This window comes from Commensalibacter sp. ESL0382 (assembly GCF_009725775.1).
Taxonomy (GTDB): domain Bacteria; phylum Pseudomonadota; class Alphaproteobacteria; order Acetobacterales; family Acetobacteraceae; genus Commensalibacter; species Commensalibacter melissae.
On the sequence record NZ_WNII01000009.1, the window covers coordinates 230,687 to 288,357 of the forward strand.

The following is a 57,671-nucleotide window of genomic DNA, read 5'->3' on the forward strand; positions in this document are numbered from 1 at the left end:
AATTGCCGGTTTTTTAAATGCATTTACGTCCGATGAAGTGATTTTTACTAAAAATAGTACTGAAGCGATCAATCTTGTAGCTTTTTCCTATGGAGGTCTGATAAAAAAGGGGCAGGGTGTTTTAATAACTGAAATGGAGCATCATGCCAATCTTGTTCCCTGGCAAATGTTGCGTGACAGATTAGGGATCCATTTATACATTGCACCGATATTGGAAAATGGTGATATCGATATATTGGCATTTGAACAAATTTTAATTGAAAATGATATTGCATTGGTTGCTGTAACCCATATGTCCAATGTGTTGGGAACGATTAATCCAATCAAAATGCTGGCTGAGATGGCACACAAGAATGGTGCCAAAATTCTTGTTGATGGCAGTCAAGGAATTGTTCATCAATCGGTTAATGTTCAGGATCTTGATATAGATTTTTACACTTTTACAGGACACAAACTTTACGGTCCTACGGGTATTGGCATTTTATGGGGAAAAAAAGAATGTCTGGATCAAATGCCTCCCTTTATGGGAGGAGGGGACATGATTGAGAATGTGACTTTTGAACGGTCAACCTGGGCAAAAATTCCTACTAAATTTGAAGCCGGTACACAACCCATACTTGAGGTGATCGGTTTGGGGGCTGCAATAGATTATGTTTTATCTATCGGATATGATATTTTAATGCAGCATGATAAAAATCTGGTTGAATATGCGCTGATTAAAATGAGGAATATTCCTGGTTTATCTATATTGGGATCATCATCTGTAAGGGGAGGGGTAATCTCTTTTTCGATAAAGGATATTCATGCTCATGATATTGCAACCCTGTTGGATCAAAATGGTATCGCCATTCGTGCAGGTCAGCATTGTGCTGAACCGTTAGTGAAAAAATTTGGTTATACAAGTGTATCGCGGGTTAGTTTTGCAGTTTATACAACTTTTGATGAGATCGATAAATTTGTGGATGGATTGAATATGATTATTGATTTTTTTCACAGATCTAATCATTGATAAAGATTTTTTACCCATAATTATATGAATGGCAGAGTTTTTTATGGATAATGTTGATCAAAAAAGGTCAGATAATATTGGAAAAGCAGTATCTACATCTGAATCTGATGTTAATCAAGAAAATATCGAGGCTTGGAAACCTGAGGATAATTCAAACCCACAGATTAACAATCCTAAGGAAGAAATTGATGAAAATGCAATTATTGATGCTGTTTCAACAATTTATGATCCAGAAATTCCAGTTAATGTATATGACTTGGGATTAATTTATGCTATCGATTTACATGATGATGGAAAGGTGCAAGTTGAAATGACTTTAACAGCGCCCAATTGCCCAAGTGCGCAAGAATTACCCGTCATGGTTCAGCAAGCTATTGAAAAAGTTAAAGGAGTGACCGAAGTAAAGGTGGAAATTGTCTGGGACCCTCCCTGGGATCCTTCAAGAATGAGCGATGAAGCTCGACTAACCTTGAATATGTTCTGAAATTCATATCGGTTTAAATTTTAACTGAAGATAAATAATAATGTTATTTATCTTCAGTTTCTTTTTTTAAAGCTTACGAAACGGCGATAGCATAAAGGCAGGTACAAATTGTCCAAATCCAATAACAGGTGTATCGTTATCAATTAATGCATGTGTTAGAGGAATACGTGGAGCAACTTCAATCAAATTCTTATTATCCGCCTTTCTAGATTTGGTTTTTTGTTGACGAGAATTTTTATTTTTAACCAATTTCTTATCTGTTGAATTATCTGTTTCTTTAGAGGTATTCATAAAATCGTTAATATCAAGAACGGGAATGGTTTCATTTATAAGTTTTTCGATATTTACAATTAACTCTTTTTCCTCAAGTGTTGCAAGGCTATAAGCATAACCCGTTTTTTCTGCTCTTCCTGTTCTTCCAATGCGATGTACGTAATCTTCGGGTTGAAGAGGTATATCAAAGTTGAAAACGTGCGTTAGATTTTCAACATCTATTCCTCGTGCGGCAATATCAGAACAAACGAGGAACTGAATTTTTCCATTTTTAAAATCTTCCATCGTTTGGGTTCGATGATGTTGTGCGATATCACCATGAAGAGAGGCACTTTTGAAATCATGTTTCTTCAGGGAACGAGTTAAAATGTCAACATCTTTTTTTCTATTACAGAAAATTATTGCATTTTTTACATTTTTCTGCTGTAAAAGAGTGCGTAAAATTTTTCTTTTTTTGTTATCAGGAACGATGATAACTTTCGATTCAATAGTTGAGGCTACTGATGAAGGTGGTGAAATAGATATTTCAATTGGATCTACAAGAAAAGAATTTGTCAATCTTTTGATTTCTGGGGGCATCGTAGCTGACAAAAGCAGGGTTTGTTTTTGTTGGGGTAAATAGGAAACAATTTTTTCAATGTCTGGGATGAAACCCATATCGAGCATACGATCTGCCTCATCAATGACGAGTATCTGAATCTGATTGAGTAAAATTGCTCCCTGATCAAACAAATCAATCAATCGACCCGGTGTTGCAATAATAATATCGGTTCCACGTCGAAGTTTTTCTTTCTGTTCAGACTGACTTTCGCCACCAACGAGTAAACTATGAGAAAATTTTACATATTTATTATATAATTTAAGATTATCTGCAACCTGAAGTGCCAATTCACGAGTGGGTTCTAGAATTAAAGCGCGTGGCATTCTTGCACGTCCCTTGGACTGGGAAAGCATCTCGAGAATTGGTAATGTGAAAGAGACGGTTTTACCGGTACCGGTTCTGGCTATCCCAACGATATCTTTTTTTTGCAAAGCCATGGGAATGACAGCTGCCTGAATTTCCGTAGGCTTGTCAAATCCTATTTTATCAATGGCTGACAAAATTGAGGGAGACAATTTGAGTTGTTCAAAAGTCTCAATTTTTTCAATCGCAAGATTTATAGATGTATTGTTGTCAATTAATTTGTTTTTTTGTATATGAGAAGGCAAAATAAAACTTACCGTTAACACTTAAAAATAATAAAAATAGCTTATTCATTTATATAATAAGAATATTGTAATTAATCAATATACTTATTTTGTTGTAAAATAGAATAACTAATAATAATTTCATTAAAAATTTAATAATAAAATGTCTATTATTCCCAAAAATATAATTAATTTGAAAATATTACAAATTTTATTATAAAGATCAGTCTTAGGTCGTATAGATCGGTTTGCTTTTTGATAGGCTGACGTAAAACTATATAGATGGAAAATTATCATTAGAATAATGGTAATTATGGCGGCATAACCAGACCAGTTTACAGTTTTGTCAAAATAGTGGTGAATAAAAAGAATCAATTGACAAATCAGGATGGCAAAAGCGTTAAAACCATTAAGTTGATAAATTCTTTTCAGGTTTTGCAATAATACGGAAGATTTGAGTGTTTTATCAAGTAATCCCACTGATGATTGAACACTCAGACAATAAAAAAATATACTTCCGATCCATATGGAAAGAGCAATAGAGTTAATCGAAGTGATAATTCCCCAGTAAAAATTCATATGAGCCATACTAATTTCCTAGATATTGTGGTTTCGATAGATTAAATCCGTCTTATCATTGACGTGATGATTGTTAAAATCATTCATGTCAAATAAAGGCAAAAAAAGCAATTTTTCTTTATAGTTTGTCATATTATAATCATTCGTAGTTATAATTATAAGTGATATACTTAATTCATCAAATTGAAAGATATATCATTATGCAATTAAAAAATGAAAAAACTAATTTGCTTCTGATAAATCCAGAAGAAATGAATCAGGTTGACAAGATCGCAACGCAATATTTGCCTGTTTTAACTTTGATGGAAAATGCTGGATTAGCCGTTGCACGGGCAATTATGCAATTTTATAAACCTTGTAAAATACTTGTTTTATGCGGTCCTGGAAATAATGGAGGTGATGGATATGTCGTGGCACACATACTTGCCAATGAGGGATGGCCAGTTAAGGTTGCCTCTTTGAAACCTCCAGAAAAGGGAACTGATGCTTACAAGGCTTTTGTTCAATGGAGTGGGGATAAAACTGATTTTAATATTCAATCTGTTAAGGATGCAGATTTAGTTGTGGATGCTGTTTTTGGTGCGGGATTATCTCGTGACATTGATGATCATATAAGTTCGGTGTTGAAAGCTGCAGATCATCTTGTTGCCATAGACATACCCTCTGGTGTTGATGGCAAGACAGGTATAATCAGAGGTTATGCTCCCCACGCAGAATTGACCGTAACGTTTTGTAGAGCCAAAGCGGGACATTATCTTTTGCCTGGACGAGAATATATAGGTAAACTTGTTATTGCAAATATAGGTATACCAGAAAACATATTGTTAGAGCTGTCAATAAATACCTGGTTGAACGAACCGGGATTATGGGAACTTCCAATTGCAGACGTTGAAGATTATAAATATCATCGTGGTATTGTAAATGTTGTGGGAGGGGGAACGGTAACAGGAGCCGCTCGTTTATCAGCATTAGCAGCTTCTTCTTGTGGCGCTGGATTAGTGCATATCTTTGCCTTTGGTAGCCGTGATTTATATTTGTTAACTTCACCCTGTTTTATGGTTGATGAGGGTGACTTCACTGATACCTTACAGGATAAACGAAGAAAAGTCTGGGTATGCGGGCCTGGTCTGACAGAAGATGAGGTTAAAATATCCCTAACAAATTTAATCAAGACAAATAAAACGATTGTTGCCGATGCAAGCGCTTTGACAAAAGAAAATTTTGATTTGTTGAAACAATGTGCCGTTATTACGCCTCACATAGGTGAATTTAAACGGATATTTGGTGATTTTAAAGATTGCCGTATTGATGCGGTTAAAAAGGCAGCTAGTATTCTGAATACAGTGGTCATTCTCAAAGGTCCGGATACATTAATAGCTTCTCCCGATGGCAGAGTAGCGGTCAATTGTCATGCAAATGCACGATTGGCGACAGCAGGATCTGGGGATGTACTAACGGGAGTCATCGCGACTTTGCTTGCGTGTGGTATGGAGGTATGGGAAGCGTCTTGTGCCGCGGTCTGGATTCATGGAGAGGCAGCTTTTTTACATAACAATTCTTGGCCTAATGCAATGGACTTAATTCACAATCTTGGCAAGGCAAGAGATAATGGTCGGTATCACGTGGAAAAATGAAAATAAGAAAAATTGAGTTTTGTTAAAAAAATTGTTGCCCTGCGATAGATAGTGCGTTAAATAGAAAAACTTCAATGCACAGACGTGCGGATGTGGTGAAATTGGTAGACACGCTAGACTTAGAATCTAGTGGCGCAAGTCGTGGGGGTTCAAGTCCCTCCATCCGCACCAAAAACGTATGATGTTAATTCCATATGATTTTTGTGATCTGGCTGTTAAAGTGATATAAATTAATATTAATTCTGAAACGCTCTATAATATTAGGGTAAAATTTAATTTAGACCGAGAGGATGGCCTGGCTGATGCAGGTTACTGAAACGCTTTCTGAAAGCTTAAAACGCGGCTTCAAAATCATTATTGAAGAAAAACAACTCGCTGAAACGAGAAATCAACGATTAACAAAACTTGGACACGAGATGAATATCCCTGGTTTCAGGCTTGGAAAAGTGCCATTAACGATTGTTGAGCAACGTTATGGAGAATCTGTTCAGAATGAGGTTGTCAATGAGGCGATTTCAAATGCAGTCAGAGATACATTGAGTGAAAGAGGTCTGCGACCTGCCCGTCAACCATCGGTCAATCTCAAAGAGGGTTATAAAAAGGGGGATGATCTGGAATTCACCTTTGAAGTTGAATTGATTCCAGACTTTGAAATTCCAGATCTTAAAGATATTCATTTGATTCGCTTAAAAGCCAAGCCAGATGAAAAATCGCTTAAATCTGCTTTTGACACAATTGCCCAACGGCAACGTGAATTTAAGGATATTGATGAAAAGCGGCCTGCTAAATCCGGTGATATTCTGTCTGTTGATTTTGTGGGTAAGGTTGAAGGCGTAGCTTTTGAGGGTGGCACTGCAGAGAATGTTGATGTTGAAATTGGTGGTAAGGGGTTTATTCCGGGATTTGCAGAACAGATTGAAGGAATGACACCAGGAGAGGAAAAAGTAATAACGGTTACTTTCCCTGAAAACTATCAGGCTGCCAATTTGGCTGGCAAGGAGGCAACATTCGATATCAAGGCAAAAACCTTAAAAGAGGCTATTGTTCCTGAAGTGAACGATGAATTTGCAACCAAACTCGGATTTGAAAATTTAGATAAACTAAAAGAAGCTGTTGAAAAGCAAATTGTTGCTGAATATGATCAGATGTCCCGTTTGAGATTGAAACGTGATATTTTGGATGTGTTGGCTGAGAAAGTTAATTTTGAATTGCCTGAAGGATTGGTTGATACAGAATTCAAGCAAATTTGGCAGCGTATTGAAAATGACCGTAAAAATGATCTTCTTGATGAAGAAGACAAGAACAAAGACGAGGAAACTTTAAAGGTAGATTATCGCAAAATTGCAGAAAGACGTGTTCGTCTTGGATTGCTGGTTGTTGAAATTGGAAGAGTCAATTCGATAACAATTAATGAAGACGAACTTGTTCAGGCGATGCGGGCCGAGGCAATGCGTTATCCGGGACAAGAAAAAGAAGTTATGGAATTTTTTCAGAAAAATCCGCAGGCTGTCGAATCTATTCGCGGTCCACTTTACGAGAATAAAGTTCTTGATTATATTACAGAGCTTGCCACGGTAGAGGATAAAGAGGTGAGTCCGGAAGAGCTCTCTAAGATGCCCACTGTTAAGATTTAGGAATTTCATAGATTTTGGTATTGGGAATGTCTGGAAATTTTTCCAGACATTCTTTTTTTTGGAAAATTGAATTCTATCTTATTTTTGTTGTATTTATTTTCTTAAATTGAATAAATATACTATTATTTAATCAAACATAAATTTGGGAAGAAAATTAATGAGAGATTTCAAGTCTCTGGAAATATATGATAATACACTTGTTCCAATGGTTGTTGAACAAACGTCCAGAGGGGAACGTGCTTTTGATATTTATTCTCGTCTGCTTAAGGAAAGAATCATTTTTCTCACGGGTCCTGTATATGATCAAGTTGCATCTTTGATTTCTGCTCAGTTATTATATTTAGAAAGTGTAAATCCAAAAAAAGAAATTTCTTTCTATATCAATAGTCCTGGTGGTGTAGTATCGGCTGGTTTGGCAATTTATGATACGATGCAATATATACGTTGTCCTGTGAGTACTGTCTGCATTGGTCAGGCAGCCTCAATGGGATCATTACTTTTATGTGGAGGTGAACCCAATAATCGATTTGCCTTGCCCAATGCGAGAATCATGGTTCATCAGCCTTCTGGTGGTGCGCAAGGTCAGGCAAGCGATATAGAAATTCAGGCCAAAGAAATATTGGAAATACGTAAAAAGCTTAACGAGATTTATAAATTGCATACCGGAAGAACACTAGAGGAAATTGAACAACGTCTTGAAAGAGACAGTTATATGTCACCTGAAGAGGCTAGGGATTTTGGTATAATTGATAAGGTAGTTCAAAATCGTAATGCAGATTTGTTAAAAGAAAGTGACAAATAGTCATAATATTATTATAAGATTTCTTTAAAAATTATCTTATTTAACTAAATAATTTATATAATGATATTTACTGGTTGGTATTTCTGACCCTGACTTTAATTGGGGGTGAAGGTTAAAATGACTGATAATAAAAAAGATTCAAAAAATGCATTATATTGCTCCTTTTGCGGGAAGTCACAGCATGAGGTGCGTAAATTAATCGCAGGTCCAACCGTATTTATTTGCGATGAATGTGTCGAATTATGTATGGATATTGTGCGTGAAGAGAATAAAACGCAAATAGCAAAAAAACAAGGCAATCTACCCACTCCTAAAGAAATTTGTAAAATTTTGGATGATTATGTTATAGGACAGACAGACGCAAAAAAGGTTTTGTCCGTTGCTGTTCATAATCATTATAAACGGTTAAACCAGATCGATAAAGCTGGTGATGTGGAGATAGCTAAATCCAATATCCTGCTTATTGGACCAACCGGAACTGGTAAAACCTTGTTGGCCCAAACCCTTGCAAGAATTCTTGATGTTCCTTTTACAATGGCAGATGCAACAACCCTGACCGAGGCAGGATATGTTGGTGAAGATGTCGAAAACATATTATTGAAATTGTTACAGGCTGCAGATTATAACGTGGAACGGGTGCAGCGGGGTATCGTTTACATTGATGAAATTGATAAAATTTCACGTAAATCCGATAATCCTTCAATTACAAGGGATGTAAGTGGCGAAGGTGTTCAGCAAGCTCTTCTTAAGATTATGGAAGGTACTGTTGCATCTGTTCCTCCTCAAGGAGGACGGAAACATCCGCAACAGGAATTCCTGCAAGTGGATACTACGAATATTCTCTTTATTTGTGGTGGTGCATTTGCAGGTTTGGATAAAATCATTAGTGATAGGAGTGTAGGGTACACGATTGGATTTGGTGCAGATGTAAATTCACAAGATCATAAAGAAGTTGGGAAATTGTTTCGACAGATGGAACCCGAAGATTTGATGAAATTCGGGTTAATTCCTGAATTTATTGGAAGATTGCCCGTAATCGCTACACTTGATGATCTTGATCAAAAAGCCTTGATGAAGATACTGACTGAGCCAAAAAATGCTCTAGTAAAACAATATCAAAAACTGTTTGAAATGGAGAACGTGCAATTGCAATTTACAGAAGAAGCTATTCAGGAAATTGCTAATAAGGCCATTGAACGACAGACAGGTGCGCGTGGGTTGCGTTCAATTCTGGAAGATATTCTTTTATCGACAATGTATGAATTGCCAGATCTTAAAGGGGTAAGCAAAGTTGTCATTAATAAAGAGGTGATTAACCATAAAGAGGAACCGGTTTACGTTTATGAGGAGATATCCCCTCATAAAGAACAAACAGCATAAACACTTATTGTTTTATGGAAAAGACTCTTTTAAAAGGGTCTTTTTTATTATTATCAAAAAAGGTTGAGAAATACCTTATTTTTGATGTAATTTTTTTTTATATTAATTTATTATCTGTAATAAATCTTGATATTTAGGATTATTTTTTACTCATAAAGGTTCAGGATAATTAATTCTGTTTATTACTTTAAAAAAAATTAATACACTGCATATATAATATTAAGATTGTAATCTTATAGAATGTGCCATCCTGGGCATTCTCACAGGATCGTCCATATAAGGAGGTCATAAATTTATGACAGAAAAGAAAATTGAATCCGAAATCTCTGAAGAAAAAGAGAAGGATGCCAATAAAGACCAAGAAATAAGACAGCCCAATATTATGGCTGTTCTACCGTTAAGGGATATTGTTGTATTTCCATATATGATTGTACCTTTATTTGTAGGGCGAGAAAAATCGGTCTGCGCTTTAGAGGAAGTTACGAAAAATCATTCAAAAATATTGCTTGTTTCCCAAAAAGATGCTTCAGTTGAAGATCCTACGGAAAAGGATGTTTATTCATTTGGAACAATTGCAACTATTTTACAGTTGTTAAAATTACCTGATGGAACAGTCAAGGTATTGGTAGAGGGTATTCAACGTGCCAAGGTCAAGAAATTTATTGATCATGAAGCTTTTTTTGAGGCAGAGGTTGAGCTTATTGAAGAAACGGAGAATGATGACAAGGAGATTAATGTCTTAAAAAGAACAATGACTAATCAGTTTGAGCAATATGTTAAACTGAACAAGTCAATCGCGCCTGAAGTTCTGGTAGCTGTCAATCAAATTGAAAATTCTTCCAAGGCTATAGATACAATTACAAGCCATCTTAATCTTAAAGTTTCTGAAAAACAGGAAATACTTGAAACGGTTGATTTGAAAAGACGCTTGGAAAAACTTCTTGAACATTTGGAAACAGAAGTTGGAGTATTGCAAGTTGAAAAGCGTATACGAAACCGTGTTAAAAAACAGATGGAGAAGACACAGCGCGAATATTATTTGAATGAGCAGTTAAAGGCTATTCAAAAAGAATTGGGCGAGGGTGAAGACGGTAAAGATGAGTTGACAGAACTAGAAGAAAAGATAAAAAAACTTCGCTTAACCAAGGAAGCTCGTGACAAGGCATTATCTGATCTTAAAAAATTACGCGGGATGAGTCCGATGTCTGCAGAGGCAACCGTTGTGCGTAATTATTTAGACTGGATTGTAGGTCTGCCTTGGAAAAAACGTTCCAAAATTTCCAAGAATCTAAAAAAAGCGGAGGAAATTTTAAACCACGATCATTATGGACTGGAAAAGGTAAAGGAAAGAATTCTTGAATATCTTGCTGTTCAAATCCGCTCTTCCAAACTTAAAGGTCCAATTTTATGCCTTGTTGGACCGCCAGGTGTTGGTAAAACATCCCTTGCCCGTTCTATAGCCAAGGCAACGGGACGTGAATATGTTCGCATGTCCTTGGGGGGTGTACGTGATGAAGCCGAGATTCGTGGGCATCGTCGAACATATATTGGTGCAATGCCCGGTAAAATTATTCAGGGAATGAAAAAGGCTGGGACTTCTAATCCTTTATTCTTACTGGATGAAATTGATAAACTTGGAGCAGACTGGCGCGGAGATCCAGCTTCCGCTCTTTTGGAAGTTCTTGATCCTGAACAGAATTCCACGTTTGTAGATCATTATCTAGAAGTCGATTATGATCTTTCTGATGTAATGTTCATTACAACGGCAAATAGTTTCAATATGCCACAACCTTTATTGGATCGTATGGAAATTATCCGCATTGCCGGTTACACAGAAGATGAGAAGGTTCAGATCGCCCGTCAGCATTTGATCAAGAAGGAGGGGGAATCTCACAGTCTTAAACCTACAGAATGGTCGATTGATGATGAGGTATTGCGTGAACTTGTCCGCACATATACCCGTGAGGCAGGTGTACGTAATCTTGAACGAGAGATAGCGAAAATTGCTCGTAAAATTGTCAAGAAGATCGTTTCTGGAGAATGTGACCATGTAAAGATCACGTTGGATAATCTGGAGGATTATGTCGGGGTTAAACGGTATTTTTATGGTGAAAGTGAAGAACGTGATATTATAGGTGTCGTAACTGGACTTGCGTGGACAGAAGTAGGTGGTGACATTCTTCATATAGAAAGTGTCATGGTTCCAGGCAAGGGGCATATAAAGATAACCGGGAAGCTTGGCGAGGTAATGCAGGAAAGCGTATCTGCAGCCTTATCTTATGTAAAAAGTCGAGCTTTACAATTTGGAATACATCCTGACTTGTTTGAAAAGCATGATATACATGTTCATGTTCCTGAGGGTGCAACCCCAAAGGATGGACCATCTGCTGGTGTTGCGATGGCAACCAGTATTGTCAGCATTATGACAGGTATTCCTGTTCGTAAGGATATAGCCATGACAGGGGAAATCACTTTGCGGGGCAGGGTTTTACCTATAGGCGGTCTTAAGGAAAAATTGCTTGCTGCATTGCGTGCAGGAGTTAAGAAAGTTTTCATTCCTCAAGAAAATGAAAGGGATTTGGTGGAAATACCCGATAATGTCAAATCAAATCTGACAATTGTTCCGGTTAAAATGGTAGATGATGTTATTCATCAAGCATTGATTAAACCCTACGAATCTATTGAGCTAGAGGAAACCTCTACACCAGTAATTGCGAAAAAAAGTAATGTTTCATCAAAAAAACAGCTGGCACATTAAATAATGTGGTGATATTGCAACCAAAAATAGAATAAATGTATTAAAATAACTATTGAAGTCCTTGAACGGTTGACGTTCTTGAAAAGTGCTTCAATAGTTTAAGATATGGATGTAATATCCATTAGCAGTTAAATTTAGTCTGTGATTATTATAGAAAGAAAAAAGAATGGAAAAACCTCTAAATAAACAAGAACTTGTTGCCGCTGTTGCTGAAAAAACAGAATTGTCAAAAGCCAAATCAGGTGAGGTTATCGATGCAGTATTGAGTACTATTGAAGAAACACTTGCAAAAAAACAAGAGGTTCGCCTTGTAGGTTTTGGCAGTTTCGTCACTGCTCATCGTAAAGCAGCCAAAGGGCGTAACCCACGTACAGGTGAAGAAATCAAGATTCCAGCATCTACTTCAGTACGTTTTAAACCTGGTAAATTGTTAAAAGAAGCTGTTAGTAAATAATTTTAAAAAAAAGTTCATTTTTTTTGAAAAAATGACTGGACAACACAACGGCTTCAGTGTTAAGAAGTCGTTGTTCCGGTAAACGGAGCGGGCGATTAGCTCAGTTGGTAGAGCATCTCGTTTACACCGAGAGGGTCGGCAGTTCGAGCCTGTCATCGCCCACCATAAATTAATGTTTTATTAAATATTAATATTGACAAAATATTAAAGAGCTTTTAGAAAAGCTTCATATAATGCGCGGGTGTAGCTCAGTTTGGTTAGAGCGCCGGCCTGTCACGCCGGAGGTCGCGGGTTCGAGCCCCGTCACTCGCGCCATTTAGTTTATAGTATAATGGCACAATAATAGAAAATCACTAAAATTTTCATCAAAATAATTTGTTCCATCAAATTTATTAAAATAATCAATAAAAATCAATATATTTAATATTAACAGTGTAATTCTTTTTTTTCTTTGATATAAAGAATTGAGTTCATTTTTGATAAATGATTTAATTTTCTATAAAAAATTAAAGAGTATTAGCCATGCAGGCAATTTTAAACAGTTATTTACCCGTGTTAATATTTGGGATTATTTCTTTAATAATTGCGGTTGCAATGTTGGGTGCGGCATTATTTTGTGCAAAACAAAAACCATATGCTGAAAAGATAACGCCTTATGAGTGCGGATTTCCGGCATTTGAAAATGCACGTCATATGTTCGACGTGCGCTATTATTTGGTGGGAATATTATTCACGATATTTGATCTGGAAATGGTGTTTCTGTTTCCATGGGCTTTGACCCTGTCTAAAACTGGCATGTTCGGTTTTTTCTCTATGGTTGTATTTCTTTTAGTCCTGACCATAGGTTTCGCGTATGAATGGTGCAAAGGTGCACTGGAATGGGATTAAGTAAAAATAAGTCCATTGTCGGTTAAAACGAGTAGATAATGAATATAAAAATAACAAATAAATCTGATCCTGATCAGATTTACTGGAATCAAGAAACGTTACCTCCTGGATCTGAACAGGATGCAGTTATTAAAGGAATAACGGGGGCAATTTCAAATAAAGGTTTTGTTGTTGCCAAGCTTGACCAATTAATCAATTGGGGAAGAACTGGCAGTCTTTGGCCAATGACTTTTGGATTGGCTTGTTGTGCTGTTGAAATGATTCATGCCTATATGCCACGTTATGACTTGGATCGTATGGGGGTTGTACCAATGGGATCGCCCAGACAGGCAGATGTCATGCTTGTGGCTGGTACGGTAACGAATAAAATGGCACCTGCTTTACGTCGATTATATGACCAGATGTCAGAACCAAGATGGGTTCTTTCAATGGGATCCTGCGCAAATGGTGGGGGATATTATCATTATTCCTATTCAGTCGTAAGGGGATGTGATCGTATTGTCCCTGTAGATGTTTATGTACCCGGGTGTCCGCCAACCGCTGAGGCATTGATTTATGGTATTATGTTGTTGAAAAAGAAAATCAAGCGTACAGGGACAATTCTTCGTGGTTAATTTTACAGAAAATTCAAAAAAAAGAATTTTAAATCAAAAAGCAAATTTGCAGGCGATTGGCATGATGCTCATGTTTTCGTCAAATGGCGTTGTCAAGGCTGAGTTTGATCACGATGAACTAATCATATTGGTTAAACTCAACTGTTTGCTTGATGTGTTAATTCTGCTTAAAAATCATCCCATTTGCAAATTCGAACAATTGATGGATTTGTGTGGTGTTGATTATCCCTACCGTCAAAAAAGATTTGATGTTGTCTATAATCTTTTATCTGTAACATTGAATCAGCGTATTCGTATCATTGTTCATACAGATGAAAAAGAACCGGTTCCCTCCGTTCATCATTTATGGAAAAATGCAACGTGGTGGGAACGTGAATGTTATGACATGTTTGGTGTATTATTTTCCGGACAGCCTGATTTGAGGCGCATTTTGACGGATTATGGATTTGATGGACATCCTTTGCGAAAGGATTTCCCTGTTACAGGATATGTAGAAGTTAGATATGATGCTGATCAAAATAAAGTAATTTATGAACCGGTCCATTTGACACAGGAGATGCGGGACTTTGATTTTGATTCACCCTGGGAAGGTATTGTAACACTTCCTGGTGACGAAAAGATTCATGAGAAGCGTCAAAATATTAAACCGTATTCTATATAGGATTAAACGGTAAAAGGATATTTGATGAGTGAAATTATACAAGAAGGGGTAACCGATAAAACATCACAGGTGAAATCTGAAATTTCTCAGAATATATCTCATGTTTTATCAGGTGATACGCACACGATTAATTTTGGACCACAACATCCTTCTGCTCATGGTGTGTTGCGTGTTGTGATGGAATTAGAGGGTGAGGTTGTTAAAAGGGCAACTCCTCATATTGGTTTATTACATCGTGGAACAGAAAAATTACTGGAGCACAAGGCTTATCATAAGGGACTGCCTTATTTTGATCGTTTGGATTATGCCTCTCCAATGAGCGAGGAACATGCCTATGTTCTTGCTACAGAAAAATTGTTGGGGATTGATGTTCCCGATCGTGCAAAATGGATAAGAGTTCTGTTTGCTGAAATAACTCGTATATTAAATCATTTACTGAACGTGACTGCCATGGGTCTCGATTGTGGGGCGATGACACCTGCATTGTGGGCTTATGAAGAGCGCGAAAAATTAATGGAATTTTATGAAGGTGTATCTGGCGCCCGCTTTCATGCGAATTATTTTAGGCATGGGGGTGTGGCTAAGGATATGCCCGCAGGTATGGAAGAGAAAATTGGAAAATGGGTTAGAGATTTTCCAAAATTAATTGATGATATTGAAGGATTGTTAACAGAAAACCGTATCTGGAAACAGCGAACTGTTGGAATTGGAATCTGTACAACTGAAGATGCATTGTCATGGGGATTTTCTGGTCCATGTTTGCGAGCATCGGGAGTTGCATGGGATTTGCGGCGATCCCAACCCTATGATAATTATGATAAAGTTGATTTTAAAATTCCTGTTGCTCGGCAAGGGGATTGTTATGATCGGTATTTGATTCGTGTTGTTGAAATGCGCGAGAGCGCCAAAATAATTGAGCAATGCCTAAGCAAGATAAAACCTGGTCCAATTAAGACTGAAGATAATAAAATCTCACCTCCAAAACGTAAAGATATGAAACATTCAATGGAGGCATTGATTCATCATTTCAAACTTTATAGTGAAGGATTTCATGTTCCTGCAGGCACAACCTATACTGCTGTTGAAAGTCCAAAAGGTGAATTTGGGGTATATCTTGTGGCGGATGGCGGAAGCAAACCTTATCGTTGTAAAATACGTCCGACAGGTTTTTCGCATCTTCAAGCATTGGATGAATTATCCCATCGATATATGTTGGCTGACATGGTTGCAATTATTGGTTCGTTGGATTTGGTTTTTGGTGAAGTGGATAGATAGGGTGTAATGTCAGAAAGTAAAATGAATATTGAGCCATCTGACTTCACTTTTGATAAAGAAAGTGAAATGCAGATAGAGAAGGTGCTTGCAAAATATCCGGCAGGGAGAAAAGCAAGTGCTGTTATACCTTTATTATATATCGTTCAAGATCAGATGAAACGTTTGACCAAAAGTGCTTGGGTGCCAAAGGCGGCTATGGCTGCTGTTGCAAAACGTCTGGAAATTGCGCCTGTGAGGGTATTTGAAATTGCCACATTTTATACAATGTTTAACCTCGAACCCATAGGGCAATATCATTTGCAAGTTTGTGGAACAACACCATGCTGGTTGAGGGGATCGGATGAAGTGGTTGAAGCCTGTAAAAAAGCGACAGGAATCAGGGAATTTGGTCAAACCAGTGAAGATGGATTGTTCACGCTTTCCGAGGTTGAATGTTTGGGTGCCTGTGCAAATGCGCCTATTCTACAGGTTGATCATGATTATTATGAAGACATGAATGGTCCAAAAACCATTGAGTTAATTAATGCATTGAGAAGAGGGGAAAAACCGCCTCCAGGATCTGCATTAAATCGTTTTAATTCGGCTCCTTTGCGTCAAGATCATTCCTTATCAGATAATTCAAAGGCCAAAAAACGATGCTAGAATCTAAAGACCGTATTTATGTCAATTTGCATGGTCAGGATGACTGGAAATTGGCAGGTGCTCGTAAACGGGGTGATTGGGATAATACCAAGGCTATTTTAGCTTTGGGACGTGAAAAAATCGTCAAAGAGGTAATTGATTCAGGATTAAGGGGACGTGGTGGCGCAGGTTTCTCTACAGGTCTAAAATGGTCGTTTATGCCCAAAGGGGATGGTCCCTTACCTCATTATCTGGTAATTAATGGGGATGAATCAGAGCCTGGCACTTGCAAGGACAGGGAAGTTTTACGTCATGAGCCTCATAAAATTGTTGAAGGTGCATTGCTTGCCTCTTTTGCGATAGGCGCGCATGTTGCCTACATATATATTCGTGGTGAATATTACAATGAAGCCAACAGACTGCAAGTTGCCATTGACGAGGCATATGAAGCGGGATTGATCGGTAAAAATGCCTGTGGTAGTGGTTGGGATTTTGATTTTTATATTCATCGCGGTGCAGGCGCATATATTTGCGGTGAGGAAACAGCCCAGCTTGAAAGTCTTGAAGGCAAAAAGGGGCAGCCGCGTCTGAAGCCACCTTTCCCAGCGGGTAAGGGATTATATGGTTGTCCGACCACGATCAATAATGTTGAAAGCATTTCGGTAACCCCTACAATAATGCGTAGAGGAGCCGTTTGGTTTTCAAGTATAGGGCGTAAAAACAATACTGGTCCAAAATTAATGGCGATTTCGGGTCATATTCAAACCCCCTGTGTATTTGAAGAGGCATTGGGATTGCCCTTGAAGGAAATTATTGAACGTCATGGCGGGGGTGTACGTGGTGGATGGGATAACCTTTTAGCTGTTATTCCGGGTGGCACGTCAATGCCTATGCTGAACAAGGAAGTGTGTGATACCGTTATAATGGATTTTGACGGTATGCGTGAAGTTGGGTCCGGGTTGGGAACGGCTGGCATAGTTGTGATGGATAAGTCAACGGATCTTATTAGGGCGATTACACGTATTTCTCAGTTTTATAAACATGAAAGCTGTGGTCAGTGCACGCCATGTCGGGAAGGATCCAATTGGGTGCTGAAGGTCATGAAGAGAATGACAGAGGGACGTGCAGAAATAGAAGAAATTGATATGTTGATGGATGTAACTAAACAGATTGAAAACACAACAATCTGTGCAATGGGTATGTCTGTTGCCTGGCCCGTGCAAGCATTAATTCGTAATTTTCGTCCAATGATGGAACAAAGAATTATGGATTATAAGAAAACCCATAGTGGTGCTGTTCAGGTCCAGGTGCCTGTTGGAACGCCGGTATTGGGATAGGAAGGAATTATGGTAAAAGTTATCGTTGATGGTATTCCTGTGGATGTTCCCAATGGTTCTTCAGTATTACAGGCCTGTGAGGCAGCAGGAAAGGAAATCCCTCGTTTTTGTTATCATGAAAAACTTTCTGTGGCTGGAAACTGCAGAATGTGTATGGTTGAGATAACCGGTTCTCGTAAACCTCTGGTTTCATCATGCTCACAGCCAGTAATGAATGGAATGCAGGTTTTGACCAACACAGAAATGGTCAGGGCAGCGCGTCGCAGTACGATGGAACTGTTATTAATCAATCATCCTCTGGATTGTCCTATTTGCGACCAGGGTGGTGAATGTGATTTACAGGACCAGGCAGTAGGTTATGGACGTGAATGTTCACGATTCAGGGACGAAAAAAGGGCAGTTACTGATAAGTATCTCGGACCGTTGGTTCGCACTGTCATGACACGCTGCATTCAATGTACACGTTGTATTCGTTTTATGAATGAAATCGCTGGTACGGCAGAACTTGGCGGAATCAACCGGGGTACCAATCTTGAAATCACCCCTTTTCTTGAAGAGGGTATCAATACAGAACTTTCAGGAAATCTTATTGATGTTTGCCCTGTTGGAGCTTTAACGGCCAAACCAACCGCGTTCCGTTACCGTTCGTGGGAACTGAAAAATACTGATTCAATTGATGTGATGGATTCTGTGGGAACGAATATAACTTTACAAGTGCGAGGAAGTGAGGTTTTGAGAATTCTCCCCCGTCAAAATGATGATGTTAATGAAAGTTGGCTTGCTGATAAGGGTCGTTTCTCTCTGGATGGTTTGAAACGGCGACGTCTGGATCGACCATGGATAAAAAAAGAAGGCAAACTTGTCGAAACTTCATGGGATGAGGTAATCCAGGTTGTTTCCCAAAAATTAAAATCTACCAAAAAAGAGCGTATAGGCGTCATTGCAGGCGATTTATGTGATGCAGAAAGCATGTTTGCATTAAAAAATTTGATGAACGATCTTGGGGTCAGCAATTTAGATTGTCGTCAAGATGGGGCATATTACGATACCTCTTATCGTGGACATTATGTTTTCAATAGTACGATTGCAGGAATTGAGCAGGCCGATGCTTTATTGATGATAGGTGCTTTTCCACGTCAAGAGGCACCTGTTTTGAATGCCCGTATTCGTAAAAGATGGTTGTCTCTTACCGAACAATTCCCAATTGCATTTATAGGTGAACTTATTGATGATCCTACGTATAAAATTGAGAATTTAGGAGAGGATCCAACTTTAATTGATTCATTGTTACGAAATGAGCTTGCCTTTAACGAAATTTTGAATAATGCGAAACGCCCAATGATTATTATTGGACACGGGGCATTGGTTCGTGAAGATGCAAAATTAATATTTGAAAAAACCTTGGCTTTAACTCATAAAATTGGCGCCGTAACTGAAAATTGGAATGGATTCAATGTCCTTCATCATGCAGCCGCTCGTGTTGCGGGTCTGGATATGGAATTTTATCCTAAATCGGATTCACAAGATGCACGCTCGATGGTTACGGGTGGTACGGATCTTTTGTGGTTGCTTGATGCAGATGAAATTGATCTTTCAAAATTGGCTGCCGATTGCTTTGTGATTTATCAGGGACATCATGGAGATCAGTCTGCCAAACGTGCTGATATTATTTTACCTGGAGCCGCTTATACAGAAAAATCAGGTACTTATGTTAATACGGAAGGCAGAATTCAGCAGGGTAACAGGGCGATTTTACCTCCTGGAAATGCCAGGGAAGATTGGAAAATTATTTCAGAAATTGCCCAATCAATGAATATTGATCTTCCTTATTCCAATTTATATGAGTTAAGAACTTGCCTGGCACAGTCCTATCCTGTATTTAAGGAAAAGGGAGTAGTTAGAAACCAGATGTGTTCTTCCATAAATATTTCAGAAAAAAACATTGAAAAACAATCTTTTAGGGCGATTATTTCAGATTATTTCTTAACGAATTCAATCAGTAGAGCCAGCCTCACAATGCATGAATGTTCAAAAACACGTGGTGCCAATTCATCGGCAAAAGCTGCGGAGTGATATCATGGAACATTTCTTTATTCATACATTACTCGGATCAGTTATCCTGATTATATTAAAAACACTGGCACTATTGGTTCCAGTGCTTGTCGGTGTCGCTTATCTGACTTGGTTGGAACGTAAAGTTTTGGCTGCAATTATGCTTCGTAAAGGTCCGAATGTTGTTGGTCCTTTCGGTTTGCTGCAACCCTTTGCCGATGCGGTTAAAATGATTTTTAAGGAAACGATCATTCCTGCCAAGGCAAATAGGGTCTTGTTTTTTGTCGCGCCAATTCTAGTCTTTACATTGTCCCTATTCGCATGGGCGGTAATTCCCGTGAATGATGGTTGGGCTGTTGCAAATCTTAATATTGGTATCCTTTACCTATTGGCGATTTCCTCCTTGGGTGTTTACGGAACTTTGTTGGCCGGCTGGGCTTCGAATTCGAAATACTCTTTATTGGGGGCCATGCGTGCCACGGCACAGATGATATCATATGAAGTCTCAATTGGACTTGTTATCGTTTCCGTACTGTTGCTTGTTGGTAGTGCAAATATGAACGATATTGTCCTGGCACAAAAACATGTCTGGTTTTTCCTGCCAATGTTTCCCATGTTCATTATTTTCTTTATTTCATGTTTAGCTGAAACCAATCGTCCACCTTTTGATTTTTCAGTTGGTGAAAGTGAACTGGTGGCAGGTTTTTTTGTGGAATATTCCTCAATGGCCTTCGGATTATTTTTTCTGGCTGAATATGGCAACATGATTTTGATGTCTGCAATTACCAGCATCATATTTTTAGGTGGATGGTTGCCACCCTTTGATTGTGTGCCGTTTACCTGGATACCTGCACCTTTCTGGATGATAATTAAAGTTTTATTTTGTCTATTCTGTTTTATATGGGTAAGAAGCGCGTTTCCAAGATACCGTTATGATCAGTTAATGCGATTAGGCTGGAAAATATTCTTACCCTTTTCATTAATATGGGTTGTGCTTACCGCTGCGTTTGTAATGGTAACCGGCGTAGGGATATATGGAGGAGCTGGTTAATGGGTTTTATTGATAGAACCGCACGGTCTTTTTTATTATCAGAATTGTTGACTGGACTGGGAATAACACTACGTTATTTCTTCAAACCGAAGGCAACAATCAATTATTCTTATGAAAAAAGTCCTCTCTCACCACGGTTTAGAGGGGAGCATGCCTTGCGTCGTTATGCCAATGGAGAAGAGCGTTGCATTGCGTGCAAATTGTGTGAGGCAACGTGTCCGGCTGAAGCAATTACCATTGAGGCTGAAGAGCGGAATGATGGTTCGAGAAGAACTACCCGGTATGATATAGATATGACAAAATGCATCTATTGCGGGTTATGTCAGGAAGCATGTCCTGTTGACGCGATTGTTCAAGGACCCAATTACGAATTCGCCACTGAAACTCGGGAAGAGTTGATGTACGACAAAAGCAAATTATTGTCTAATGGGGATCAATGGGAAAGTGCCTTGGCATTAAGACTGGAGCAGGATGCTCCATATCGGTGAGGCAGGAAACATTTAAAATGAATAAATTAATTTATATATCGGGTCTTATAAAGATCTTTGATCAGGAATTAGGATAATGACACCGATTATTCTTTTCTATATTTTCGCAATAATTTTGCTACTATCAGCATCGATGGTTGTTTTTGTTCGAAATTCAGTTCATGCAGCCCTATTTCTAATTCTTGCATTCTGTAATGCCGCTGGATTGTTTATGCTGGCCGGTGCCGAATTTTTGGCTATACTTTTGATAGCCATATATGCTGGTGCAGTCATGGTTCTGTTTATGTTTATTGTAATGACAATGCAAATAGAGCTGGTCCAGTTAAAGGAAGGAATGCAACGTTACATGCCTGTGGGTTGTATCATTGCTTTTATTCTTGTCGTTGAATTTATTATGATTGCCATCCATTGGCATGTTGATCCTGAATTGATAAGCAGGGGTCAAAATTCTGCGTTGCATGATATTTCGAATACCAAAGCATTGGGGGATATTTTATATACGCATTATGTTTTGTTATTCCAGATTTGTGGATTAATCCTGCTTGTTGCAATGATCGGTGCAATTGTCTTGACCCTGCATAAAAATCCTAAAAACCGTAGACAGAACATTATGCGCCAACATATGCGCGAACCAAGCCAAACTCTGGAAATTCGTGATGTGCCCTTGAATAAAAGCATTCAGGATATTGGCGGTTTCCTTCGTCCCAAAGAGACTTATTATGGTGTTGCACAAGAGGATTCCTTCGGTCCAAAACCTGGTGATAAAACCGATATTACTGAAAAAAGACAACAAAGGGAGCAAATGAAATGAATATTTTAAATTCTGTGGGGCTTGCTCCCTATATGATTGTCAGTGGTATTTTATTTTCAATTGGTCTGTTTGGTATTTTTGCTAATCGGAAGAATTTAATTGTTATATTGATGTCTATTGAATTGATGCTTTTATCTGCAAATCTTAATTTAATTGCATTCTCTTCTTTATATAGCAATTTAACAGGGCAGATTATGGTTATGTTTAGCCTTACAGTCGCCGCTGCAGAATCTGCCATCGGACTTGCCATTATTATGGTATTTTATCGTAATCGTCGGTCGGTGGAAGTGCAAGATACGATGATGATGAAGGGGTAAAGAAATGACATCATCATTATTTATTACAGCTGTTATCTCACCCTTGGCTGGTTTTTTATGCGCAGGGTTAATGGGGCGGATAATCGGTGATTCATTTGCGAAGTTTATTTCTATTCTTGGAATGTCCATATCGGTTACATGTGCATGGCTTGTAACTTGGCAATTTTTTGCCAATCATATGGATAGTCAAGTTGTTCATTTCATGGAGTGGATCAATGCCGGTAATTTTCATATTAACTGGTATTTGAAACTGGACAGTTTGTCTGTTGCCATGTTGACGATGGTATCAAGCATATCCTTGTTAATCCATATCTATAGTATGGGATATATGTCGCATGACACGATGCCAACTTATCGTTTTTTTGCATATTTATCTTTATTTACATTCAGTATGATTGCCTTGATTACCTCTAATAATCTGGTTCAATTGTTTTTTGGCTGGGAAGGGGTAGGTTTATGCAGTTATTTACTTATTGGATACTGGTATATGCGTCCAGCAGCTATATCAGCCGCAATCAAGGCTTTTGTTGTAAATCGTATTGCGGATCTATTTTTTCTCGTAGGCATTAGTTTGCTTTTTATCACGACCGGTTCGGTTTTTTATAATGAAATATTTCAAAAATTACCTGATTTAGTTCAACTGCATTATCATTTATTGGGTTTTGATTTCCAGATATATGAATTTATTGCATTCCTGCTATTTGTCGGGGCCATGGGAAAATCTGCCCAATTGTTTTTTCATGTATGGTTACCGGATGCAATGGAAGGACCAACGCCAGTTTCCGCACTTATTCATGCCGCAACTATGGTGACAGCAGGTGTATTCTTGATGGCAAGAATGTCACCCCTGGTTGAATTGGCTCCACATGTTAAGATATTCATTATTGTTATAGGATCATTAACAGCATTATTTGCCGGTTCTGTTGCTTTGGTACAATCAGATATTAAGAAATCCATTGCTTATTCAACTTGTTCTCAGCTTGGATATATGTTTGTCGCAGTTGGTGTGGGAACCTATCAAATTGCAGTATTCCATTTAACGACACACGCTTTTTTCAAGGCATTGTTGTTTCTTGGTGCGGGATCAGTGATTATCGCGCTTCATGATGAACAGGATATGTTCAAGATGGGTGGATTGTATAAAAAATTACCTTTGACTTGCATATTGATGTGGATAGGCTGTCTAGCATTGGGTGGAATATATCCATTTGCAGGTTACTGGTCAAAAGATGCCATTCTGGAAGCTGTTTGGGCAACCCAATCTTCCTTGGGATATGCGGCTTGGGTTGTATTGTTATTAACTGCGTTTCTTACAAGCCTATATAGCTGGCGGATGTTGTTTCTTGTGTTCCATGGAAAACCAAAACATAAGGAAAATTATGATCATGCAAAAGAATCTCCTTTCTCTATGACTTTACCCATGATTATACTTGGTGTTTCATCAATTATTGGAGGCATTATCCTATATCCTTATTATATAGGTTCTCAACAAATTATATTTTGGGGAGGTTCAATTGTTAATGTTTCAGATAATTTGCATATGATTATTGAGCAACATACACCTGCAATTATTGCATTAATGCCACTTATACTTGGTATACTGGGTATTTTAATCGCTTATTTATGTTATATAGTTAATCCGAATATCCCTATATCATTAGCTCAGTCAATGAAGGGGTTTTACCGTTTTCTATTAAATGCATGGTATTTTGATAAACTTTACGATGTAATAATTATCCGTCCTTATGCAGCTTTGTCTAAGGCATTATGGAAAATTGGTGAAAAAGATATTATCCAGGAATTTCCTGTCATATTGGCGCAATTTACAAATCGTTCTGCCAAAGGGATATCCTGGATTCAAAATGGTTCTTTTGCTTTATATGCTTTTACCATGGCAATTGGGTTGGTGGTTATCGTCGCCACTTTCCTGATCTATCAATGATATTAAGTTAAGTCAGGATAAATCCGATGAATTGGACGCTTGCTATTCCAGAAATTGTATTAACAATTGGTGGTCTTATTATATTGTTATTCGGGGCGCTGCAAAAAAAGGAAAATTCCTTTTTTCCCTCTGCCATTTTTTCCACGGCAATATTTATTGCCGCGGGATTTTTAACGTTAACCAATGCAAATGGGTTGGCATATTACGGGTTATTTGTAAATGATGAATTTTCCCGTTACATGAAATTGCTGGTTCTTATTGCAGGTTTATTAACAATTATTTTGTCCTTGGATTTTAATAAAAAAAATAAAACAACATATTTTGAATTTATAGCGTTGATCATTTTTTCCACGGTCGGTGCAATGGTTATGGTCTCCTCCAATAATCTTATGAGCCTGTATCTTGGACTGGAGTTATCTTCGTTATCTTTATATATTTTATGTGCAATTGATCGTAACAATCCGTTATCAGCTGAATCTGGGATAAAATATTTCATTTTGGGATCAGTCGCGTCTGCAATTTTACTTTATGGTATTTCAATGCTTTATGGCGCAGCTGGAAATATGGAATATAACAATGTTCATAAAGTCATCGTAGCGGCAAATTATAATAATATGGGATTTGTCGTTGGACTGGTTTTTGTTTTAATCGGAATATGCTTTAAAATTTCTGCAGTACCTTTTCATATGTGGACACCGGATGTTTACCAAGGTGCTCCAACGCCTGTTGCAACCTTTCTTTCGACGTCGCCAAAATTTGCAGCTTTTGCATTATTTTTACGGTTAATGACGGGACCTTTTGGAACCCTATCCTATCAATGGCAGTTTTTGATTGAAGTTATATCATTGTTATCCATAATTATTGGAAGTATTGGTGCTATATCTCAATTAAATATTAAAAGAATGATGGCTTATTCTTCAGTTGCACATATGGGATATGCAATGGTTGGATTAGCCGCAGGAAATTCAAATGGCGTTTTGGGAACGATCATTTACTTGACAACTTATCTTTTCATGAATGTCGGAACTTTTGCCGTGATTACATCTATGACTCGAAAAGGTAAGGTTGTAGAAAACATTAATGATTTGGCCGGACTTGGTAAAAGTGATCCGGGCATAGCGGTTGCTATGGCAATTTTCATGTTTAGTATGGCAGGTGTTCCGCCACTTGCAGGATTCTTTGGTAAATTTATGGTTTTTTGGGCAGCTATTCAGGTACATTTATATGTACTTGCAACAGTTGGAATTGTTGCCAGCGTTTTAAGTGCTTTTTTCTATCTTAGGATTGTTAAGATCATTTTCATGGACAGATCTCATGGACAACTTGATCATCGTTCATTATCAATTTCTTTTATGTCCTTTGGTATGAGCGCGTTAACAGTAATTTTTATCATATTTATGGGTCCAATGATGCATGTTGGACGCATTGCAGCTAAATCTTTGTTTAATTAATCATTCAAGTGTCTAGACGTGGAAAAAAGAAGGTTCTGGAAATTTGAACATTATTCCACGTTATCGTCTACCAATGATCACTGCATTGAGATTGCCAGATTAGGAAATAAAACCGATCTGGCTGTTTTGGCTGACTCTCAGTCATCACCACGGGGAAGCCGTGGGCGCAAATGGATCGAGCCTCAGGGTAATTTAGCTTTTTCTTTATTATATTGGCCAAGATCATCGAATATAAAATTGAATTGGATTCCGTTTGTTGCAGCATTATCTCTTTATGATGCTGTAAGATTTTACAGCAAAGTCGATCATGAATTATTTATTAAATGGCCTAATGATCTATTGTATAAAAACAGGAAAATTGGTGGAATTCTAATTGAAAGCAATATTTCCAAGACCAGTCAATTAGAATGGTTGGTTATGGGTTTTGGTGTCAATATCAATAGTTATCCTGATTTGAATAGAAAATTGGGTTGTTTAAAAGATTTTGTAACTAAACCACCCTTAGCAAAAGAGTTATCAAAGAAAATTATATATTATTTTGATTACTGGATAAATTTTTTAACAAATGACCAAGAAAAAATTATACGTGAGGCATGGATAAAGAAATCAATACCTTTAAATTCAAAATTAACTGTAAATTTACAGCAAAATAGTTGGGAAGGAATTTATTGTGGTATTGATGAACATGGGTTACTATTATTACAAACTGTAAAGGAAATGCGAAGTTTCTCTACGGGTGAAGTTTTTTGGTTAGATAATTTTCAGGATTGTTAAAGCGTGTTAATGGTCATTGATGCGGGCAACACCAATGTTGTATTTGCTATACATAATGGTGAAAAATGGGTGGGTTCATGGCGAATGAGTACAATTCCCAACCATACATCAGATGAATACGCCGCGACATTACTTATTTTACTGCAAGCATGTGGGATAAAAACTGATCAGATTGACAACATTATCATTGGTACTGTTGTTCCCCCGATTTTATATCAATTGAGATTATTGTGTCGACAATGGTTTGGCGTCGAACCTCTTATCGCTTCATCTGATCTGGATTGGGGATTCAAAATTTTAATTGATAACCCTCATGAAGTGGGTGTTGATCGTTTGCTAAATGGCCTAGCAGCTCATACTCTATTTGGGGGTCCTTTAATTGTTGTGGATCTAGGGACAGCCACAACATTTGATGTTATTGATGAAAAAGGAAATTATTGCGGAGGAATTATTTCACCCGGTCTCACTTTATCTTTGGAATCTCTACATAAAGCCGCAGCTCGATTACCAAAGATCGGTATAACGAAACCCATTTCCGTAATAGGTAAAGAAACAGTTAACGCAATGCGATCAGGTATATATTGGGGATATATAGGTCTTATTGAGGGTATCATAAAAAGGATTGGAGCCGAAGCTAATTGTTCCTATCGCGTTATAGGAACAGGCGGATTGGCATCCTTATTGGCAGAAGGTACCGATATTTTTGAAAAAATTAGTCTGGAATTAACGTTAGAAGGATTAAGATTGCTTGCAAATCGTAATAAAACATCATAGTAAAAATAATAAAAAGGATAAACATGAATGAAACTGCAAACGATTTTGCCTTTCTTCCCTTAGGAGGAACAGGTGAAATTGGTATGAATTTTAATTTATATCGTCTTAATGGGTCATGGCTTGCATTTGATTGTGGCATTGGTTTTAGTGGTAACGACATGCCGGAAGCCGATATTCTGGTGCCTGATCCTGAGTTCATTATTCGATATAAAGATAGTTTGTTAGGATTGGTTATCACTCACGCACATGAAGATCATATCGGTGCGATAACATATCTTTGGGAAGCATTGGAGTGTCCAATCTATGCAACGTCGTTTGCCGCTTCAATTATTAGAAGAAAATTGAGAGAGGCTAACTTACTAAATGATGTCACAATTCATCTGATTGATATTGGAGCCCGTATCAGAATTGGGGAATTTGATCTGGAATTTATACCTGTAACGCATTCTATACCTGAAGCGCAAAGTGTTGTAATTCGCACTCCTTATGGAACAGTATTACATACAGGTGACTGGAAATTCGATCCTGATCCTGTAATAGGTCATCCAACAAATCTTTCAAAATTTGCCGAGATAGGTGATGAAGGTGTTTTGGCAATGATTTGTGATAGTACGAATGCGATTGTCAGACGTGCGCCTGAATCAGAGGGTGCCGTCAGAAAAAGCATGGTTGATCTTATTGCCAATATCAGGGGAAGAGTTGCAGTAACTTGTTTCGCAAGTAATGTCTCAAGGATCGAGACGATTGCTTATGCAGCAAAACAGGCAAATCGCCCTGTGGTAATTATTGGCCGCTCTTTGCAGAATATTGAAATTGCAGCACGTGAAAATGGATATTTTCGTGATATTCCTCCGTTTTATACGGAACAGAATATGAATGAAATTGATCAGGAAAATGTTGTATTCATTATTACGGGAAGTCAAGGTGAGGAAAGATCAGCCTTAACCCGTATTTCCTATGATACACATCAACATATATCTTTTGGTGTTGGAGATACTGTTATTTACAGCAGTCGTACAATTCCCGGTAATGAATTGGCAATCATGCGTGTACAGGATAATCTGGTGCGTCGTGGGGTCAGGGTAATAACATCCGTAGATCATTTGGTTCATGTTTCAGGACATGCCAGTCATGATGAAGTTACAGAATTATATAAACTGGTAAAACCAAAATACGGCATTCCTGTTCATGGTGAGTGGGTTCATTTGAATGCACAGGCGGAAATTGCAAAATCTTGTAACTCTGAACCTATCCTGCTGGAGGATGGAGATATCATTCAATTGGCACCAGGACCAACCAAAATTGTAAATAGTGTACCTTATGGCCGCTTGACAGTTGATGGAAACAGGCTTTTATCCATAGATGGGAACGTATTGGCGGCACGTCGACGCATGCTTTATAACGGTGTTATTGTTGCAAGTTTTGCAGTGGATGATGAGGGTATGTTGTTGAGTGATCCAAATATAAGCGCGCCCGGTTTACTGGATCAGTATGATGATTGTGATCTGATTATTGATAATTTTGCCGATGCAATTGAACAATTGCCAAGAATAGTTCGGTTGAATGACGAAGAATTAATTGACAAATCGAAATCAATACTAAGACGTATTCTGGGGCGTAAGCTTGGTAAAAAACCGCTTATCGAGGTTCACGTCATACGGTTGTGATATTCTGTTGATATTGAGTAATATTGATCGATTGTAATGTTTCATAAAAATATGGTTTTAATAGGATAAATATGCGTCTATCGTCCAGTTTTCTTCCAACTTTAAAAGAAGATCCAGCTGAAGCTCAAATTATCTCTCATCGTCTCATGTTAAGAACAGGGATGGTTCGGCAAATGTCTTCTGGCATTTATGCATGGCTGCCCTTGGGCTTGAGAGTTCTTGACAATATATCGAGAATTGTGAGGGAAGAACAAAATGCTATCAATGCACAGGAAGTTTTGATGCCAACTTTGCAATCGGCGGATTTATGGAAACGTTCTGGGCGTTATGATGCTTATGGACCGGAAATGCTTCGTATTGTTGATCGTCACAAACGTGATCTTTTATATGGTCCCACGAATGAAGAAATGATAACCGATATATTTGGACAATTTATAAAGTCCTATAAAGAGCTTCCACAGCTTTTATACCAGATTCAGTGGAAATTCAGGGATGAAATTCGTCCACGTTTCGGCGTGATGCGCGGGCGGGAATTCTATATGAAAGATGGATACAGTTTTGATCTTAATTATGAAGATGCTGTTGTAACCTATCATAAAATGATGCTTTCTTATCTCAGGACATTTCAAAGAATTGGTGTAAAAGCAATTCCAATGTTGGCTGATACAGGTCCGATAGGCGGGGACTTAAGCCATGAATTTATTATTCTGGCACCTACGGGTGAAAGCGGGATCTATTTTGATTCTGATTTCACGGAACAGAACTGGCTTGAAATGCCGGTTGATATAAATGATAAGGAATCCTTGGCCGCTTTCTTCCAACGTATGACACGATTTTATGCCGCCACTGATGAAAAACATGATCAGAATGAATGGCAAAAAGTTCCAGAATCCAGACGCTGTGAAGGGCGTGGAATTGAGGTAGGTCAAATCTTCTATTTTGGTACAAAATATACAGAAGCAATGAATGTTTCTGTGATAGGACCTGATAGTTACAAAATAAATCCTCATATGGGTTCTTACGGTATTGGGGTTTCCCGTCTTGTCGGGGCAATAATTGAATCATCACATGATGATCAGGGGATAATATGGCCAGATGCTATTGCTCCTTTCAAAGCCGTGATTATTAATTTGGGATTGAAGAATCAAGCTTGTAAGGATGCTTGTGAAGCATTGTATAAAATGGATCAAGAACAGTTTTTATATGATGATCGTGATGAACGGGCTGGAGTGAAATTTGCAGATGCTGATTTGATGGGGCACCCTTGGCAAATTATTATCGGTCCAAGAGGGATAGGTAATAATGTTGTCGAAATTAAACGTCGTGAAACCGGCGAAAGAACGGAAGTATCTATAGAACAGGTGATGAATTATATTTCCTCTTATCAAAGGTAATGTATTTATGTTTGGCTCTTTTGAAAGAATGGTTGCAAAACGATATCTTCGTGCTAGAAAAGGCGAGCGTTTTGTTTCAATAATAGCTATTTTTTCATTAATAGGAATAGCCTTGGGTGTTGGAACATTAATAGTCGTCATGGCTGTCATGAATGGTTTCAAGGCTGATTTATTAGGACGTATACTAGGCTTGAATGGAGATTTGAGTGTATACAGTCAATCTTATGATGGGCCAACCTCTTTAAGGGGATATAATAATTTATCCAACAGAATTGAACAAATGCCCCATATTACATCTGCCATTCCCTTTATTGAAGGACAAGTGTTGATAAGTGCTGGAAATTTCAACTCTGGTGGAATGGTTAGGGGAATGGCAGCTTCTGGTTTGAAAAAACTTAAAGTCATTAGCAAAACTCTCGATCCAACAGTTTTGAAACAATTTCAAGGCGATGATGTCATCATTATTGGTGAAACTCTTGCTGAGCAAGCAAATCTGGGAGTTGGTTCAAGGTTAACTTTAATTTCACCTAAAGGGTCCGCAACAGTAATGGGTAATATTCCCAGAATCAAATCCTATAGAATTATTGGTATTTTTGATTCTGGTATGCATGAATATAATTCCAGTTATGTTTTTTTACCGATGCGGGCAGCACAGAAATATTTTCAGCTTGATGATGAGGTAACAGGAATCCAGATATTCTCGAATGATTCAACCCATATTCAAGCTGTTACGCATCAACTTGAGAATTCGTTTAGAAATGATAATCTGAAATTTGTTGATTGGACTCAGAGCAACAATGCTTTTTTTGGAGCAGTGCAAGTTGAACAGAATGTGATGTTTCTTATTCTGGCGTTAATTATCTTGGTTGCTGCTTTTAATGTCATATCCTCTTTGATTATGATGGTCAAGGATAAAACACGTGATATTGCCATACTTAGAACCATGGGGGCATCACGTGGTGCGATAATGCGGATATTCCTGATGTGCGGGGCATCTGTTGGGGTAACAGGAACACTGATAGGAACTGTATTGGGAATTTTATTTTGTAAAAATATAGAACATATACGTCAGGGTTTGCAAAAAATCACGGGAACAAATCTATTTAATTCTGAGGTTTATTATCTTGAACATTTGCCGGCTAAGTTAGATTGGTCAGATGTGATACAGGTTATGTCAATGGCTCTGTTCCTTTCTTTACTGGCGACATTATACCCATCTTGGAAAGCAGCAAAAACGGATCCAGTTGAGGCATTGAGAAATGAATAATCAAGTTGTCCTCCAGTTAGATAAAATTTCACATGCCTATAAAAGTGGTGATGAGAACCTTCAAATTTTGCACAATGCTGATTTTACGCTCAATCATGGTGAAATTGTTGCCCTGATTGCTCCTTCTGGTACGGGTAAATCAACCTTGTTGCATATTGCTGGATTGCTTGAAAAACCCCAAAAGGGCGAAATTATTATTCAAGGTCGAAAATCTTCCAGATTGAATGATCGGGAAAGAACGCAATTAAGATTAAATTCAATAGGATTTGTTTATCAGTTTCATCATTTGCTTGCTGAATTTACTGCCTTGGAAAATGTTTTGATACCACAATTGATAGCAAGGGGATCTAAAACGAAAGCGGTAAATATAGGTAGGGACTGGTTAAAGAAATTTGGTCTTGGTCATCGTGTCGATCATTACCCAGGAAAGTTGTCTGGTGGAGAGAAACAGCGGGTTGCAATTGCACGGGCTTTGGTAAATTCACCAAAAATTCTATTGGCGGATGAACCAACGGGAAATTTAGATGAAAAGAATTCCGAGCATGTTTTTAATTTGCTGTTACAGGTTGTACGTAGTGAAGGTTTGACAGCTTTGATCGTTACTCATAATCATTGCCTAGCCACCAAAATGGATCGGGTTGTTACCTTGCATGAGGGCAAAATAATTCCTTGTCATTTATAATAAGGTATAAAAATAGATGTCTCTTGCCTCTTTTATCCATCTTCGTAGCCATTCTGCATATTCACTAAGTCAGGGGGCTATTCGCATACCTCAAATGGTTAAGCTGGCCAAGACAATGAACATGCCAGCTATCGCAATTACGGATACAGGAAATTTGTTTGGGGCATTAGAATTTTCAAAAACCTGTGTTGAAGCAGGCATACAGCCGATTATTGGATCTCAGATCGGTATTCCCGTTTTAGGTGAGCAACCGCGTCATATTACAAATTGGCCAATTGTTTTGTTGGCTCAAAATGATATTGGATTGTTGAATTTACAATTTCTTTCATCAGAAGGTTTTCTAAATGGAGATCCATCGGATCCCTTTGTCAATGTAGATACAATATGTGAACATTCAGAGGGTTTGATTCTTTTGACTGGTGGAACACGGGGGCCTATATTTCAATTATTATCTGAGGGTCAGGAAAAGCATGCATCCATGTTGCTTGAACAGTTTGCAAAAGCTTTTCCAGGGCGTTTGGCTGTTGAATTGCAACGTCATAATCTGGCTGAGGAAAAATCGGTTGAGCCAGGTTTAATCGATCTGGCAGACCGGTATGGCTTACCCCTTGTAGCAACAAATGAATGTTTTTTTCCGACTCCTGAATTGTACGAGGCGCACGATGCGCTAATTTGCATTGCGCAGGGATGTACTGTTGATATACAGGATCGTTGGAGAGTTACACCTGAACACTGGTTCAAGCCTCCGGAAATGATGTGTAATCTGTTTTCAGATCTTCCTGAAGCATGCAGTAACACGATTGAAATCGCAAAACGGTGTGCAGTGAAAATAGAAACAAGAAAACCGATGCTGCCACATAGTAGAAAAATCAAGGCGGGGACAACGGCCGAGGATACGCTTGAACATATGGCAAAATCAGGTCTGGAAAAACGTTTGATATCCATTTGCGATCTTACACAAGATCATCGCCAGAAATATGTAGATCGTCTTGATTACGAAATAAATATTATCAAGAATATGGGCTTTTCAGGTTATTTTCTTATAGTTGCTGATTTTATTCAGTGGGCCAAGGAACATGATATTCCTGTCGGACCGGGAAGGGGATCTGGGGCAGGATCCTTGGTGGCCTGGGCATTGACGATTACTGATTTGGATCCTTTGCGCTTTAATTTGCTGTTTGAGCGCTTTTTGAATCCTGAACGTGTTTCAATGCCGGATTTTGATATCGATTTTTGTCAAGACCGGCGAGATGAAGTCATTGAATATGTAAGACAAGCCTATGGAACCAACCAGGTGGCACAGATTATAACTTTTGGAAAATTGGCTGCGCGTGCTGCTGTTCGTGATGTTGGTCGTGTTCTTGGATTTCCTTTCGGAATGGTCAATAAGGTTGCTGAACTCATACCAAACAATCCCGCCCATCCAGTTACCTTGAAACAGGCCATTGAAACTGAACCTAGATTACAGGAAATGCAGGCAACAGATGAAAATATACATCGTCTTTTACAAGTGGCTTTGCAGTTGGAGGGATTATACCGACATGCAGGTACGCATGCAGCGGGTGTGGTCATAGGGGACCGTCCGCTGGTTGAACTTGTGCCGCTTTATCGTGATCCGAAAAGTGATATGCTTGTTACGCAATATAATATGAAATTTGTCGAACAGGTTGGGTTGGTTAAATTTGACTTTTTAGGATTAACCACCCTGACGATTTTGCAGCGAGCCGTTAAAATGCTGGAAAAGTTGGGACAACATATTGATCTTTCGAAAATTCCACTTGATGATACCCTGACTTACGAAATGTTGAGTCGAGGTGAATCCGGAGGAGTTTTTCAATTTGAAGGCGCTGGGATGCGTGATGTTTTGCGTCAAATGCAGCCCAGTCGTATAGAGGATCTGATTGCCGCTGTCGCTTTGTACCGACCAGGCCCGATGGCCAATATTCCCGATTATTGTCGACGTAAGCATGGAGAGGAATGGCAATCACCGCATGAAAAAATAAGGGATATTCTTGAAGAGACTTATGGCATCATGGTCTATCAAGAACAGGTCATGCAAATTGCCCAGAGATTGGCTAATTACAGTCTTGGAGGGGCGGATCTCTTACGTCGAGCAATGGGTAAGAAAATTCGTTCCGAAATGGATAAGCAGCGTGAGATTTTTACTGAAGGTGCAACTAAAAATGGTATTGATCGGCAAAAAGCGATAGAGATATTTGATTTGATGGCGCGGTTTGCTGATTATGGGTTCAATAAATCCCACGCTGCTGCTTATGCTCTGGTTTCTTATCAGACAGCATGGATGAAAGCGAATTATCCAGTGGCTTTTTTTGCCGCGTGTATGTCACTGGCACGAGAAAAGACGGATAAGTTAGCCATCCTTCGACAAGAGGCCAAAAGAATTGGCATTTCTGTCTTGCCTCCTGATATCAACAAATCCGGTGCTGATTTTGAAATTGAGAAACAACCTGATGGCAGTTTGGCTATACGCTATGCATTAGCTGCAGTTAAAAGAGCGGGTTTTAGCGCCATGGAAGCCTTGGTTCACGATCGGGATGGTCGAGATTTCAAAAATCTTGCAGATTTTGCCGAACGCATTGATTATCAGAATTTAAATAAGGGCCAACTTGAAAATCTTGCCAAGGCGGGTGTTTTTGATTCAGTCGAAAATAACAGACATAAGGTTTTTGCATCAGCCGAAGTGATTTTACGGAGAGCCCATGCACGAAAAGAGGAAAAAGCAAGTGGCCAAATTGGATTATTTCAAAATGCCACGGCACAAATAGCAGAACCGTTAAAAATTAACAGTGTGGCTGAATGGCCCGAAATTGAACGGTTAACTTTGGAAGCTGAGGCAATAGGCTATCATATGACAGCCCATCCACTAGATTCGTTTAGGGCTTTACTGATCAAATTGGGAATACAACCGATAAATAATCTCGAAACAATTGCTCGTTCCGGAGAGGGAAGAATTAAACTTGCTGGCTGTATATTAAATTGTAAGGAACGTCCTACCCGTAAAGGGACCAAAATGGCTTGGGTTGGATTATCGGATAAAACTGGAGCCTGTGAGATAACTTTTTTTTCTGAAAGTTTGAACTGTTTCCGTGATTTGCTTGTAATTGGTAAAATGGTTATCGTAACGGTTGATTTAAGGTTGGATGCAGAAAATTTGCGTATAACAGCAAATCACGTGGAAGATCTTGAAACAGCGATATCCGGTTTGGTCAAGGAACTCAAAATATGGATTGATGACGTCCAAGCTGTAGAAACAATTTCAAAATTGTTGGAAAATACGCAGAAAGGCAATGGTAAAATCATTTTAATTCCCAATCTTGTTCAGCAACAAGAGGTGGAAATTTTATTACCAGGATACTATAATGTATCACCCGTTCTCGCACAGCATATCAAAGTGATCAATGGCGTTGAAAAAGTAGATCAATTATAAAAATAAAAAATTATAATAAAGTTTTTTGAAATAATTTGTTAACCGAGCTGGTTAAAACATCATAAATAATAAATAGTCATTATTATCTTACAATAGGTTTAATCAGTTATAAATCATAGAGATTTGAATGATAGAGAATAAGATCAAAAGAATTACTGTTCCCCAGATATTGGCGAAAAAAAATAAGGAACCAATTGTTTCCTTGACCGCCTATACTGCTTCAGTTGCACAAATTGTGGATCCTCATGTTGATTTGTTACTCGTGGGTGATTCACTCGGGATGGTCATTTACGGATTTGACACGACTTTGGCCGTGACGATTGAAATGATGATCGAACATGGCAAGGCTGTTATGCGTGGATCAAAAAAGGCGTGTGTGATGATTGATTTACCTTTCGCCTCCTATCAGGAAAATCCCCGTCAAGCCTTTAGGAACGCAGCACGCATATTGCAGGAAACGGGTGCAGCAGCAGTTAAACTGGAAGGTGGGGAGGAAATGGCCGAAACCGTTGAATTTCTTGTCAAAAGAGGTATACCTGTTTGTGGACATGTTGGATTGATGCCGCAGGCTGTTCAAACCATGGGTGGGTTTAAAATTGCAGGAAGAAACACCAAACAAATTGAAAAAGTCATGCGAGATAGTAATGCTATTGCCAAAGCGGGTGCTTTTGCAATTGTTTTGGAGGGAGTGGTTGAATCAGTGGCAAAAACAATTACTGAACAATTATCAATTCCTACAATTGGAATAGGTGCTTCTCCAGCCTGTGATGGTCAAGTCTTGGTATGTGATGATATTTTTGGTGTTTTTCAAGGATTTAAACCAAAATTTGTTAAACGGTATGCCCAAATTGGTCAAACAATGGAAGAGGCAGTCAAATCATATGCCATGGAAGTCAGATCCAGAACGTTTCCAAGCGCTGAATTCTGTTTTGAAAAATAGACCAAATATTTCTTGTTTAAGGTTTTGAAAAAGGCGAGCATTCATTGATGCATCGCCATTTTTGATATATCTAGGATTATGCTAATGCGGCTGCAATACGTTTTGCAAATAATGTTGGATCAGATGGCATTTCCCCATCCTGTATTTTTGCAAGATCAAGCAGTATAAATGCAGCTTCATCTATATTCTCGCCTGAATTTACCTTCTTGATTAAAGATTTGATTAAATTATGATTTGGATTAATTTCCAGAACAGGTGGGGCTGAAGGAATTGAGCGATCGTTACGACGCATTAAACGTTGCATCTGTAAATCGGGACCGTCTTCTTTTGCAGCCAAAATTACAGGACTGTCAACAAGGCGTGTCGTCATGCGAGCATCCGTAATTTTGTCTTTCAAACTTTCCATCAAAGTTTTTAAAAGTTTTTCTTCTTCCTCGCTGTTTGATCTTTCTTCTTTTCCCATAAGTTTATCGAGATCTTTCTTGGCACGGGTAATGCTGCGTAAAGGTTTTTCCTCAAATTTTCCAAACCGATCAGGCCAGAAAGCATCCACAGGATCAGTGAATAATAGGACCTCGATTCCTTGTGCCTTGAAACCTTCAAGATGAGGTGAGGTTTTTAAGACTTCAAGGGAATCTCCAGCCAAGAAATAGATGGCCTCCTGATTTTCTTTCATACGTTCCACATAGTCGGAAAGACTTGTCAAACCATCAACGGTAGATGAATAGAATCTTGAGATTTTGGCAATTGTATCATTGTTTTCATTGGGTTCCCAAAGTCCTTCTTTAAGAATTGCCCCGAAAAGTTCCCAAAACTTTGTATATTTTTCTTTATCTTCCGAAAGTTTTTTTAATTCACTTATCACACGGTTAACAAGGTTCTTACGAATACGTGCAAGAACGGGTGTGTTTTGTAGCATTTCCCTGGATACATTTAGGGGAAGATCTTCAGTATCCACAATCCCCTGAATGAAACGTAACCAAGGTGGAAGCATGTCCGCTTCATCAGTAATAAACATACGGCGTACATGCAATCGTACCTTGCTTTTTCTTTCTTGATCAACTGGTGCGAATGGAGAAACCATTCCGGGAATAAATAACAAAGAAGTGAATTCAATCACGCCTTCAGCATGCCATAAAAGCGTAGCCAGTGGTTTGTCAAATAAATGGGTTACATGACGATAGAATTCATCTAGTTGTTCATCGGAAATATCGCCACGTGGTTTTGTCCAGATTGCTTGACCTTCATTGGCGGATGTTTCTTTGTCATCCTGTTTAATCGTAATGGGCCAGGCAATATGATCTGCCCATTTACGGATAATATTCTCCAGTCGTATGCTTTCCAAATATTCTTCAGCATCTTTTTTAATATGAAGAATAACATCTGTACCAGGTGTATTTCTTGTTGAGGAAGCGATACTATACTTGCCTTTACCTTCAGAGTTCCATGCCCAGGCTTCATCCGATCCGGCACGTCGTGAAATCACCTCTACTTTATCCGCCACCATGAAGGCTGAATAAAATCCAACACCAAATTGACCGATGAGGTTAACACGATCTTCGGGTTTGGCATCCTTGAGCTGTTTTTCAAACGCTCTTGTTCCTGATTTTGCAATGGTTCCGAGATTTTGGATCATCTCATCCTTACTCATACCGAGACCATCATCACTGATCGTTAATAAATTTTCCTTTTTATCAACGGTTAAAATTATTTGGGGTTTATCGGGCAAGGCAACTGTTTGATTGGTAAGCGATTCAAAACGTCTTCTATCCAATGCATCTGCAGAGTTGGCAATTAATTCTCTTAAAAAAATTTCTCTCTCTGAATAAAGTGCATGAACAACCAGATCCATAAGGCGTTCAACTTCTGCACTAAAATTGTGTTGTTCTTCAGCATGCGTAGATGTTGCATCACTCATTTTCACTTGTAAGCCTTTATCATATTTATGGGTTAAAATTAAATTTGAATTAATTATATAACAAAATAAACTGGAAATTAACGAAGACAATTAATAATTTTTTTTGGTAACAATTAAATTTTTAAAAATTCTTTCCATTGACTGGTAATCATAATCAGAAATTCAGTCATAATTTTTTGAATTCTAAAAAAATTTTCATTGAGTTGGAAACATTCTTCATTCAAATACAATTTTTTATTTATTTCAATTTGTAAAACATGAATATTTTTAAAAGGATTTCCATAATGACTGGTAATATACCCTCCTGCATAAGGTATATTTTTTTTCACTGTTAAGCCTTTTGATTGAAAATATCTAGCAGTCTGGTTTATTAACAGCGGGCAACAGCTTTTTGAAAAATTGTCCCCTAATATTATATCTGCAAAGGCAGGGGTTTGGATGCGTGGGGATGGCATTGAATGTACATCGAGGATGATGCCTCCATTGAAACGGTTTTTAAAGTTATGAATAAAATTTTTAATTTGTTGATGATAGGAAAACCAATAATTTTGAACTAGTTTTTCAATATGGGTAAATGAAAGATAATATTTGAAAATAACTTTTCCTGAATTGCTGATTTTATGAACTGTTCCAATTCCGTTTTTTACCCGAGCGGATTCTGTATCACACCATGGGGGAAGTTGTTCTTTGAACATTTTTGGATCAAGTTCCCATGCCCATCGATTGAGATCACAGAAAATACGGGATAATTCTGCATTTAACAAACTTCCACCATAATTAGATACATGATGAAAAAGTTCATGGACAAAACTGTCTTCACTCTTGCGTAATTCATCCAAGGGTAATCTTGTTAGTTCAAGCAAATTCTTTGGATAGAATTGTCCAGAATGAGGTGAGCTGACTAAAAACGGTAAAACATTATTATCAGGTTTTTGTAAATGATATATTTTTGTTTTATGAATTGGCACTAAATAACCTTGCTAACGGAAAAAAAAGAATGATTATATTAAAATATTTTATTTTTTTGCATTTGACCACTTGCGCTTTTAAACTAAGATGTGTATCAAGCAGTTTATCAAACGTTAAGATGGGCGCATAGCTCAGCGGGAGAGCACTACCTTGACATGGTAGGGGTCACAGGTTCAATCCCTGTTGCGCCCACCATCTTATCTTAACCGTGAAAAAAAACTAATCATAATTCAAAAAATATTGTCTTTCGTTTGTACATATAATCATCATAATTTACCTGTATAATTAAAAAAATACCTAAAATTCCCTGTTTGTGTATTGGATGAAATGATGATTAATAATATTTATTGTGTTGGCAGAAATTTTGCTGAACATGCAAAAGAATTGGGAAATCAAATCGAATCTGTCCCCGTAATTTTTAGTAAACCCAACACCTCCTTGGTTGAGGGAGATACAATTATCCTACCTGATTTTTCACAGGATATTCATTATGAAACTGAAATTGTATTAAAGATTTCCCAGGATGGCTTTAAAATTTCGGAGAACAAAGCCGAGAATTATTATGATGAAATCGCTCTTGGCCTTGATTTGACGGCTAGAGACCTGCAAACAGCATTGAAAGAGAAAAAATTACCCTGGTTTTTGGCAAAGGGTTTTAAAGATTCCTGTTACCTTTCCTCTTTTGTAAAAAAGGAACTGTTATCTTTTCCTATTTGCTTTTCAATGAAATTAAATGGAGAAGAGCGTCAGAGAGGAAATAGCAATAACATGATATTTAATTTCAGCAAGATTATATCCTATATTAGCCAGTTTGTTCCATTAAAAAAATCAGATGTGATTTTCACTGGTACGCCAAAGGGTGTAGGTAAACTGAAATCTGGGGATCAAATATCACTCTTTTTGCAGGAAAATGAAATTGCTATAGTGAAAGTGAAATAATTACATGATTTTAATTAAAATTATTTGGTAAGCCAATATATTTTAATCGACATAAAAGGGTAATAGCGATGAGGCGAAGACAATTTTTGGCAAATTCTATTGGCACAGCAGTTATGGCAGTTGGAAGTGGAAAATTTGTTTTTTCGAATATCCCCGCTTTTGCGAGATCATCATCCGAATATAAATCCTTTCTTTTCAATATATATCAACAGGCTGTTCAGCTAGGATTGAATGCCTCTATTATGAGGCATGCTTTGAATTATTCTTTACCGAATAAAAAAGTGATTGAACTTGATCATAAACAGCCAGAATTTGTCATGACATGGCAACAATATTATAAAAAAGTCATAACAGTAGAAAAAATAGAACAAGGTCGCAATAAATTTCAGGAACTTCAAACGTTTTTGACCGCTCTTTGGCAGAGTTATGAAGTTGATCCTTCTATACTTGTTGGAATATGGGGCATAGAATCCTTTTATGGCAAATTTCTCGGAAAATTTAATGTTATTGATGCTTTGGCAACTTTGGCTTATGAAGGTAGAAGAGCTAAATTTTTCAAAATTGAGCTCATGAATGCATTAAGAATTCTTAATCATAGAAATATCAATCCCGAAAATATGATGGGCAGTTATGCTGGTGCAATGGGCCAGCCCCAATTTATGCCAAGTGCATATTTACGGTATGCGGTTGATTTTTCAGGAAACGGTCATCCAAATATTTGGACAAATGAAAAAGATGTACTGGCTTCAATTGCCAATTATCTGAGGAAAAATGGTTGGCATGGATCTGAACCTTGGGGACAAAAAATTTTATTGCCAAATGATTTCAATGGTTCATATATCGGACATCATGTTTCAAAAACACTTGATGAGTGGAAATCAATAGGCGTTAAGCGATCAGATGGTTCGGATTTTTCCCGTCTGGATATTTATGGCAGTATTTTGAAACCGGATGAGAAAAATAATAATGGTTTTATGATTTATCATAATTTTAATGTAATACGCCGCTACAACCCTTCGGATTATTATGCACTGGCAGTCGGATTGCTGGGAGATGCGATGGTTGCATAAAATGATTGTTTTTTTGTAATATAAATATAAAATAACAAAATATTAATTTTGTGAATTTGAATTATATCGTGAAAAAATATTTATTTTCTCTATTGTTGATAAGTATAGCCTGTTGTACCAAGGAAGAAAAACCGTTGCAACCAGCTCAGATTCACTACGTGGTTGGTCAACCTTATCAGGTTGGGGAACAATGGTATTATCCAGAGGAAAATTTTGCCTATCATGCAACAGGTTTGGCAGTTATATCCAAAAATCAGAAAAATAAAGTGACTGCTGATGGGGAATATTATGATCCGCAACGTATGACGGGTGCACATCCCACATTGCAATTACCAAGTATTATAAAAGTTCGCAATGTTGACAATGGTAGGGAAATTTCAATTCGTTTGAATGATCGTCCATCATCTTATCCTTCAAGATTGTTGGAATTGACGCCAAAAGCTGGTGAATTATTGGGAATTTCAAACGGTCAAACAGCGAAAATCGAAATTGTTGAGGAAGAAAATCAAAGCCAAAATCTTGCTTTTGAAATGCCCAATGGTCCGCAAACGGAAATGAAAGTTAACACTGCGCCTTTGGATACAATCATGGTTGAAAATCTGAATGGCAAATCAAGCGAAAATAATGCGAAAAAAAAATCAGATCCCACTTTCCAAAAAGCATTAAATTCTTCATTAATATTAAAAGATTTGCCCGTCACTTTTACGCAGGGTCAAATTACAGGAGGGCAAATATGGATTGATTGTGGCTCTTTCACCTTGCGAATTTATGCTAATAAATTGGCGGCACGTATTGGTGGGAGAGTGACCTATAGTTTTGAAGGAGGGCGCAGAATATTGCATGTTCGTTCTGGTCCCTATCAATCAGTCGAAAGTGCAGATCAAAATCTTGATTATTTGTTAAAATCTGGCATTAAGGGTGCCAAAATTATAGTTGAATAGGAACAAGCGTGCATACTCGTAGATCAATATTGACTGGAATTAGTAGCGTAGCTGCATCTCTGGCTCTGATAGATTCAAATTCAGCAAGTGCCCGAAGAGCCATTCGTAAGGTGGCAAGCAGGAAATTCTCGTCAGCAACTCAAGAGGCGATTTCGAATGGTCCACCAGCCGTAACACCAATAGGTCCTTTTGACACGTTGGCACAATACGCCTTTATCATGGATTATAATACAGGTACCGTTTTGATGGATAAATTGGCAGACCAACCTATGCATCCGTCGTCTTTGACAAAAATCATGACCTGTTATATTGTTTTTGCCATGCTGCGAACCGGGCGTTTAAAGCTTGATCAGTTGCTTCCCGTAAGTGAGAAAGCCTGGAAAATGCAGGGATCAAAAATGTTTGTTCCCTTAAATGGACAAGTTTCTGTCCAGGATTTGATCCAGGGTGTTGTTATACAATCCGGGAATGATGCCTGTATTGTACTTGCCGAAGGAATTGCCGGATCTGAACAGCAGTTTGTATCCATGATGAATGAAATGGCGCCCAAGATGGGATTGCGGAATTCTCATTTTATGAACTGTACCGGATGGCCGGATAGCAATCATCTGATGTCTGCCCGTGATATTGCTCTGATAGCCTATCATCTTATTCATGATTATCCCGAATACTATCATTTTTTTTCCGAAAAAGAATTCACTTTCAATAAAATCACCCAGGGCAATCGAAATGTTTTGGTAGACAAAGGGCTTGCGGACGGTTTGAAAACAGGACATACAGATGCTGGCGGTTATGGATTATGTGCCAGTTCTGAACGGAATGGTCGTCGGGTCATAATGGTGGTCAACGGATTAACCTCGATGAATATGCGGGCCCATGAGAGTGAACGTTTGATAGAATGGTCTTTCAATCAATTTGAAAATGTTAAGTTATTCAATAAAGGGGATATTGTTGAACAGGCACCAGTTTGGATGGGAGCACAAGAAACAGTTCCACTGGTTGCAGGTGAAAATCTTGTTTTAACCTTGCCTGTCGGGATGCGTGATAAATTGAAGGTAACCCTTGATTATAATGCCCCTTTGTCCGCACCTGTTATGAAAGGACAAAATGTTGAGGCCTCTCTGTCCGTAAAAAATGGTGGAATTACTGTACAAGTTCCCATAATAGCTGGTGAGACTGTTGAAAAAGCTAATATTATTTCACGTATGATGAAAAATGTAAGCTATCGTTTAACGAATAAAAATTAATCAACATTATTTTATTATTTATGTCAGGATATTTTATTACTTTTGAGGGCGGTGAAGGTGCTGGAAAATCTACACAAGCTCAATTATTGAAAGAAAAGCTGCAAAAAGATAATATTGATGTTCTCTTAACCCGTGAGCCAGGTGGAACAACGGGTGCCGAGGCCATTAGGAAATTATTGTTATTTGGGAATTGCGATTTTTCGCTTAAAGCTGAAATCCTGGCTCATTTTACCGCAAGGTGCGATCATGTAGATCAGGTCATAAAGCCAGCGCTGCAACAGGGTAAAATAGTGCTGTGTGATCGTTTTATTGATTCAACACTGGCATATCAAGGTTATGGATTAGGTAAGGAAAATCCGGATATATTGGATTATATTCAAAAATTATCCAATTTGATAGATTTAATTCCCGATTTAACTTTGGTATTCGATGCCCCTTATGAAACGCTTATTGAACGTTGTCTAAAACGTCAAACAAAAATTGATGCTTATGAACAACTCGGGTATGATTTTCATTATCGTGTTCTGAATGGTTTTCAACTGATAGCTAAAAATAATAAAAATCGATGTAAAGTTATCAAAGCTCATAAATTATTGCATGAGGTAACTCGGGAAGTTTACAATCTCGTCACTCATAAACTATCTGAATCAAGATATATTAAAAACAATGACAGCAAAACTAGATGACTCTTTATGGGGACATGAAAAGGAGTATGATTGTTTCAAACAAGCCATTTTCCAGAATAAGCTTCATCATGCATGGTTGATATGTGGTGAGGTCGGGGTAGGCAAAAAAACTTTTGTCAATCATGTCATTCGTTTGATTCTTGGTAGCTCTGAAAAAGTGTTGGCTAAGATAAAGGCGGGTAGTCATCCTGATTTATTAACGGTTAGTCGAAGAATAGATGAAAAGAAAAACCGTCTTCGTTCGGAAATTTTGATGGATGATATAAAAGCGGTTGGAACGTTTTTACGATTGACTTCTGCCAATGACGGGTGGCGCATTGTCATTATCGAAGAGGCGGATTTGATGAATCAGAATGCGGCCAATAGCTTATTAAAAATTTTGGAAGAGCCTCCAGATGCTGCTTTAATTTTTTTGATCACTGCACATCCAAACCGTTTGTTGCCAACGATTTCAAGTCGTTGTCGTAAATTAATGCTTCATCCCTTATCAAATACTGTTTTATTAGAAGCCTTGATTAAATTAGCCCCCGAATATTCTGAGGCAGAATATCAAAAAATAATTACCCTGTCTCAGGGATCGATTGGTAAAGCATTATCATTATTGAATTCTGACGCCTCAAATTTGCAAAATATTGTTGATGCCTTTTTCGAGAAGCCTTTCAAAGGAAGTGAGCTGAATGAAAAAGTTAAGTATATTTTACAAAAAGAAGATGGATTTTCTGTTTTTTTTAGCTTATTGACAGATAAATTCAATATGCTGATCGGTGAGGCTATAAAATCAAGGCAGGAACGATTTGGCAATCCATCTCGAACAGTAATGGAATGGATTGATATTTGGCAAAAAATTTTAAAATGGCATAAAGATACAGAATCTTTTAATTTGGATAAAAGACAAACCCTAATTTCCGATTTCGAACTAGTAAGTGAATTATGAAAAACCATTATATGATAACCACCCCGATTTATTATGTAAACGGGTTACCCCATATTGGTCATGCCTATACCTCAATCGCTGCGGATGTTTTGGCCCGATTCAAACGATTGGATGGATATGATGTATTCTTTTTGACGGGTACTGACGAGCATGGACAAAAGGTAGAGCAGGCTGCCCACAATAATGAACAGACATCGGAAGTATTTGTAAATGAAATTTCTGCAAAATTCAGAAATATGGCTGATCAGTTAAACATATCATATAATGATTTTATACGAACGACCGAGGAACGTCATAAAAGAAGCTGCCAGACTTTATGGAAAAAAATCGCTGATGCTGGTCACATTTATCTTGGCGCTTATGAAGGGTGGTATTCACTCAGGGATGAGTGTTATTATAGTGAAGATGAACTAACTACTACAGCAGATGGACAAAAGATTGCGCCCACAGGGGCACAGGTCAAATGGTTAAAAGAACCATCCTATTTTTTTAGATTGTCTGCCTGGCAAGACAAGTTGTTGGAATTTTATGAATTGCATCCAGAATTTATCGGTCCAGAAAGTCGTAAGAATGAACTGTTAAGTTTTGTAAAATCTGGTTTACGTGATTTATCCATCAGTCGTACGAGTTTCAAGTGGGGTATTCCAGTTCCAGGCGATAAGGATCATGTCATGTATGTATGGTTCGATGCGTTGACAAATTATATTTCCGCATTGGGCTATCCTGATACGGAATTATCAGATCGGTGGCGTTTTTGGCCAGCAGATTTGCATTTGGTGGGGAAGGAAATTGCACGTTTCCATGCGTTGTATTGGCCAGCTTTTTTAATGGCGGCGGGTTTGGAAGTTCCCAGACGAATATTTTCGCATGGATGGTGGACAGTGGAAGGTGAAAAAATGAGTAAATCAGTAGGAAATGTTGTTGAGCCTATTGAATTGATCAATGAGTTCGGACTGGATCCTGTCCGATTTTTTCTTTTGCGTGAAGTTCCTTTCGGTGGAGACGGAGACTATAGCAGACAATCCCTGATCAATCGCATGAATAATGAATTGGCCAATGATCTGGGTAATCTTGCACAGAGAACTTTGACTCAGATTACCAGAAATTGTGACGGAATTTTACCAGATACTGGAAAAAGATTGGATGTGGATATACAGTTGATAGCAAAAGCTAAACTGTTGCCGATTTTATTAAGGGAACAAATGGACCGTCAGGCTTTTAATGAATCTTTAGAGGATATTTGGAAGGTTATACGCGCTTCAAATGCATATATCGATCATCAGGCGCCATGGAAATTGAAAAAAACTGATTTCGAGCGTATGAAGACTGTTTTAAGAACCATGGTTGATGTGTTGCGCGAAATTGCCACTTGTTTACAGCCATTCATGCCTAATAGTATGGATAAATTATTGACCCAGCTTGGGGTTGGTAAAAATGAACGTAATTTTTCAGATCTTGAAAAAGAAATTCATTCAGGAATAAAATTACCCTTACCTTCTCCTATTTTTCCTCGTTATACGGAAGCTGAACAAATCTGATGCATCTGGTTGATTCACACTGCCATCTTGATTTTTTTGATGATGATGAAAAAAAAGCCATTATTGATCGTGCAACACATGCAGGTTTGGGTGAAGTTGTAACAATAGGAACGCGTTTATCAGATGCGCGGCAGCAAATAGGAATAACCGATTATACAACTGATCATTTGAGTGTATGGTGCACGATTGGAACTCATCCTGAATATGTGATGGATGAACCTTTTTGTTCTGTTGACAGAATTGTTGAATTAACCAATCATCCCAAAGTTATAGGTATAGGTGAAACCGGACTTGATTATTTTTACGGTAAACAAGAGGCTTTTGAACGACAGAAAGAATCTTTTGAAAATCATATCCGTGCCTCGCAACAAACTGGATTGCCTGTATGTATTCATGCCCGGGATGCAGATGATGATATTGCCAAAATCTTAAAGAGAGAGACAGAAAAAGGGGGACGATTTCCATTTTTAATTCATTGTTTTACATCTAGTATGAAACTGGCCGAAACAGTTCTAGATTTGGGTGGATATATTAGTATTTCAGGTATAATCACTTTTAAAAAAGCCCAGGATTTACGCGATATCGTTCTCCATTTACCTCAAGATAGAATTCTTGTTGAAACTGATTCTCCTTATCTGGCTCCCGTACCATTTCGGGGCAAACGAAATGAACCCGCATATGTTTATCAAACAGCAGAATTTATGGCCAAATTGTTGGCGGTCGATTTTGAAACGTTTAAAAAACAAACAACAGATAATTTTCATCGTCTTTTTAAAAAGGCGTCTTTTAAAAGGTAAATTGTTTAATGAAAATTACTATTCTGGGATGCGGAGGTTCGGGTGGTGTCCCATTGGTAGGAGGTGATGATGGTCAGGGGAATTGGGGAATATGTGATCCCCTGGAACAAAAGAATCAACGAACTCGATCCTCTATCGTTATTGAGTTGAATAATGGCAAAAGAATTCTAATTGATTCAGGTCCTGATATACGAACTCAGTTATTGAGAGAAAAAATTGGCAGGGTTGACGCTGTCATTTATTCTCATGCACATGCAGATCATATTGCTGGTCTGGATGAATTGCGTTCAATCAACAGAGTTTTGGGTAAAGCCTTACCAATATATGCAACGAAAGATACATTATCTGAATTGAAATCAAGATTTGCCTACGCATTTAAGCCATGGAAAACCCAACCATATTTTTTTCGTCCAGTTTTGGATGTTCATCAGATTGATTATTATGATAATTTCATGATTGAAAATCAATCTATTCAAACATGTGAACAGGTACATGGTTTTTGTAAATCCATGGGCATACGATGTGGTGATGTGGCATATTGTACCGATGTGGTTCGGATTCCGGAACAAGGGTTGAAAATTTTATCCAATCTTGATCTGTTTATTGTGGGATGTTTTCAACGGAATGAACATCCTGCCCATGCATGGATTGGCAAGGTTCTGGAATGGAAAAAAATTATCAAGCCTAAAAGAACGATTTTAACGCATATGGGACCTGATATGGATTGGAATTGGCTAAAGGCAAATCTGCCGCCGGACATCGAAGTTGCCTATGATGGACTAATTCTCTATTCTGCATAATCATACAAATAAAAAATTAAAACATACAAGAGTATAATATGACTGCTGCATCTGACGGTTTAATCAAGGACGCTCCCTTTGCAAGGGCATTAAGTGAACGCTATCTGGCCTATGCCCTGTCAACAATAATGTCGCGTTCATTACCAGATGTAAGGGATGGATTGAAACCTGTTCATCGTCGTTTGATATATGCCATGCGTCAATTGAAACTTGATCCAAAATCAGGATTCAAGAAATGCGCCCGTATTGTTGGGGATGTTATTGGTAAATATCATCCCCATGGGGATGCCGCTGTCTATGAAGCGCTCGTTCGTCTCGCACAGGATTTCGCTGTACGGTATCCCTTGATTGAGGGACAGGGGAATTTTGGATCCATTGATGGTGATAATGCTGCGGCTATGCGTTATACAGAATCCCGTATGACAAGAATTGCCCAGTTTTTATTGCAAGGTATCGATGAAGATTGTGTTGATTTTCGTGATACCTATGATGGAGAGGAAAAAGAACCCGTTGTTTTACCAGGTGCATTCCCAAATCTTTTGGCAAACGGTGCAAGCGGAATTGCTGTTGGAATGGCAACAAACATTCCCCCACATAATGTGGGTGAAATTTATCAGGCCGCTATGACCCTTATTAAAAATCCTGAAGCCTCTACACAGGATTTGTTGCATTTTGTAAAAGGTCCAGATTTTCCAACAGGTGGGAAAATTGTTGAAAATCAAAATGTTATTCAACAAACTTACGAAACTGGTCGAGGCTCATTAAGGCTCAGGGCAAAATGGGAAATTGAACATGGTCGATTTGGAACTTGGGTTATCGTTGTTAAGGAAATACCCTATCAAGTGCAGAAATCCAAATTGATTGAACAGATAGCCACTTTGATGGAACAGAAGAGGCTTCCATTATTGGCAGATATAAGAGATGAAAGTACTGATGAAATACGGCTTATATTAGAGCCCAAAGTTAAAACGGTGCAGCCTGAAATTTTAATGGAATCCATGTTTAAACTGACTGTCTTGGAAAACCGGTTTGCTTACAACATGAATGTGCTTGATCGCAATGCCGTTCCTAAATTGATGGGATTGAAAGCCATTTTGAAATCATGGTTGGATCATCGTTATGAAGTTCTCAAACGTCGAAGTCAATATCGGTTAAATGTTATTGAACAGCGATTGGAAATTCTGGAGGGTTTATTAGCGGTATATCTAAATCTTGATGAAGTTATTCGTATAATTCGAGATGAAGATGAAGTAAAAACTGTTTTGATGCAAACTTTCAATCTGTCGGATGTTCAGGCTGAAGCCATTCTCAATATCCGTTTGAGAAGTTTGAGACGATTGGAAGAAAATGCAATAAAAAATGAATATGCACAACTCACAAATGAAAAATCTAATTTAAAAACGTTGCTGGCAAGTGAATCTCTTTGCTGGAAAGAAATCAACAAAGAATTGAAAGAGGGTTTGAAAACGTTTGGTCAGTCCGATGATGGTTTGAGAAAAACGGAAATTTCTGAAGCGCCTAAAACAATAGATGTTATGGATATTCTGGAAGAGGTGGAACGTGAACCTCTGACAATTATTTTATCCTCCAAAGGTTGGATACGTGCTTTGAAAGGACATAATCTTGACAGTGATAAGCTGAAATTCAAAGAAGGGGATCATTTATTTAAAATATTGGAATGTCATAGTAATGATCGAATTTGCATTATCGGTAGTGAAGGTAAATCATTTAATATAAAGGCATTAGATTTACCAAGAGGCCGAGGTGATGGTCAACCCATACGTCTTCTTGCTGACATAGCAAATGATGCTGAGGTTATTGAATTTTTTATTTTAGATGAAAAAAAGAAATATGTTCTTGTTTCAACCTCAGCAAAGGGATTTGTCATTTCTGGGGAAAATCTAGTTACTGAACGGAAAACGGGTAAACAAGTTCTAACTTTAAAGGATAATGAAAAAACATTCGCTTGTCTTGAAGGTAATGGAAATTATATTGCCATTGCGAATTCATCCAGTAAATTTCTGATATTTCCCCTAGAACAAATTCCTGAATTAAAAAAGGGTAGTGGTGTTCTATTACAGAAATTGGGTAAAGGAAAACTGAAACTGGTTATAGTTTTTGATTCTAAGATTGGTTTTACAATGCCTAGTCAAACAAAAGTCAGAAATTTTGAAATATTGGAAAATTATATAGGTAATCGTGCATCTGTTGGACATAAATCTCCTAATTGGTTGAGAATTTAGTCTTATTCTAGTCCAAAGGATATTTATGAAATAATTAATTAATTTTTTAAAATATCCCTTTATATATGAAAATTATAACTGTTTTAATAATTTTGCCGCTTCTGGAGCAAAATAAGTCATAATTGCATTTGCTCCAGCTCTCTTGAAACAGAGAAGTGTTTCGAAAATAGCCTGATTATTATCAAGATAACCACGGTTAATCGCGTTTTTCAACATGGCATATTCACCAGAAACCTGGTAACTGACAATTGGGATATTGAATCTATCTCTTACCATTCGGATTATGTCCAAATAGGGCAATCCCGGTTTGATGATAACTGAATCAGCACCTTCTTGAATATCGAGTTCGACTTCAGAAAGAGCCTCTCGACTATTGGCAGGATCCATCTGATAAGTTTTTTTATCGCCTTTTAAAAGTTTTCCTGATTCCAGCGCATCTCTGAAAGGTCCATAATAAACACTGGCATATTTTGCGGCATATGACATGATTCGTGTATTAACAAAATTATCATTGTCCAATGCCTTTCGGATTGCCGCGACCCTACCATCCATCATGTCAGAAGGCGCGATAAAATCCATACCTGCTCGGGCTTGATTAATCGATTGCCTGACTAGTATCTCTATGGTTTCATCATTGGCAACATAACCATTTTTTATTATTCCGTCATGGCCATGGCTGGTATAAGGATCAAGAGCTACATCTCCGATTAATAACATTTCTGGAAATCTTTTTTTAAGTTCTCTTGATGCACGGCAAATTAGATTATTGGGATTATAGGCTTCCTTTCCCTCTGGATCACGTTTATCGTTGGTGGTTACAGGAAATAATGCAAGCGCGGGGATATCCAGATTTGCAGCAGGTTCTATATATGCAGCCAGACGATCAACAGTAACCCGTTTAATTCCAGGCATTGAAGAAACTTCTGTTTCAATATTGTTGCCCTCAATAATAAAAATTGGCCAAATCAAATCATCTTTACTCAATTTATTTTCAGCAACCAGACGACGCGTTGCAGAATCAATTCGATTGCGTCGCATACGAGTCAGAGGAAAGCTTCCAATCATGGTATCAATCCTTAATTAATTATGAAATTTCTATTGTAATTTACTGTGTTTATGACCATAAAGCCAATAAATAATTATACCTATGAACATCCATCCCCCAATGGTTAACCATGTTATATTGCTTAGGGAATACATCAGCACACAACAAACCAAAGTGCCAAATATCGGTATGATATCGCCACCTGGCACCTTAAAACGCCGGGGGAAATCTTTATGGGTTCGACGTAAAATCATTACTGATATACATACGAAAAAAAAGGCGGATAATGCACCTATAGAGCACATTTCACTTAAAATTGAAATAGGAATAAAGGCAGATAGAATACAGATAAAAACCATAAAAAACATGTGTGATAGATGAGGAGTTTTATGGTCGGGATGAATAACGGAAAAGAATTTGGGAATCAAACCGTCTTTAGAAAGGGTAAAAAAGATACGAGTTTGACCTACAAGAAGTAATACAAGAACAGGAAAATAACCAATGATGATACTGAATTTGATTACGGGCTGTAACCATTTATAAGGGGTGTGATCAATGGCTGTTGCCACAGGTGCGCCATTACCAAGCAATTGATGAAAATTGACAAGCCCAACAATAACAAAGGCAAACGTGACATAAATGAGTGCTGTAATTGTAATGATTATTAAAATAGCTTTCGGGATATCCCTTGATGGATTTTTAACTTCCTGTGCAGTAGAAGCTACGCTATCAAAACCTATGTAGGCAAAAAAGATCATGCCGGCAGCTTGAAAAATTCCTGAAATGCCAAAATGACCAAATTGACCTGTATTTTCTGGGATAAAAGGCTTGAAATTGTCAAAATCAACATAGGAAAATCCAAAAGCGATAACAGCAAATACAACAAACAACTTGATCAAAACAATCATATTGTTCATTCGAAAGGATTGTTTAATCCCTTGTATCAGATAAAGAGACAGAAATATGATGACAAATGTGGATGGAAGGTTCAATATCCCAGAAATATTCTGGCCGTTTATATTTATTTTCTCTAGTGGTGAAGCGAAAAATTGATAGGGTAGGTGTAAGTGAAAACTTATCAGAATTGACTTTAAATATTGTGACCAACTTACCGCTACCGCTGCTGCTCCGACAGAATATTCAAGCACCAAATTCCATCCAACAATCCAGGCTATAAATTCTCCCATAGCGATATAGATATAACTGTAAGAACTGCCCGATTCTGTAATCATTCCAGCAAGTTCACTGTAACATAATCCTATGAATGAACATGCCAATGCTCCTATTAGGAAAGAAAGAAGTACGGCGGGACCAGCATGTTCTGATGCAGCAATACCTGTAACCGTAAAGAGTCCGGTTCCAACAATTCCACCAACGCCAAAAAAAATCAGACTAGGCATGCCGATTACGCGTGCCAAACCGTTTTCATACTGGTTATTTTCTATGGATTTTTTTCTAAATAGTGATTTTCTCTTGGATAGATCCATAGAATAGCCCTTTTTTAAAATTTATCACAATATTGTGTAAAGTTCTTAAAATAAATCATATTTTTTTGGAATTTATTTTTTCAGTAATAGCGTATTATCTTACATATTTAATTGCAGAAAATCACAAAATTGAATATTTATTAGAGAGTCTCTTAAATATGTAGTTTTCTAGGAATCCATGAATGTCCGAAAATAAATTATATCATCAATTTTTTCAATCTGATGTTTCTCAAACAGATCCTGAGGTTTACGCAGCTTTACAAAGCGAACTTACCCGTCAACAGGACGGTATTGAGTTAATAGCAAGTGAAAATATTGTTTCCAAGGCAGTTTTAGAGGCTCAGGGTAGCGTATTGACGAATAAATATGCTGAAGGATATCCCGGACGTCGTTATTATGGCGGATGTGGTGAAGTTGATAAGGTGGAAGTTCTGGCAATTGAACGTGTCAAGAAAATTTTCAACGCGCAATTTGCCAATGTTCAACCACATTCCGGTGCGAATGCCAATCTGGCTGCATTTATGGCTACTGTCAAACCTGGTGAAAAAGTATTGGGAATGAATTTGGCAGCGGGTGGACATTTAACCCATGGTGCGGCACCTAATTTTTCTGGAAAATGGTTCCATGCATTGCACTATGGAATTCGAAAAGAGGATGGCTTGATTGATTATGACGAGCTCGAGGCGACTGCGAGAAATGAAAAACCACGTTTGATTATTGCAGGTGGATCTGCATATCCCAGAATTATTGATTTCGCCCGTTTCAGAAAAATTGCCGATGAAGTTGGTGCTTTTCTGATGGTTGACATGGCTCATTTTGCCGGATTGGTTGCAGCAGGCCTTTTCCCAAACCCAATGGATTACGCTGATATTGTCACCAGTACAACGCATAAAACTTTACGTGGACCTCGTGGAGGAATTGTTTTAACAAATAGTCCCGATTTGGCTAAAAAAATCAATTCAGCAGTATTTCCCGGATTACAGGGTGGTCCATTGATGCATGTCATCGCTGCAAAAGCGGTGGCCTTTGCTGAAGCAATGCGTCCGGAATTCAAGACCTATCAAAAAGCGGTGGCAAACAATGCCCGTGTATTGGCAGACACCTTGATTGAATGTGGATTTGATATTGTTACAAATGGTACGGACAGCCATTTGTTACTTGTTGATTTACGTCCCAAGAAAGTAACGGGAAAACAGGCGGAAGAAAGTTTGGAAAGAGCGGGAATAACCGCAAATAAAAATGCGGTTCCTTTTGATCCGGAAAAACCGGCCATTACTTCCGGTATTCGTCTAGGTAGTCCAGCAGGGACAACTAGAGGGTTTGGTGAAGCAGAATTTCGTGAAATTGGTCTCTTGATAAATGAAGTTCTATCCCCATTGGCAAATGCCAAAGATAATGATAACAGTTTTGCGGAAAAAGCTGTTCGCGATAAAGTCATGGCTTTATGTAAACGCTTTCCTATATATAAACAGTAATTATTTCAAGGGTATTGCAGATTCAGCCATTTCATAAATTATGGCGTTTATTGCCCCCATATCAGCGAAGATTTTATCTAAGCAAAGTGGGGGGGATATTAGCACCTTCTATATCATCAGAACCCTTTTGTGACCAAAGCGTAATTATAATTGGTGAGTTTTCAAAAGCTTCTGGTTTGGGTGAAGGTGCGCGTATAATGTATAATGCACTTAAAAACGAAAATGTAACCGTTCAGAAAATCGATATCGACCCCTATGGTTTTTCTTATACAAAATATAAGGAAGCGCGTAGAATTTTATCAGTTTATCCATACGCATCATTGATTTTTCATATCAATGCCCCACAATTGGCATTTGCATTATTGAATTTACCTCGTTTTTTATTGAAAAACAGAAAAATAATAGGTTATTGGGCATGGGAGCTTGAAATTTTGCCAAAAGAATGGGAGGTGGGTTTCAGATTTGTTCATGAAATATGGGTACCCTCTCGTTTTGTCGCAAAAGCCGTTAAACATTGGGCTAATAAATATCAAAAAAAGATTACGGTTGTTCCTCATCCTATTGCAGCATATCCTGTAGCAATTGCGTCAGGTCTAACTCGTGAAAGTCTTGGTTTACCCCAAGCAACTTTAAATATATTAACATCTTTTAATCTTTCTTCATCTTTTGTTAGAAAAAATCCTATAGCCGCAATCAGGGCTTTTAGAAAAGCGTGTGAAACAATAGCTCATGATAAAATTAGCCTTATTCTCAAGGTTTCCTATATTAATGATTTCCGTCAGGATTTTAATGAATTAAAGAAAGCAATAGATGGACAAAAAAATATCATTCTTTATACTAATTTATTGACAACAGAGGAAAATAGGGCGCTTATATTTCATTCTGATATTATTTTGTCACTTCATCGCAGTGAAGGTTTTGGGTTGGTGCCAGCAGAAGCTATGCAATACGGAAAAGCTGTTATTTCCACTAATTGGTCTGCAACTAGTGAGTATATTGATGAAAACTGTGGTGTTCCTGTTAATTACAAACTGATACCTGTAAAAGACCCACGAAAAGTATATGAATTGCCGAATGCCTTGTGGGCTGAACCTGATATTGAATTCGCCGCTAAAAAAATTAATGAATTGTTTTACAATGAAAACTATCGTAATAATTTAGGTGTTTTATCTAAAAATAAAATTAAAACGATATTTAATTCAAAATTTTTAAAAAAAAGATTTAATAATTATTTGGTAAGAAATAATGGATAAATCATTTAATATTTTAGTATGGCAATGGGGTAGAAAGGGAGCGGGACCAAAAATTGCTGTTGAATTGTCAAATGCTTTAAGATCTATTAAAAATTTAAACATTCTACTATCCTTATCCGATCGGGCTGAAATTATTGATTATAATCCGGAATGTCAAATTGGTATAAAGTTTAAAACATATTCATCAATATTGGGATATTTAATACGATGGATAGAGTCTCCTTATTGGATATTGTATTTGATATATCATCTTAAAAAAAATAAGGTAGACTTGGCCATATGCACAATGCCGGGATTATTAGATATGATTATGATTTCGGCCTTGAAAATATTGAAAATCCCATGTGTTGTAATTATTCACGATGCTTATCCTCATCCGGGGGATGGATATCTTTTTCAACATTTTTTGCAAAGACAGTTGATTAAAAATTCAGATTTGATCGTAACTTTTACTCAATACGTATACAATCAATTAAATAAAAGGAATTTTTTATCAAAATCAAAATTTATAAGGGTATGGCATCCCCCTTTAAAATATGATTATGAAAATATTTCTGTTTCAAAAAACAAAAATGAAATACATCTTTTGAATTTTGGTCGTCTTTTGCCTTATAAAGGGTTTGATCTGTTAAATGACGCTTTAAAACTAGTCAAATCGGATAGGTCTTATATAGTTCGTATAGTAGGGCAGGGTCCAAAAAGCAAGGTTTTAAAACTGTTAAATCGTAGAAAAAATGTATATGTCGAAAATAGATGGGTTCCGGAAAATGAAATTGCATCCATTTTTGAATGGGCGGATGCTATAATCTTGCCGTATGAGGAGGCCAGTCAAAGTGGTGTTTTGGCCATTGCCCTGGCATTTTCAAAACCCGTTTTAATAACAAGGGTAGGAGGATTAATGGAGCAATGCAATCATAAAGACCTTGTTTTTTTATGCAATCCCAATCCTGAAGATATAGCCAAAAATATTGAGAAAATTCTGGAGTTGCCTTTTCCGTTAAAAAGAGAACATATAGATACGTCACATGAATGGAAAAAAATGGCAAAGGATTTAATTTCGCAAATAAACGAGAAATTCAATTTTCATTTAAAGTTAGATACTTGATGACAGAAGTTTCAATTTTGACAGAAAATTTTGCTGGAATGAAAACGCAAGCCCTTGGGTTTGTTAAAAGGGCACAATTTGATTACAGTTTTCATCAGTTAAAACCTAGATTGCCCTGGAAATTTATTTCAGCACCCTTTTGGCCCAATCCTTTGAAAGCGGTATTTCCTTTTCAACCAAAAGATAATTCTGTAATTGTAAGCGTAGGAAGTGTGGGGGGTGTTGTAAATGCCGACTTACGCAAGAAAAATCATATAGCCATACATATACAGAATCCGCGTATCGCATTAAATAAATTCGATCTTATCATTGCCAATCCTCATGATAATATTAAAGCGGATAATGTTCTTGTATCGCGTAATGCATTGCATCATATAACTCCCTCATTGCTGTCTGAAAATTTGCATTATTGGAATTCCATTCTTCATGATCCGGTAAAACCATTGGTAAGTGTTTTGCTGGGCGGAAATAATGGCAGATTCAAATTTGGTGTAAAAGAAGCTGAACAGATTGCTTATCAATTAAAAAGGGTTATTACCAAAAACAATATTTCACTTGCGGTAACTCCTTCAAGA

General features: G+C 37.7%; 48 protein-coding genes and 4 tRNA genes (2 of these 52 running past the window's edge). 47 read left to right on the forward strand and 5 right to left on the reverse strand.

Annotated elements, in window-relative coordinates:
- Together GM552_RS03900 and GM552_RS03905 are read left to right on the forward strand one after the other, a co-directional pair.
- Nucleotides 1-1,009 carry the 3' portion of an aminotransferase class V-fold PLP-dependent enzyme gene (locus tag GM552_RS03900; RefSeq protein ID WP_155565352.1) on the forward strand. It extends 239 nt beyond the left edge of the window, so 1,009 of the gene's 1,248 nt are visible here — the last part of the coding sequence; its start codon lies beyond the left edge, outside the window; its stop codon occupies nucleotides 1,007-1,009.
- 43 nt (nucleotides 1,010-1,052) lie between these two features.
- Complete coding sequence (locus GM552_RS03905) at nucleotides 1,053-1,493, forward strand: SUF system Fe-S cluster assembly protein (protein ID WP_155565353.1); 441 nt, start codon at nucleotides 1,053-1,055, stop codon at nucleotides 1,491-1,493.
- Between the two features lie 66 nt (nucleotides 1,494-1,559).
- On the opposite strand, the gene GM552_RS03910 is transcribed toward GM552_RS03905, so the two are convergent.
- Entirely contained in the window at nucleotides 1,560-2,975 is a 1,416-nt protein-coding gene (locus GM552_RS03910; RefSeq protein ID WP_196424847.1) for a DEAD/DEAH box helicase, read from the reverse strand.
- Nucleotides 2,976-3,733: 758 nt separating this feature from the next.
- Here GM552_RS03910 and GM552_RS03915 point away from each other — a divergent pair.
- The 30 genes from GM552_RS03915 (at nucleotide 3,734) to panB (ending at nucleotide 36,649) form a co-directional block, all read left to right on the forward strand.
- Nucleotides 3,734-5,167: an NAD(P)H-hydrate dehydratase gene (locus tag GM552_RS03915; protein WP_155565354.1), complete on the forward strand. Its 1,434-nt coding sequence runs from the start codon at nucleotides 3,734-3,736 to the stop codon at nucleotides 5,165-5,167.
- Nucleotides 5,168-5,253: 86 nt separating this feature from the next.
- A tRNA-Leu gene (locus tag GM552_RS03920) sits at nucleotides 5,254-5,338 on the forward strand.
- Between the two features lie 131 nt (nucleotides 5,339-5,469).
- On the forward strand, nucleotides 5,470-6,801 hold the full coding sequence (gene tig, locus GM552_RS03925; protein ID WP_155565355.1) for a trigger factor: 1,332 nt from the start codon (nucleotides 5,470-5,472) through the stop codon (nucleotides 6,799-6,801).
- 157 nt (nucleotides 6,802-6,958) lie between these two features.
- Nucleotides 6,959-7,603, forward strand: coding sequence for an ATP-dependent Clp protease proteolytic subunit (locus GM552_RS03930; RefSeq protein ID WP_110438935.1), 645 nt, complete (start codon nucleotides 6,959-6,961; stop codon nucleotides 7,601-7,603).
- Between the two features lie 117 nt (nucleotides 7,604-7,720).
- Complete coding sequence (clpX, locus tag GM552_RS03935; RefSeq protein ID WP_155565356.1) at nucleotides 7,721-8,983, forward strand: ATP-dependent Clp protease ATP-binding subunit ClpX; 1,263 nt, start codon at nucleotides 7,721-7,723, stop codon at nucleotides 8,981-8,983.
- Between the two features lie 382 nt (nucleotides 8,984-9,365).
- Entirely contained in the window at nucleotides 9,366-11,741 is a 2,376-nt protein-coding gene (gene lon / locus GM552_RS03940) for an endopeptidase La (protein ID WP_230882750.1), read from the forward strand.
- Nucleotides 11,742-11,907: 166 nt separating this feature from the next.
- On the forward strand, nucleotides 11,908-12,195 hold the full coding sequence (locus GM552_RS03945; protein WP_110438938.1) for an HU family DNA-binding protein: 288 nt from the start codon (nucleotides 11,908-11,910) through the stop codon (nucleotides 12,193-12,195).
- A gap of 89 nt (nucleotides 12,196-12,284) precedes the next feature.
- A tRNA-Val gene (locus tag GM552_RS03950) sits at nucleotides 12,285-12,360 on the forward strand.
- Nucleotides 12,361-12,432: 72 nt separating this feature from the next.
- Nucleotides 12,433-12,510: transfer RNA gene (locus tag GM552_RS03955), tRNA-Asp, on the forward strand.
- Between the two features lie 207 nt (nucleotides 12,511-12,717).
- Nucleotides 12,718-13,083, forward strand: coding sequence for an NADH-quinone oxidoreductase subunit A (ndhC, locus tag GM552_RS03960; RefSeq protein ID WP_122123496.1), 366 nt, complete (start codon nucleotides 12,718-12,720; stop codon nucleotides 13,081-13,083).
- A 38-nt stretch (nucleotides 13,084-13,121) separates the two neighbouring features.
- Nucleotides 13,122-13,697, forward strand: coding sequence for an NADH-quinone oxidoreductase subunit B family protein (locus GM552_RS03965; protein ID WP_155565358.1), 576 nt, complete (start codon nucleotides 13,122-13,124; stop codon nucleotides 13,695-13,697).
- On the forward strand, nucleotides 13,690-14,358 hold the full coding sequence (locus tag GM552_RS03970) for an NADH-quinone oxidoreductase subunit C (RefSeq protein ID WP_370533589.1): 669 nt from the start codon (nucleotides 13,690-13,692) through the stop codon (nucleotides 14,356-14,358). The genes GM552_RS03965 and GM552_RS03970 overlap by 8 nt, the downstream gene beginning before the upstream one ends.
- A 24-nt stretch (nucleotides 14,359-14,382) precedes the next feature.
- Complete coding sequence (locus GM552_RS03975; RefSeq protein WP_155565359.1) at nucleotides 14,383-15,633, forward strand: NADH-quinone oxidoreductase subunit D; 1,251 nt, start codon at nucleotides 14,383-14,385, stop codon at nucleotides 15,631-15,633.
- A gap of 6 nt (nucleotides 15,634-15,639) precedes the next feature.
- Nucleotides 15,640-16,275, forward strand: a complete 636-nt coding sequence (locus GM552_RS03980) for an NAD(P)H-dependent oxidoreductase subunit E (protein ID WP_155565360.1) — start codon at nucleotides 15,640-15,642, stop codon at nucleotides 16,273-16,275.
- Entirely contained in the window at nucleotides 16,269-17,591 is a 1,323-nt protein-coding gene (gene nuoF / locus GM552_RS03985) for an NADH-quinone oxidoreductase subunit NuoF (RefSeq protein WP_155565361.1), read from the forward strand. The genes GM552_RS03980 and nuoF overlap by 7 nt, the downstream gene beginning before the upstream one ends.
- A gap of 9 nt (nucleotides 17,592-17,600) precedes the next feature.
- On the forward strand, nucleotides 17,601-19,664 hold the full coding sequence (nuoG, locus tag GM552_RS03990; RefSeq protein WP_155565362.1) for an NADH-quinone oxidoreductase subunit NuoG: 2,064 nt from the start codon (nucleotides 17,601-17,603) through the stop codon (nucleotides 19,662-19,664).
- Nucleotides 19,665-19,668: 4 nt separating this feature from the next.
- Nucleotides 19,669-20,694, forward strand: a complete 1,026-nt coding sequence (nuoH, locus tag GM552_RS03995) for an NADH-quinone oxidoreductase subunit NuoH (RefSeq protein ID WP_155565363.1) — start codon at nucleotides 19,669-19,671, stop codon at nucleotides 20,692-20,694.
- Nucleotides 20,694-21,182: an NADH-quinone oxidoreductase subunit NuoI gene (gene nuoI, locus GM552_RS04000; RefSeq protein ID WP_155565364.1), complete on the forward strand. Its 489-nt coding sequence runs from the start codon at nucleotides 20,694-20,696 to the stop codon at nucleotides 21,180-21,182. The genes nuoH and nuoI overlap by 1 nt, the downstream gene beginning before the upstream one ends.
- A gap of 76 nt (nucleotides 21,183-21,258) precedes the next feature.
- A complete protein-coding gene (locus GM552_RS04005; protein ID WP_155565365.1) occupies nucleotides 21,259-21,993 on the forward strand; it encodes an NADH-quinone oxidoreductase subunit J in 735 nt (244 codons plus the stop codon).
- Nucleotides 21,990-22,310 carry an NADH-quinone oxidoreductase subunit NuoK gene (nuoK, locus tag GM552_RS04010; protein WP_110438948.1) on the forward strand — a complete coding sequence of 107 codons (321 nt, stop codon included), beginning with the start codon at nucleotides 21,990-21,992 and terminating at the stop codon, nucleotides 22,308-22,310. The genes GM552_RS04005 and nuoK overlap by 4 nt, the downstream gene beginning before the upstream one ends.
- 4 nt (nucleotides 22,311-22,314) lie before the next feature.
- A complete protein-coding gene (gene nuoL / locus GM552_RS04015; RefSeq protein WP_155565366.1) occupies nucleotides 22,315-24,252 on the forward strand; it encodes an NADH-quinone oxidoreductase subunit L in 1,938 nt (645 codons plus the stop codon).
- Nucleotides 24,253-24,278: 26 nt separating this feature from the next.
- Nucleotides 24,279-25,703, forward strand: a complete 1,425-nt coding sequence (gene nuoN, locus GM552_RS04020; RefSeq protein WP_155565367.1) for an NADH-quinone oxidoreductase subunit NuoN — start codon at nucleotides 24,279-24,281, stop codon at nucleotides 25,701-25,703.
- Nucleotides 25,704-25,721: 18 nt separating this feature from the next.
- Entirely contained in the window at nucleotides 25,722-26,477 is a 756-nt protein-coding gene (locus GM552_RS04025) for a biotin--[acetyl-CoA-carboxylase] ligase (RefSeq protein WP_155565368.1), read from the forward strand.
- Between the two features lie 3 nt (nucleotides 26,478-26,480).
- Nucleotides 26,481-27,251 carry a type III pantothenate kinase gene (locus GM552_RS04030; RefSeq protein ID WP_347400742.1) on the forward strand — a complete coding sequence of 257 codons (771 nt, stop codon included), beginning with the start codon at nucleotides 26,481-26,483 and terminating at the stop codon, nucleotides 27,249-27,251.
- A gap of 23 nt (nucleotides 27,252-27,274) precedes the next feature.
- Complete coding sequence (locus GM552_RS04035) at nucleotides 27,275-28,918, forward strand: ribonuclease J (protein WP_155565369.1); 1,644 nt, start codon at nucleotides 27,275-27,277, stop codon at nucleotides 28,916-28,918.
- 71 nt (nucleotides 28,919-28,989) lie between these two features.
- Nucleotides 28,990-30,312: a proline--tRNA ligase gene (proS, locus tag GM552_RS04040; RefSeq protein ID WP_155565370.1), complete on the forward strand. Its 1,323-nt coding sequence runs from the start codon at nucleotides 28,990-28,992 to the stop codon at nucleotides 30,310-30,312.
- A 7-nt stretch (nucleotides 30,313-30,319) separates the two neighbouring features.
- Nucleotides 30,320-31,579 carry a lipoprotein-releasing ABC transporter permease subunit gene (locus tag GM552_RS04045; RefSeq protein ID WP_155565371.1) on the forward strand — a complete coding sequence of 420 codons (1,260 nt, stop codon included), beginning with the start codon at nucleotides 30,320-30,322 and terminating at the stop codon, nucleotides 31,577-31,579.
- Nucleotides 31,572-32,261, forward strand: a complete 690-nt coding sequence (locus tag GM552_RS04050) for an ABC transporter ATP-binding protein (protein WP_155565372.1) — start codon at nucleotides 31,572-31,574, stop codon at nucleotides 32,259-32,261. Before GM552_RS04045 ends, GM552_RS04050 begins: the two co-directional genes overlap by 8 nt.
- Before the next feature lie 16 nt (nucleotides 32,262-32,277).
- Complete coding sequence (dnaE, locus tag GM552_RS04055) at nucleotides 32,278-35,709, forward strand: DNA polymerase III subunit alpha (RefSeq protein WP_155565373.1); 3,432 nt, start codon at nucleotides 32,278-32,280, stop codon at nucleotides 35,707-35,709.
- Nucleotides 35,710-35,836: 127 nt separating this feature from the next.
- Nucleotides 35,837-36,649, forward strand: coding sequence for a 3-methyl-2-oxobutanoate hydroxymethyltransferase (gene panB / locus GM552_RS04060; protein ID WP_155565374.1), 813 nt, complete (start codon nucleotides 35,837-35,839; stop codon nucleotides 36,647-36,649).
- A 76-nt stretch (nucleotides 36,650-36,725) separates the two neighbouring features.
- Here panB and htpG read toward each other — a convergent pair whose 3' ends face one another.
- Both htpG and GM552_RS04070 read right to left on the reverse strand, forming a co-directional pair.
- Nucleotides 36,726-38,567, reverse strand: a complete 1,842-nt coding sequence (htpG, locus tag GM552_RS04065; protein ID WP_155565375.1) for a molecular chaperone HtpG — start codon at nucleotides 38,565-38,567, stop codon at nucleotides 36,726-36,728.
- A 113-nt stretch (nucleotides 38,568-38,680) separates the two neighbouring features.
- On the reverse strand, nucleotides 38,681-39,535 hold the full coding sequence (locus GM552_RS04070; protein WP_155565376.1) for an N-formylglutamate amidohydrolase: 855 nt from the start codon (nucleotides 39,533-39,535) through the stop codon (nucleotides 38,681-38,683).
- Between the two features lie 121 nt (nucleotides 39,536-39,656).
- Between GM552_RS04070 and GM552_RS04075 the strand changes: the two genes are divergently transcribed.
- The 11 genes from GM552_RS04075 to parC all read left to right on the forward strand — a co-directional run bounded on the left by GM552_RS04075 (nucleotide 39,657) and on the right by parC (nucleotide 50,731).
- Nucleotides 39,657-39,731, forward strand: a tRNA-Val gene (locus tag GM552_RS04075).
- Nucleotides 39,732-39,866: 135 nt separating this feature from the next.
- On the forward strand, nucleotides 39,867-40,475 hold the full coding sequence (locus GM552_RS04080; protein ID WP_155565414.1) for a fumarylacetoacetate hydrolase family protein: 609 nt from the start codon (nucleotides 39,867-39,869) through the stop codon (nucleotides 40,473-40,475).
- 68 nt (nucleotides 40,476-40,543) lie between these two features.
- Entirely contained in the window at nucleotides 40,544-41,545 is a 1,002-nt protein-coding gene (locus GM552_RS04085; protein WP_155565377.1) for a lytic transglycosylase domain-containing protein, read from the forward strand.
- A gap of 68 nt (nucleotides 41,546-41,613) precedes the next feature.
- On the forward strand, nucleotides 41,614-42,486 hold the full coding sequence (locus GM552_RS04090; RefSeq protein WP_155565378.1) for an SPOR domain-containing protein: 873 nt from the start codon (nucleotides 41,614-41,616) through the stop codon (nucleotides 42,484-42,486).
- An 8-nt stretch (nucleotides 42,487-42,494) separates the two neighbouring features.
- A complete protein-coding gene (locus tag GM552_RS04095) occupies nucleotides 42,495-43,733 on the forward strand; it encodes a D-alanyl-D-alanine carboxypeptidase family protein (protein WP_370533590.1) in 1,239 nt (412 codons plus the stop codon).
- A 20-nt stretch (nucleotides 43,734-43,753) separates the two neighbouring features.
- Complete coding sequence (tmk, locus tag GM552_RS04100) at nucleotides 43,754-44,419, forward strand: dTMP kinase (protein ID WP_155565379.1); 666 nt, start codon at nucleotides 43,754-43,756, stop codon at nucleotides 44,417-44,419.
- Nucleotides 44,400-45,353: an AAA family ATPase gene (locus GM552_RS04105; RefSeq protein WP_155565380.1), complete on the forward strand. Its 954-nt coding sequence runs from the start codon at nucleotides 44,400-44,402 to the stop codon at nucleotides 45,351-45,353. The genes tmk and GM552_RS04105 overlap by 20 nt, the downstream gene beginning before the upstream one ends.
- On the forward strand, nucleotides 45,350-46,891 hold the full coding sequence (gene metG / locus GM552_RS04110) for a methionine--tRNA ligase (protein ID WP_155565381.1): 1,542 nt from the start codon (nucleotides 45,350-45,352) through the stop codon (nucleotides 46,889-46,891). Before GM552_RS04105 ends, metG begins: the two co-directional genes overlap by 4 nt.
- Complete coding sequence (locus GM552_RS04115) at nucleotides 46,891-47,688, forward strand: TatD family hydrolase (protein WP_155565382.1); 798 nt, start codon at nucleotides 46,891-46,893, stop codon at nucleotides 47,686-47,688. The genes metG and GM552_RS04115 overlap by 1 nt, the downstream gene beginning before the upstream one ends.
- A gap of 8 nt (nucleotides 47,689-47,696) precedes the next feature.
- A complete protein-coding gene (locus tag GM552_RS04120; RefSeq protein WP_155565383.1) occupies nucleotides 47,697-48,488 on the forward strand; it encodes an MBL fold metallo-hydrolase in 792 nt (263 codons plus the stop codon).
- Between the two features lie 38 nt (nucleotides 48,489-48,526).
- Nucleotides 48,527-50,731: a DNA topoisomerase IV subunit A gene (gene parC, locus GM552_RS04125; protein ID WP_155565384.1), complete on the forward strand. Its 2,205-nt coding sequence runs from the start codon at nucleotides 48,527-48,529 to the stop codon at nucleotides 50,729-50,731.
- 72 nt (nucleotides 50,732-50,803) lie between these two features.
- On the opposite strand, the gene hemB is transcribed toward parC, so the two are convergent.
- A complete protein-coding gene (hemB, locus tag GM552_RS04130; protein ID WP_155565385.1) occupies nucleotides 50,804-51,796 on the reverse strand; it encodes a porphobilinogen synthase in 993 nt (330 codons plus the stop codon).
- Nucleotides 51,797-51,826: 30 nt separating this feature from the next.
- Entirely contained in the window at nucleotides 51,827-53,263 is a 1,437-nt protein-coding gene (locus GM552_RS04135) for an APC family permease (protein ID WP_155565386.1), read from the reverse strand.
- A gap of 182 nt (nucleotides 53,264-53,445) precedes the next feature.
- On the opposite strand from GM552_RS04135, the gene glyA reads away from it, so the two are divergent.
- The 4 genes in view from glyA to GM552_RS04155 are tightly spaced (at most 14 nt apart) and all read left to right on the forward strand, a layout consistent with a single transcriptional unit that may run on beyond the window.
- Nucleotides 53,446-54,738: a serine hydroxymethyltransferase gene (gene glyA, locus GM552_RS04140; RefSeq protein WP_155565387.1), complete on the forward strand. Its 1,293-nt coding sequence runs from the start codon at nucleotides 53,446-53,448 to the stop codon at nucleotides 54,736-54,738.
- Nucleotides 54,739-54,752: 14 nt separating this feature from the next.
- A complete protein-coding gene (locus tag GM552_RS04145; RefSeq protein WP_155565388.1) occupies nucleotides 54,753-55,991 on the forward strand; it encodes a glycosyltransferase family 4 protein in 1,239 nt (412 codons plus the stop codon).
- Entirely contained in the window at nucleotides 55,984-57,096 is a 1,113-nt protein-coding gene (locus tag GM552_RS04150; protein ID WP_155565389.1) for a glycosyltransferase family 4 protein, read from the forward strand. Before GM552_RS04145 ends, GM552_RS04150 begins: the two co-directional genes overlap by 8 nt.
- Nucleotides 57,096-57,671, forward strand: the 5' portion of a protein-coding gene (locus tag GM552_RS04155) for a mitochondrial fission ELM1 family protein (RefSeq protein ID WP_155565390.1). Its footprint extends 351 nt past the window's final position; the window shows 576 of its 927 coding nt (coding positions 1-576); the start codon lies at nucleotides 57,096-57,098; its stop codon lies off the right edge, out of view. The genes GM552_RS04150 and GM552_RS04155 overlap by 1 nt, the downstream gene beginning before the upstream one ends.

What these genes read in the sequence shown, in the direction of transcription:
- nuoN (WP_155565367.1), top strand. Translation starts at nt 24,279, where the DNA reads ATGAATTGGACGCTTGCTATTCCAGAAATTGTATTAACAATTGGTGGT.
- GM552_RS04005 (WP_155565365.1), top strand. Translation starts at nt 21,259, where the DNA reads ATGACACCGATTATTCTTTTCTATATTTTCGCAATAATTTTGCTACTA.
- GM552_RS03930 (WP_110438935.1), top strand. Translation starts at nt 6,959, where the DNA reads ATGAGAGATTTCAAGTCTCTGGAAATATATGATAATACACTTGTTCCA.
- nuoK (WP_110438948.1), top strand. Translation starts at nt 21,990, where the DNA reads ATGAATATTTTAAATTCTGTGGGGCTTGCTCCCTATATGATTGTCAGT.
- hemB (WP_155565385.1), bottom strand. Translation starts at nt 51,796, where the DNA reads ATGATTGGAAGCTTTCCTCTGACTCGTATGCGACGCAATCGAATTGAT.
- proS (WP_155565370.1), top strand. Translation starts at nt 28,990, where the DNA reads ATGCGTCTATCGTCCAGTTTTCTTCCAACTTTAAAAGAAGATCCAGCT.
- nuoF (WP_155565361.1), top strand. Translation starts at nt 16,269, where the DNA reads ATGCTAGAATCTAAAGACCGTATTTATGTCAATTTGCATGGTCAGGAT.
- GM552_RS04105 (WP_155565380.1), top strand. Translation starts at nt 44,400, where the DNA reads ATGACAGCAAAACTAGATGACTCTTTATGGGGACATGAAAAGGAGTAT.
- GM552_RS04050 (WP_155565372.1), top strand. Translation starts at nt 31,572, where the DNA reads ATGAATAATCAAGTTGTCCTCCAGTTAGATAAAATTTCACATGCCTAT.
- GM552_RS03980 (WP_155565360.1), top strand. Translation starts at nt 15,640, where the DNA reads ATGTCAGAAAGTAAAATGAATATTGAGCCATCTGACTTCACTTTTGAT.
- GM552_RS04035 (WP_155565369.1), top strand. Translation starts at nt 27,275, where the DNA reads ATGAATGAAACTGCAAACGATTTTGCCTTTCTTCCCTTAGGAGGAACA.
- GM552_RS03915 (WP_155565354.1), top strand. Translation starts at nt 3,734, where the DNA reads ATGCAATTAAAAAATGAAAAAACTAATTTGCTTCTGATAAATCCAGAA.
- GM552_RS03975 (WP_155565359.1), top strand. Translation starts at nt 14,383, where the DNA reads ATGAGTGAAATTATACAAGAAGGGGTAACCGATAAAACATCACAGGTG.
- nuoH (WP_155565363.1), top strand. Translation starts at nt 19,669, where the DNA reads ATGGAACATTTCTTTATTCATACATTACTCGGATCAGTTATCCTGATT.
- GM552_RS04115 (WP_155565382.1), top strand. Translation starts at nt 46,891, where the DNA reads ATGCATCTGGTTGATTCACACTGCCATCTTGATTTTTTTGATGATGAT.
- GM552_RS03965 (WP_155565358.1), top strand. Translation starts at nt 13,122, where the DNA reads ATGAATATAAAAATAACAAATAAATCTGATCCTGATCAGATTTACTGG.
- dnaE (WP_155565373.1), top strand. Translation starts at nt 32,278, where the DNA reads ATGTCTCTTGCCTCTTTTATCCATCTTCGTAGCCATTCTGCATATTCA.
- GM552_RS04120 (WP_155565383.1), top strand. Translation starts at nt 47,697, where the DNA reads ATGAAAATTACTATTCTGGGATGCGGAGGTTCGGGTGGTGTCCCATTG.
- nuoG (WP_155565362.1), top strand. Translation starts at nt 17,601, where the DNA reads ATGGTAAAAGTTATCGTTGATGGTATTCCTGTGGATGTTCCCAATGGT.
- GM552_RS03945 (WP_110438938.1), top strand. Translation starts at nt 11,908, where the DNA reads ATGGAAAAACCTCTAAATAAACAAGAACTTGTTGCCGCTGTTGCTGAA.
- GM552_RS04045 (WP_155565371.1), top strand. Translation starts at nt 30,320, where the DNA reads ATGTTTGGCTCTTTTGAAAGAATGGTTGCAAAACGATATCTTCGTGCT.
- tig (WP_155565355.1), top strand. Translation starts at nt 5,470, where the DNA reads ATGCAGGTTACTGAAACGCTTTCTGAAAGCTTAAAACGCGGCTTCAAA.
- metG (WP_155565381.1), top strand. Translation starts at nt 45,350, where the DNA reads ATGAAAAACCATTATATGATAACCACCCCGATTTATTATGTAAACGGG.
- htpG (WP_155565375.1), bottom strand. Translation starts at nt 38,567, where the DNA reads ATGAGTGATGCAACATCTACGCATGCTGAAGAACAACACAATTTTAGT.
- nuoL (WP_155565366.1), top strand. Translation starts at nt 22,315, where the DNA reads ATGACATCATCATTATTTATTACAGCTGTTATCTCACCCTTGGCTGGT.
- GM552_RS03905 (WP_155565353.1), top strand. Translation starts at nt 1,053, where the DNA reads ATGGATAATGTTGATCAAAAAAGGTCAGATAATATTGGAAAAGCAGTA.
- GM552_RS04080 (WP_155565414.1), top strand. Translation starts at nt 39,867, where the DNA reads ATGATTAATAATATTTATTGTGTTGGCAGAAATTTTGCTGAACATGCA.
- parC (WP_155565384.1), top strand. Translation starts at nt 48,527, where the DNA reads ATGACTGCTGCATCTGACGGTTTAATCAAGGACGCTCCCTTTGCAAGG.
- glyA (WP_155565387.1), top strand. Translation starts at nt 53,446, where the DNA reads ATGTCCGAAAATAAATTATATCATCAATTTTTTCAATCTGATGTTTCT.
- lon (WP_230882750.1), top strand. Translation starts at nt 9,366, where the DNA reads ATGGCTGTTCTACCGTTAAGGGATATTGTTGTATTTCCATATATGATT.
- nuoI (WP_155565364.1), top strand. Translation starts at nt 20,694, where the DNA reads ATGGGTTTTATTGATAGAACCGCACGGTCTTTTTTATTATCAGAATTG.
- GM552_RS04135 (WP_155565386.1), bottom strand. Translation starts at nt 53,263, where the DNA reads ATGGATCTATCCAAGAGAAAATCACTATTTAGAAAAAAATCCATAGAA.
- panB (WP_155565374.1), top strand. Translation starts at nt 35,837, where the DNA reads ATGATAGAGAATAAGATCAAAAGAATTACTGTTCCCCAGATATTGGCG.
- clpX (WP_155565356.1), top strand. Translation starts at nt 7,721, where the DNA reads ATGACTGATAATAAAAAAGATTCAAAAAATGCATTATATTGCTCCTTT.
- GM552_RS04085 (WP_155565377.1), top strand. Translation starts at nt 40,544, where the DNA reads ATGAGGCGAAGACAATTTTTGGCAAATTCTATTGGCACAGCAGTTATG.
- ndhC (WP_122123496.1), top strand. Translation starts at nt 12,718, where the DNA reads ATGCAGGCAATTTTAAACAGTTATTTACCCGTGTTAATATTTGGGATT.
- tmk (WP_155565379.1), top strand. Translation starts at nt 43,754, where the DNA reads ATGTCAGGATATTTTATTACTTTTGAGGGCGGTGAAGGTGCTGGAAAA.
- GM552_RS04150 (WP_155565389.1), top strand. Translation starts at nt 55,984, where the DNA reads ATGGATAAATCATTTAATATTTTAGTATGGCAATGGGGTAGAAAGGGA.